The sequence below is a fragment of the Paraburkholderia sp. SEWSISQ10-3 4 genome, from assembly GCF_030464785.1.
Classification (GTDB): domain Bacteria; phylum Pseudomonadota; class Gammaproteobacteria; order Burkholderiales; family Burkholderiaceae; genus Paraburkholderia; species Paraburkholderia aspalathi.
In genome coordinates, this window is sequence record NZ_JALPRI010000007.1 from 1 (window position 1) to 56,540 (window position 56,540).

The following is a 56,540-nucleotide window of genomic DNA, read 5'->3' on the forward strand; positions in this document are numbered from 1 at the left end:
TAACAAAACAAGGAAAGGCACGAAAGCCAGAACAAGGAAAGGCCAAAGCCCCAGGCACACAGACAAACAAGCGCCGCGCCGGCAAAAAACATCAACCCATCAACCTCTTCCTCAAACTCTCCCGCAAAAACTCAACAAAAACCCGAATACTGACAGAGCTCTGCCGATGCTGCGGATAGACAGCATAAACAGTAGTCGCCGAAGGCAAGAACTCCTCGAGAACAGTCACAAGCAACCCACTCCCCACCGCCTCAGCAACAATAAAATCAGGAAGCCGAACAATCCCCAACCCAGCCACAGCCGCATCGCGAACCAACTCCCCATTATTAGCCCGAAGCGGCCCACTAACCTCGACTCCCTTAGAAACCCCATCAACAACAAAATCCCAACTCACAACCCCACCATGCCCATACAACAGACATGAGTGCCGCGCAAGATCAGCAGGCACAACCGGCGCCCCCCGCCTCCGCACATACCCAGGACTACAACACACCACCATCCTGACATCCACAAGCTTCTGCGCAATCAAAGTGGAATCCGGCAACGCGCCAATCCGAATCGCCATATCGAACCCCTCGCCGACCACATCGACAGTACGATCGCTCAACTCCATATCGAAGCGCACATCTGCATGCTCGCGCAGAAAGCTCGCCACCAATGGCGACAGATGCATCATCCCAAACGACATCGGCGCACTAACCCGCAAGAGCCCGCGCGGCCCGGCGCGCCGCAACGACATCGCCTGCTCGGCGTCTTCCACCTCACCCAGAATGCGCCGCGCACGCTCATAAAACTCTTGCCCGAGTTCGGTCACAGCCAACTTGCGCGTATTGCGGATCAGCAGTTGCACGCCGAGCGCCTCTTCCAGCGCCATAACGCGCCGGCTGACGAACTGCTTCGACAGCGCCAGCCGTTTTGCTGCGGCGGTGAAGTTATGGGCGTCGACCGTGGCGACAAAGATCCGCATATCATCGAGTTGCATCGTATTGTCCACCTTACGGAGACAGTGTTTCCTATATACATCCGATTATAACCATCCTGATTGACCTACACTGTCATTCATGGATCGCGGCCAAACATCCGGCCGGATCGCACAACCGGAAACAAGGAGAAATACGATGCTCGAAATCAGACACGCCAATCAACGCGGCCGCGCGGAGCACGGCTGGCTTAGCTCGCGTCATACGTTTTCCTTCGCGAACTATCACGATCCGAAGCAGAACGGCTTTTCCGACCTGCTCGTGATCAACGACGACCGTGTCGCACCAGCGCAAGGATTCGGCAAGCATCCGCACCGCGACATGGAAATTTTTTCGTACGTGCTGGAAGGCGCGCTGGAACATAAGGACACGATGGGCACCGGCTCGGTGATCGTGCCTGGCGACATCCAGTTGATGAGCGCGGGAACCGGCGTCGCGCATAGCGAATACAACCATTCGAAGACCGACCCGGTGCACTTCATGCAGATCTGGATTGCGCCGGCGCAGAAAGGCACCACGCCGCGCTATCAGCAACGGCGCTTTGGCGCGGACGAGAAGCGTGGAGTGCTGCGCCTCGTGATGTCACCGGACGGTGCGAACGACTCGCTGGTGCTGCAACAGGACGCGCGGGTCTATGCCGGTCTTTTCGACGGTGACGAAACTGCGCGCCTCGAACTGGCCAGTAATCGCTATGCTTATATTCACGTGGCGCGCGGCAGTGTCACGGTAAACGGCGTCGAGCTTGGCGAAGGCGACGGCGCGCGGGTCCGCGGCGAAGAAGCCCTGACCTTCACGCAAGGTCACGACGCGGAGGTGTTGGTGTTCGATCTGCGTAATATTGAAGTATCGGAGTTGTGGGCTTAAGCGGCTCAATCCTGTCGTTAGATCTGGCCGGCTCAAGCGTGGCTCGCCGCGAAGTTTGCGGCGAACCGCACCGTCCCTTACCTACAGAGAAAAATCATGCGCTATACGCTATTTGAAAACCAGAAAGACACGGTCCTTCTCATCGCCCGCATCCTGTTGATGGTGCTGTTCGTGATGTTCGGCTGGTCGAAGCTGACCGGTTTTTCCGGCACCGTCGCTTATATGACGTCTACCGGCGCGCCTGCGCCTGAGTTGTCGGCGGCCATCGCCGTCGTGATGGAACTAGTGGTGGGCATCGCGCTGCTGGTGGGCTTCTATACGCGGCCACTTGCGTTGCTGCTGGCGCTCTATACGCTCGGCACCGCGATCATCGGCCACCACTACTGGAACATGACGGGCGCGGTGCAATACGACAACATGATCCACTTCTACAAGAACATCAGCATCATGGGTGGACTGCTGTTGTTGTGTGTGACCGGCGCCGGCAAGTACTCGATCGACCGGCGTTAAAGCCACGCTGCCGCAGTTCGATAAACTCGATAAAAAAAGCCGCCCGACACTGCCCGGGCGGCTTTTTCTTTGCAAGAAGCAATCCACGTTAGCCGGCAAACTGCGCCAGCACGCGCTCACGAATGGCCGGCCGGATATTCGACTGCGCCATGTTGCCTTGATAATGCGCGACCACACGCGGGTTCATCACGCGGAACCACAGTGGCGGCACGTACGCGAGCATGATCATCGTCGCGTAACCGGAAGGCAATTGCGGTGCGCCATCGAAATGACGCAGCGCCTGGTACGAGCGCGTCGGATTCGCATGATGATCGGCATGACGCTGCAGCTGATAGAGAAACAGATTCGTCACGATGCGATTACTGTTCCATGAGTGCTGCGGCTGGCAGCGCTCGTAACGGCCGCTCGCGAGTTGCTTGCGGCCGAGCCCGTAGTGCTCCAGATAGTTGACCACTTCCAGCAACGAAGCCCCGTACGCTGCCTGAATCAGCAGAAACGGAATCACCGCTTTGCCGAACAGCGCGATCATCGCACCCCATAGCACTACCGTCATGGCCCACGAGTGCAGGACTTCATTGCGCCATGTCCAGGGCGATTTGCCGAGGCGTTCGAGCCGATGCTTCTCGAGACGCCACGCCGACGCGATGCTGCCGAATACCGTGCGCGGCAGAAACCGCCAGAATGATTCGCCATAGCGCGCGCTCGCCGGATCGGGCGGCGTAGCGACGCGCACGTGGTGTCCACGATTATGTTCAACGAAGAAATGGCCGTAGGCGACCGGCGCCAGCGTGATCTTGGCGAGCCATCGTTCGAAGCCATCCGTCTTGTGACCGAGCTCGTGCGCGGTATTGATCGATACGCCAGTCGCCGCGCCCAGTGAGAGCGCAAAGCCCAGATAGTCGTACCACGTCAAGGCGTGCGTGCCGACGATCCACAGCGCGCCGAAGAACGACACGTATTCGATGAAGGTAGCCAGATAGACCACGCGACGGTAATAGCGCTCCCGTTCGAGCGTGGCGACGACTTCCTCGGGTGGATTGCTCGGATCGTCACCGATCAGATAGTCGAGCACCGGGATAATGCCGAACACGAAGATCGGCCCGAACCACCAGAAAATATGCCAGCCAGTCTGCAACGCCAGATTGGCCGCATGCAGCGGCAAGGTGATGGTCAGTGCGCCCAGCAGCCACAGATAGCGCTTGCTGTCGACCCACCGAGCGGGGGCCGCCTGCGATGTTGCCATTGTCTCCCTCCTTGTTTTATGTCGCCTGGCATCGGCAAGCTGCGCGCTTGCGAGCCAGTACGCATGTCGGCGGGACCGTGCCCGACTCCCAGATTTATATGGCCTGACGGGTGGGATAGCCAAGGAATTAGCCCAGGTGGGAGGCTCCAAACGAAGGGGCTGTTGATGGGGCGTTCGGGGTGGGCGTTGAGCGGGTGAATGAAACGGGTGTTTGGGTGCGGCAAACGCTGCCTGCGAGTTGCAGCCCAGCGTGGGCCTCCACCTGCTGCAGTGCGTCGCGCCCTCGGCCGCTTGACCGCGGCTGGTCAAATTCATATAATCAGACCTCAAAACTACGTACGAGCGGGTGTGAAAAACGTAGCGCCGCCCGGGTCACCGGGTTCCACCTGGAGTGGAAATTTCACCGCAAGGTGAATAGAGAGTCCCGCATGCGACGGCTGCCGAAAGGCAGCCGTTGGTTTTTGTGGCTTGCCATCGCGGCTAGGGGCGTATCTTGCGCCCCTCATACGTTGCCCGCAGCAGGGTTCTGAACGCAACCTTTTTCGCTTGCCGCTGACGCTTCGTCAGTTCTTTCTCAAGAAGATAGGCAGACTGAACTCGTAGAATCAGACGCTGCTTTCTTGCCCTATCCTTCTCCACTTCAAAGAACACGGCGTATAGCGACGATGTGCCATCGGCATTCGTTTGCTGCAGCGTCATGAAGTTCGGCTGCTTTTCGTCGGCGACGACAATTGGGCGCTCACCCATCGTCACAACCAAATCCCGCAGCAGGTTCTTCGACAACTCATAGCGGACCGGATCAAGAACTCGCTGCTCACGACCGTCGTTATAGATCTCGACGCTCGGAATTTCAGCGCGCACTCGTCCATCCCGAGCAAAGCTGCGGGAAAAGCAATGACACGAGAACATCACGAGCACGGTTATCGCGCAACCCCGACCAAGGTCGCATTTAAAGGCAAAAGAATCGAGGTGACTCAGGTCCCACGTCGTCCCAAGGTGAACAACGGGTTGAAAGCAGTGAGTGGCATATTCGGGCGATTCAAACACTTGTACTTCAAACTTCGGCATAGATAATCGACGGCTTTGGATCGGTCAATATTCTACGTCTGTCGAAGTCGTTCGTTTTCCGAAATAACACTGTCAAATGGCATAGGAATCTGAGCTTTTTTCAAAGCACACTCAAGACCTCCGAGAAAAGCGATTCCTCAGCAGGGCGGCGGTCAGATTGTCCTGACAGACTGCCGTCCCATCCTTCGCTCAGCCAAAAACAAATCCCGCTCAAAAGCGGTCCTGATCTCACCGCAAACAAAAACGGCGGCCCTCAGGCCGCCGTCCATTACGCACACAACACCATCAAGCTGTCGCTTCAGTTTCCACTTCGCTCACCACTTCGTCCACGTCGCTGCTACGGATCAAATGATCGAACGCGGAGAGCGATGCCTTCGCACCCTCGCCCACAGCAATCACGATCTGCTTGAACGGAACGGTGGTTACGTCGCCGGCGGCGAACACGCCCGGCACCGAAGTCGCGCCACGTGCATCGACGATGATCTCGCCGTGCTTCGACAATTCGACCGTGCCCTTCAGCCATTCGGTATTCGGCACGAGACCGATCTGCACGAAGACGCCTTCGAGTTCGATGCTCTTCGTTTCGCCCGAACGCAGGTCCTTGTAGACCAGACCGTTGACCTTCTTGCCGTCGCCGGTGATTTCCGTGGTCTGTGCCTGCGTGACGATCGTCACGTTGGCAAGGCTGCGCAGCTTACGTTGCAGCACTTCGTCGGCACGCAATTGCGCGCCGAATTCGAACAACGTTACTTCGCGGACGATACCCGCGAGATCGATCGCCGCTTCGACGCCCGAATTACCACCGCCGATCACCGCAACGCGCTTGCCCTTGAACAGCGGACCATCGCAGTGCGGGCAGTAAGCCACGCCATGGTTACGGTACTCGCGCTCGCCTGGCACGTTGATTTCGCGCCAACGGGCACCTGTTGCCAGAATGATCGTCTTCGCCTTCAACACCGCGCCGTTCGCCAGACGCACCTCGTTGATGCGGCCCGGGATCAGCGCTTCAGCGCGCTGCACGTCCATGATGTCGACTTCGTAGCTCTTCACGTGCTGTTCGAGCGCCGTAGCGAACTTCGGTCCTTCGGTTTCCGTTACGGAGACGAAGTTCTCGATCGCCAGCGTATCGAGCACCTGACCGCCGAAGCGTTCCGCCACGACACCCGTCGCAATACCCTTGCGCGCCGAGTAAATCGCCGCAGCCGCACCCGCCGGGCCACCGCCGACGATCAGCGTATCGAACACCGGCTTCTTTTCCAGTTCCTTCGCCGCACGCGCACCGGCATTGGTGTCGAGCTTCGCGAGGATTTCCTTCACACCGCTGCGGCCCTGGCCGAACACTTCGCCGTTCATGAACATGGTCGGTACCGCCATGATCTGGCGCGCTTCGACTTCGTTCTGGAACAATGCGCCGTCGATCGCCACGTGGCGGATGCGCGGGTTGATCAGCGCCATCACGTTCAGTGCCTGGACGACTTCCGGGCAGTTCTGGCATGACAGCGAAAAATACGTTTCGAATTGATAGTCGCCGTCGAGACTGCGGATCTGTTCGATCACCGCGTCTTCGAGTTTGACCGGATGGCCACCGACCTGCAAAAGCGCGAGGACGAGCGACGTGAATTCGTGCCCCATCGGAATGCCTGCGAAACGGATACCGGTTTCCTTGCCCGGCTCGCCGATCGAAAACGACGGCTTGCGTTCGCTGTCGCCGCGACGTTCGACCACGGTGACGCGCTCCGACAACGTCGCGATATCGCTCAGCAATGCCAGCAGCTCTTGCGATTTCGCGCTGTCGTCGAGCGAGGCGACGATCTCGATAGGCCTGCTAACCTTTTCGAGGTAGGATTTCAACTGAGTCTTGAGATTGGCGTCCAGCATGGCTATTCGATTCCGTGACGAGGGGTGTTGGATCCCGGGCGCCGCACGCATCCGGGTAGGAGGCGTGCAGTCCGGGGACGTGCGGACCGCGGTATCAAGCGGTCCGCACGGCGATGCGCCGTGAAGCGCGTACTGCGAAAGGCTTTTAAACCTTAGATCTTGCCGATCAGGTCGAGCGACGGCGTCAGCGTTTCTGCGCCCGGCGTCCACTTGGCGGGGCAAACTTCACCCGGGTGAGCCGCGATGTATTGCGCAGCTTGCACCTTGCGCAGCAGTTCGCCAGCGTCACGGCCAATGCCGTTGTCGTGAATTTCGGCCAGCTTGATTTCGCCTTCCGGGTTGATCACGAACGTGCCACGCAGTGCCAGACCTTCTTCTTCGATCAGCACGTCGAAGTTGCGCGAGATTGCCAGGGTCGGGTCAGCGATCATCGGGTACTTGATCTTCTGGATCGTGTCCGACGTGTCGTGCCATGCCTTGTGCGTGAAGTGCGTATCGGTCGAAACGCTGTAGATTTCGACGCCGAGCTTTTGGAATTCGGCGTAACGATCTGCCAGGTCGCCCAGTTCGGTCGGGCAAACAAACGTGAAGTCAGCCGGGTAGAAAACGAAAACCGACCACTTGCCCTTCAGGCTCTCTTCAGTGACGGTCTGGAAGTCGCCATTGTGATAAGCCTGTGCCTTGAACGGTTTGACTTGACTGTTGATGATCGGCATTTACTGAGTCCTCTTTCGGAGTGGTTGGAAAGTGGAGTCAGTATGTCAGACGTCGCTTAATAGGTAAAGCGGTGTGTTTAAATTATTTCAATAGTTTATTGCTATTTGACTGGCTACCGGTGACTATTGCGTTGCACAAATCCTGGGATCAGTCTCTCATGAGCCGCCAGAGGGTCGTGCGGCCGATTCCCAGCGCCCGGCTTGCTGCAGCGCGATTGCCGCCAGCCTGTTCGAGGGCCCGAACGACATCCTCGCGGGTGGGTGAGCGACGGGCCGAGAGGTCGCCGGCGGCGTGGGCAGGAGCCACGGCTCCAAGCACGTCCGCGGCTGTCTGCCGCATGCGCCCAAATTCCGGAAACACGGCCTGCAGATCCTGCCACTCCTCGCTGGCCGAATCGCTCAGATAAATCGCGGCGCGCGCCAGCAGATTTTCCAGTTCCCGTACATTGCCGGGCCACGCATAGTGTTCGAACAAGGGTGTGAGGAACGCCAGCACCCGTTCGAACGCTGCGCCCGACAGCCCATACTGGAGCGCGCTGCGGTTCAACAAATGCCGCGCCAGTTGCGCGACATCGCCGCGTCTTGCGCGCAGCGGCGGCAATTCTATCTGAAGCAGATTCAGCCGGAAATACAGGTCCGCGCGAAACGCACCCTGCTCGACCAGCGCGTGCAGATCGCGATGGGTGGCGGCAATCACCCGCACGTCGACGGGGGTCGCGCGCCCGGAACCGAGCTTCATGACTTCGCGCTCCTGCAACACCCGCAGCAGCCGGCTTTGCAGCGCCGCCGGCATCTCGCCGATTTCGTCGAGGAAGATCGTCCCGGTGTGGGCGATTTCGAATAAGCCCGGCTTGCCGCCCCGGCGCGCGCCGGTGAACGCACCTTCCTCGTGACCGAACAGTTCGCTCTCGATCAGCCCTTCAGGAAGCGCCGCGCAATTGAAGGCGACAAACGGATTGCCGCGCCGCCGGCTGGCATTGTGGATACCCTGCGCGACCAGCTCCTTGCCGGTGCCGCTTTCGCCGCTCAGCAGCACGGTGGCGTCGTGAGCCGCGCCTGCGCGGGCCAACCGCCGCGCCCGCTCCAGAGCCACCGAACTGCCGATCAGATCGTCCAGATGGTGCCGCGCGACCAGATGCTTCGGCCGCTGGCTGGTACGCAGCGAGCGGTCGATTCGTTGCGCGACCAGCGCGTCCTGCACCGTGACCACCGAGCCCGAACGCACGCCTTGCTCGAGGATCGGCACACAGTTGACGATCAGCGCGCGGCCGCCGATCTGCTCGATACGCTCCTCGACCGGCAGGTCATGCTCAAGCGTCTCGCGCAGTAACGGGCCGACAGAGCGCGTCAATTGCGCCGGAACGTCCTGTTCGCGGTCGAGGCCGAGCAGGTCGAGCATGGCCGGATTGACGGCTTCGAGCTGGCCGGCGTCGTCGAAGGCGGCCACGCCATCGCGCAGATGGGCGACGATCGTGTTCAGGCGCACCCGCTTCGATTCCTTCTGGCGGCTCACACGCGCCAGCTCGACCGAGCGCTCGAACGCTTCTTCGACCGCGCCGAGCGAATACAGGAAGACGCCCTCAAGACCGGCTTGCTGGGCAAAATCGCAGGCCATGCCGGGGCCGATGATGACGCTGCAGCCCTCTGCGGCGAGGCCCGCAACCGCGAGCCGCACTTCATCGATCGAACGGTAGGCGCGCTGTTTCAGGCCGACATTCAGCCATGCGCTCAGGTCCGCAAGTTCGTGCGAGATGGTTTCGTGCAGGACAAGGCCGATCTTTGCGCCGGGCCAGGTGGTCGTGGCGCGGGTGATTGCGCTCAGTACGTCGAAGCCGTTCACCTTGACCATCACCACCGGCACGCTCAGGTTGTCGCGCAGGTAGGCGCCGTTCGATCCGGCTGCCAGCACGACATCGACCGAACCCGCGTCCACATAGGCTTGCAGGGCCGTGACGGCGGCGCCATAACCTTCCCGGACCGAAAAAAATCTGGCCCGCCCGGTATAGCGCGGCGCGACCGTCTCGCAAAGCGATTGCAACCGGCTGATACTGACTAGGGCGACGCCTGGTCGGCCGGAATTGGAACTGGCAAGGGACGACGTGAACGTGGACACTGCGACACTCCGCTCGTAGCTGAAACGTTCCATGAAACGTTTCGTGGAACATATTGGCTATTCTGCCACGAACAGCGGCACGGCCCCTTTCCGCCTAAGCTTTTGATTGTCCGGCACAAATCGTGAAACGCGGCAAATGGCATGCTTCCTGCAAATTGAGCTCAGCGTTCTATCACCCACTTCCCATCTGGAGAGACACCGTCATGAGCACTTCCGCTAATCGCCGCGCCGCGTTCCGCGCCAAAGTCAATCAACGCCAAGGCCTGCTCGTGCCGGGCGCCTTCAATGCGATGAGTGCGCGCGTGATTGAAGACGCCGGCTTTGAGGCGATCTACATCACGGGCGCGGGCGTCACGAATATGTCGCTCGGGCTGCCCGATCTTGGCTTCATCGGTCTCGCTGAAGTCGCCGAGCATTGCGCGCGGATTCGCGACGCGGTCGCGCTGCCGCTGATCGTCGACGCCGACACCGGCTTCGGCAACGCGCTGAACGTGCGCCAGACCGTACGCGTGCTCGAGCGCAGCGGCGCCGACGTGATCCAGTTCGAAGACCAGATCATGCCGAAGAAATGCGGTCACTTCTCCGGCAAGGAAGTCGTCAGCACGAGCGAGATGGTCGGCAAGATTCGCGCCGCCGTCGACGCCCGCGAAGACGGCAATCTGCAGATCATGGCGCGTACCGATGCGGCTGCCGTCCACGGCATCGAAGACGCGATCGAGCGCGGCCATCGTTTCATCGAGGCCGGCGCGGACATTCTGTTTGTCGAAGCGACTGAATCGCTCGCCGACATCGAGCGCCTGCCGGGCCTGTTCGACAAGCCGCAACTGATCAACCTCGTGATCGGCGGCAAAACGCCGGTGCAATCGCGTGAAGCGCTCGCCAAGCTCGGCTACGGCATCGTGCTGTACGCGAACGCGGCGCTGCAAGGCGCGGTGCTCGGTATGCAGCGCGCACTCGGCACGTTGAAAAGCAATGGCCGCCTCGATGAAGACGCGACGCTGGTCGCGCCGTTCAGCGAACGCCAGCGCCTTGTCAACAAGCCGCTGTACGACAAGCTCGATCGCGAATACGCAGCGAAGGACTGAGCGGCAAGAAAGCCGTGTTTCCGGCGCGGCCCCGCCACGCTGGCGCCGCGCACCGCTGTCTGCAGCGGCTTGTTGCGTTACGATGCAGAGCTGGCTGACGCCAGACAGGCCGCGACCTCGTTGCCCGTCCATCGAGGAATGCCGGAAACACGTTTTCAAAAGGTTGTCGCAAGAACATGAAGTCATCACAATCGCGCGGGACACGCCGGCACGCTAAGGACGCCAAACGCGTCATCGAATCCACCCGCAGCAGCTACGTGTCGAGGACGGCGCCATGACCGGCGACACACGTAATTCACATGTCGGCTGGCTGCCGTACATCGTCGCGGCCACCTTCTTTATGGAGTATCTCGACACCACGGTGATCGCCACTGCTTTGCCGCAGATGGCGCACTCGTTCGGCGTCGGGCCGAACAGCCTGAGTCTCGGCATGACGGCCTACATGCTGGCGCTGGCGATTTTCATCCCGGTGAGCGGTTGGGTTGCCGACCGCTGCGGTTCGCGCACGGTGTTCTTCAGCGCGATCGGCGTATTCACGGTGGCTTCGGTGTTGTGCGGCTTGTCGCAGAACGTGACCGAATTTACCGCCGCGCGGCTGCTGCAAGGCATGGGTGGCGCGATGATGGTGCCGGTGGGCCGTTTGATCGTGGTCCGCAGCACGGAAAAGAGCCGGATGATGCAGGCGATCTCGACCATCACCTGGCCGGCCATTGCCGCGCCGGTGGTTGGGCCGCCGGTCGGCGGCTTCATCACCACCTATGCGTCATGGCGCTGGATCTTCCTGCTGAACGTGCCGTTCGGTCTGGCAGCGATGGCCGTTGCACTCGCGCTGGTGCCGAACCTGCGCGGCACCGAACGCAAGCCGCTCGACGTCGTCGGCCTCCTGCTGAGCGCCACAACGCTCACGGCGATTCTGTACGGCGCTGAACTGGCGAGCCAGCCCGGCGAAAATCCCTGGGTGGCGGGCGCGTTTATCCTGGGCGGATTGCTGATGGGCGTGGTGGCGTTCCAGCATGCGAAGCGGCACCCGCATCCGCTGATCGACGTCTCCACGCTGAAAATCCCGACCTTCTCCGTGACTGTGGTAACCGGCTCGTTCACCCGGATCGGCATTGGCGCGGTGCCGTATCTGATGCCGCTGCTGTTCCAGATTGGTTTCGGGTTGTCGGCGTTCAAGTCGGGCCTGTTGCTGCTCGCGAGCGCGCTCGGCAATCTCGGCATGAAGGCGCTGACCACGCGCATCCTGCAACGCTACGGTTTCCGCATGGTGTCGATTATCGATGTGGCCGTGGCCGGTGTTTTCATCATTGCCTGCGGGCTGTTGACGCCGAACGTGCCGCTCGCGCTGGTGCTGTTCGTCGTGTTCATCTACGGCGTAGCGCGCTCGATGCAATTCTCGACGCTTGCCACCCTCGCCTACGCTGATGTCGCACAACCGCAGATGAGCGCCGCCAGCACGCTGTGGAGCGCCGCCGCGCAGATGACGATCGGTCTGGGCATCGCCTTCGGCGCCGTCTCGCTGCGCGCGGCGGCGTTCTTCAACGGCGAGACGACCGGCCGCGTATTCACCCTGGACGATTTCCGCCTCGCGTTCCTGTTTGCCGGCGTGCTGACGCTGGTGTCCGTGACCGGCTACCTGGGCCTCGCGCGCGACGCCGGACAGAGTATTGGCGGCGGTTCGCGCGGCACCGAAGATCCGGCGAAGGGCTGAGCTCGCAGCGGGCCGGAAGGATGAAAAGGTTTGAAGCGGAGTTGAAGCAGCGGCGCAGTGCCCAACCGGCACCGCATCCTTTGATTGCTTGATCAGAACCAGCGGGGACGCGCAGTGCAAGCGAACGATTTGACGATTTCGAGCAGCAAGGCCGACCTCGACATAGAGATGGTCTACGCGTTTCTGTCGCAGGAAACGGCGTGGGCGAAGGGCATGCCGCGTGAGACGTTCGACCGGGCGATAGCGGGGTCGCTATGTTTCGGCGCGTATATCGAAGGCAGGCAGATCGCGTTTGCCCGCCTGATCACGGACCAGGCAACATTCGCCTACCTGTGCGATGTATTCGTGCTGCCGGCGTACCGTGGCAAGGGATACGCGTCGGCGTTGATGAAGCATGTATTCGGCAGCCCGTCGCTGACCGGTTTGCGCAGAATTGTGCTGGTGACGACAGACGCTCACCACGTCTACGAACCGCACGGCTTTAAGGGATTGGCAACGCCGGAGCGTTATATGGAAGTGCACAACCCGGACGTTTACAAGACGGCTTAAGCGGAGCGCGGGCGGCTGCTGACGGGACCGCCTATTGACATAGCACGCGCGCAGGCCGGGCGCCCTGTTCGCCTACGTCCGGGCGGACGAACTGCTCCTGATCGCCGGCAGCCGTTGCAACACTGTCATCTGCGCGCCACGTTCGACGGGTACTTTTCGGCGACAACATAACCCGTCCCGACCCGATGCCACAGCCTACCGTGCGCGACAGCCACAGCCGCACCACACAAGGCGGCCGCCTTGCTTAAAGCCGCCTCCACCAGTGCGCTGCTCAACGCCTTTCTCATGGCGCTGCAGATTGCCATCGGCCTGACTGCGCATTCGGACGGGCTGGTCGCGGACGGTGTCCACACCTTGAGCGACCTGGCCGCAGACGGCGTCGTGCTGATCGTGCTGTACCTCAGTTCGAAACACCTGAACGCAACGCCGCGTGAAGGGGACGGCAGCACCACTCAAGCCTTGGCATCCCTCTTCATCGCCGTCCTGCTGATTGTTACGGCAGCCCAAATGCTCTGGCACAGCATCGGCCAAACCGCCACGTTGAGCGGCAACACGACCATGCAAGTCGGCGCGCTCGCCGTCAGCGGCTTCGTCACGATCGCCAAGGAAATGCTGTTCCGCTACCTGCGTGCCGAAGGCCAGCGCACCGGCTCGGCGATTCTGCTGGCAAGTGCATGGCACGCGCGAATGGATGCGGTGTCGGCGCTGGTCGCGACATTGGGAGTGGCCGGCAGCATCGCGGGCATGCCGATGCTCGACCACGTGGCCGGCGCGGCGATCGGCCTGATGATTATGCGCATGGGCTGCGTCGGCGCGCGCAGCGCATTGAAGCAACTGTTAGCAGCCGGTGATCCGGGAAAAGCAGCCGCACCGCACGCAGCCGAATAGCGCGTCTCAGCCGTACGCGCGCTCGCGCATCCACTTCGTCATGATCCATTTGTCGCCGCCGAGCACCGGCGCGCCGCCGTGCAAGGTCAGAGGATCGAGTTGACGCTGGCCGTTCATATAGCGGAAATACACCGCCCCACCCTTGACCGCCGCGACTGACATGCCCGCTTCCGGGAAGATCGTTTCGCCACCATCGGGCACGTCGTTCAGATAGATCACCAGAGTCGACACGCGCTGGCCGCCCTGGGCGGTGTGCACCGCGCTGCCGGGCTGATCGGGCGGGAAATAATCGAAGTGCGGGCGATATTCGCCGGTGGTGCCGTAATGCAGAATCTGCAGCCCCTCGCCGTTTTCAACCGGCCAGTTCATCAGGCTCGAGATGCGGCGGTCCATCTTTTCGATGAACGCGTCTTCCCCGCGCTGGTACCAGATGCCTTCGCTGGTGCGGTTGCGGATCACGTCTTCCTTGCCGGTGGCGGGATTGACCGTGGTTGAGCGTTTCAATCGATGACGCGAACGCTCGATCATCTCGTCGCATTCGTCGGGCGAAAGCACATCCCCGAACACGATCACCTGGGGCCGCTCGCAGCGCATCAACACGCGGACGTCGCGATCGTGCGCACGGATCACATTGCCGCGTGCAACGGGCGACTCGTCGTATTGGTAGGTTTGTGGCGAGGTTTTGACGAGAGCAGCCTCGGTCGCTACGGCCTCCGACGCCGCTCCTGCGTCGGCCGGGCTCATGCCGAACGCTTTGCGCACTTCCGCGCGCGCGGCTTCCGTGGCGAAGCCGGCTTGCACCATCGCGTCGATCATCGAGTCGATGCTGCAACCGCGCGCTACGTTGCTGCTCAGCCACGCTTCCCATGACGCATCCACTACCGGCATAGAACTCCCCGCTTGTCGATATCACGAAATACTGCATCAACTGGCCGGTTCATAGCAAGACTGGGGTATGCGCCGGGATGCCCCCTGGTCGGCCCCGGGGCTCACCCGTTAAGCGCTGCGCTGCCGGCGTCGATAGAGGTCGAGGCCTTTTCTCGCCTGCGCCCTGATCGCGCCCTGTACGAACGGTGTCCAGCCGAGCAGCAGGCCCTTGAATCCTAAAGCCTGACGGGCCCAACGCCAAAGGTCGAAGGTATCGCGATGTTCGACGATGCGGCCGTCGCGGAACACGAAGCGGGCGTCGATGCTGTTCACCACCGTGCGGCCCGTCTGACTGAACGTGTAACGAGCCACCCAGTGGGCGCGGCCGTTGAGCGCGTCCGCTTCGACGCCGTCGAACGTCAGCGAGAAGTCCTGCGCGCGCGACACCAGCATGCGCCACATGTCGCGGGCCTCTTCGCCACGCAGCTCGCCAAAGGCCGGATCGCTGAAGACCACATCGTCGGCATAGCAGCCAGCCATCGTTTCCGCGTCGCGTTGCTGGAACGCGGTGTAAAACCGCTCGATCAGTTCGGTGTTGGGATGGCTCATTTTCTTGTGTTTATGCGTTACCCGGGCAGCCGGTCGTGGAAACGGCCCGGAAAGGAGCGCGCGCCTGAGCGCGCACGCTGCACACGATATCGGAAAATGGGGCCGCCGGGTCGGCGACGCCCACCCGGTAAAACCGCCGCGGCTACCCTCACGCCGCCTTTCGTTATATCCTGTCGAATATCACGGTATGCTTTTGTGCAGCGCAGCGACCCGCCCGCCAATCGCGTACGACCAAGCGAAACAAGCAAGCAGGAGCCAGCAGCAGTGCCTAGTCGATCCACATCGCGACCCACATTGCGATTCCCGTCGTCCGACCCGGCGGGACGTCGCCCGAAAGGACTTCCGTCGACCATCGTCGCGGTGAAATCGGCGTCCGAACGTGGCCGCGCCGAACTGATTCGGGATGTCGTCGATGCTTACCGGCGCCTTTACGGCAGCGTGCAGCGCTTCGTGCTGATGCTGACGGGCGACCAGTTGAACTTCGCGTCGGTGGGCACGTCGGGTTCGCACTCACTGAACCAGTTGCTGTCGATCCTGGCCGAACAGGCCAAGGCGACGGCCTTTGCCCGTCTGCGCGATCTCAAAGCGTCAATCGAAGAGGCGCGCTCAGCCGAGCAACTTCGCGACGCGATCTTCTCGGATGCGTTCAGCAACGACCTGGCCGCATTACGCAAGGTGGTGGCGGAACTCGAACGGCTCGATACCGCGTTTATCGGTCTGTGCGTCGGGCATGTTCTGGATCAGCATGCACGGGCAGCCGGCGGCGCAGCGCCGGCCGTCACCCGTCGCGCCGCCGGCCGCACCACCGCGGCAGTTCCCGCCGCCGGTGCCACCACTGCTTCTGTCACCGCTTCAGCCACGATCACGCAGCGCAAATCACGCGCAGAGCGGACGCTCGTCCACCCGAACGACTAATTCGTCATTGCCGCATATGAACGTTTTCTTTCGCCGATCGCTATATCTTTTCGAATATATCGCCGATATCAGCAGCAGCGCCTGCATGGCGCGGATGTCCAGCACGCACGTTCAGTCAGCCTGACGCCAGATCCGGATTCGAGGTCCTCATGCACACGCCGCCGTTTCGTCTCGCCCAGCCTTCGCGTCTCAAACTGTCCGGCGACGAGCTTGCCGGCGCCGGCTTGCGCGTAGCCGATCCGTGCTGCACGCCCGCCAAGGAGTCGTTTTCGAACACCAAACGGCGCGCGCGCCTCGCCGAGCTCGATGGCCAGCTGCATTGCTCGATCATCGGCACCTGTCTCAGCACGCATGAGCTGCGCAAGCTGGTGCCTAAATTTACCGGCCTCGATCGCCGGGACGCGAGCGATCTGGAGATTCATCACTCGGCAGTCGAACTCGCGATCGATGGCGGCGCGGGCGCCAAAGCCCTGCACAAGTTGCTCGACGAGCACTATGCGGTGGCGATCCGCCGTTTCGACAAAGCCGCCGACGATGTCGAGTTGCTGAAGCTCTGGGACGAAGCGCTGAAAAGCGGTGAGATCCCGCCGGCTTACTGGGCCCTGATGACGCATCCGTGCGCGACTCTGCATGTGCGCCAGAAAGCGTTCGGTGAATTGCACATGCTGTCGCATCTGGTCGGTGCGGCGAATCGCGCGGACATCCGCAGGCTGGTTGCGCTCGAAGCGGAAAACGCCGAGTTGAAAGAGAAAGTCGAGCGGCAACAAAGCCGCTTGCAGGAACTCAGCACGCAGCGCGACGCAGCGATCGCCGCGCTCAACGAGCAGATCGCGCAACTCACCGCCCTCGCCACACGCCAGACGCCGACGGATCCTTCCGATCTCGAAGTGGAGATATCAAGGCTGCGCGACAAGCTCGCCGACAGCGACCAGCGGGTGGCGTTGCATACGAGCCGCCGTGAGGCCGCTGAACAGCGCGTGCTGCAAGAACAAGGCGCGGCACTCGCGTTACGCAAGAGCCGTGATGAAGCGTTGGCGCAGCTCCTGTTGGTGCAGAACGAATGCGACGCGCTGGAACGCGCGACGATGAATTCAACGGACGGCAACCATGGCGCGCAGATGCGGCAAGCCAGCCTCGACAGCGTGCGCGGCAAACGGATTGTCTACGTGGGCGGCCGCCCAAGTTCGAATGCCGCGCTCAAGCGGCTGGTGGAGGCCGCCGGCGGCGATTTCGTGGTGCACGACGGCGGCGTGGAAGATCGCAAAGGTCTGCTTGCCGCCGCGCTGCCGGGCGCGGATATCGTCGTGTTTCCGGTCGACTGCGTCGATCATGATTCGATGAATACGCTCAAACGGGTGTGCGAGCGCCATCAGATCGACTATCACCCGTTGCGTACGGCAAGCGTGGCCAGCTTTGTGGAATTGGTGGACCGGCTGCGCCCCGAGCATCTTGCCCAGTTGGGCAATCCGTCGCCCTCGGCGTTTTGCCTCCGCCACGGCTGAGCGGCGAGTACGAGGGGCCGTTCTCAGGAACGAATCAGCCGGGTCAACTCGGCGATCTGTTTCGCGCAGCTTCGCTGGGCCTCGTCTTCGACATCGCGGTACAGATGAATGATGCGTTCGCCGACCGGCGTTAGCGTACAACCGCCGCCGCTTTGACCGCCCTGCTCCGAGTGCGTGGCAGGCGTTTTGAGCGAGCGGTTCAACTCGTCGATCAGCAGCCAGGCGCGCCGGTACGACATGCCGAGGCTGCGCGCCGCAGCCGAGATCGAGCCGTACTCGCGCACGGCTTCCAGCAGTTCGACTTTGCCCGGTCCGAGCGCGACAGCGTCGCCGCTGCGGATGCGCATTCTGAAGCGCACTTCGGGGCGTGGTTTCGCGGATTTTGTCGCGGGGCTTGGTTTGGTTTTCGCGGTATCAGCCATGCGCGAAAGCATACACGAACCGTCTCGCGCTGCCATCCTGGCTGAATGGCCTTCATCGGCGGTCGGGAAAGCAATGCCCATAGTCTTCGCAGCCCGGACAACCGGGTGCCGGGCCGGGCTGAAGCCCTAAGGAAAACGCGCGTTGCTGAGCGAGGAATTTCTTCCAGCGCAGATTCTCGACATTCAGCAACACGAGCGTGGGGAAATAGCGCGTCAGCATCCATGTGACTTCTTCCCGGCCCGCAAGACCGAGGTCACGCCATAGGTGATCCGGCCGCAAGCATGCGTGAGCGATGATTGAGGCGAGGCAGCGAGCGTCGTTCGTGTCGACGGCGGTACTGGCGTACGTGAGCAGGAGTGCGTGCAGCGTGGAGACGAATGCCGCGTGTTCGCTGGTGTCGACAGGTGGCAATGCGGGCAAGGAGGCAAACACGGGCGCAGAGGCACGCACAAAGTGCCGCTCCAGCAGCGCGCGCCACGCTGGCTGCGACAACCCAAGCAACACAAGTTCGTCGCGCACGTCGCGCGCGGCAATCAGCTTGGCGAACAATCGCGTATCGGGTGACGCGGGGTCCGTGGCTGCAACCAGCCACTTCGCCGTGCGCTCGGCAATCCGCGCATCGAGCGACGCGAACAGCGGTTCGGGGCTGGGCGCGGCAGGTTCCGCAACAGGCGAAAGCGGTTCGTCAGACATGGCGGCAGCACGATGAAGAACATCGAACCATATTACGCTCGTCATTCGAATCGCCTACGCCAAAGGCTTCAAAACATGCGCTTCGATACGCGCGAGCCGTTTGACGTGGCGTGGCGCGGGCAGAATATCCGAGCCGGAAAACAGAATCGGCACACCGTCTTCAGCGTCGAGAGCGCGGCCGTCGCATTCATACGCAACGAGCACGTTCTCGCCGATCGGCGTGTTGAACAGTTCGTGCCATGAGAATGTCACAACGTAGCCATCGTGTCCCACCGCCACGAACACCGTCCGCTTGAACTCGCCCGGCACCTCGTTCGGCAAACCTGCTTCCGAGATCAAGGTCGTCAGACGCACACCGCGATAAGGCTCAACGCTACGAATGAAACGATTCGTCGTGTAACAACGCAAATCGAATGGCCTGGCTAGCACGCTTTCGTAACGCTTGAGCCGCTCGAGGTCGAAAGACAGCGTCCGCTGGAACCGTCCACTCAAGACGAGCGCGCTTTCAACGGCAGGCGCGGCAATCACATTCACACTATCCATACGCGGTTATCTCCAGCATTGAAGCCTGACCAGGTTGTCCACCCGTTATTTCCGTGTGTATATTACGCTGCGATGGCCGCCTCGGTGCAAAAGCGCATCGATACGCAATATATCGCCAGGCATATCGGCCACTCCGCCGGCGGTGTCCACATCCATAGACCACACAGAGCGCGCAGCATCCCACAACGCAACGCGATGGCGTCGTAATATAGCGCTCTTAATAACGCATCGGGGTTAATCGCATGATTCGCAAGCTGCTTGCATCTTTCGTGGTCGTCGCCGGCGTGGTGACGGCCGTGCCCGCCTTCGCGCAGGACGACACGGTCAACGTGCTGTACGCCGGTTCGCTCGTCAACCTGATGGAGCGCAGCGTCGGGCCCGCCTTCGAAAAGGCCACCGGCCAGCACTTCCGCGGCTACGCGGCGGGATCGAACAAGATCGCCAACGAGATCAAGGGCAAGCTGCGCCGCGGCGACGTGTTCATCAGCGCGAGCCCGAAGGTGAACACCGGCCTCATGGGTCAGGCGAACGGCGATCACGTCACGTGGTACGTGAACTTCGCCGAATCGCCGTTGATGATCGGCTATAACCCGCAAAGCAAATTCGCAGCGGACTTCAAGAGCAAGCGCTGGGACCAGGTGTTGCAGGAGCCGGGCATCCGCATCGGCCGCACCGATCCGAAGCTCGATCCGAAGGGCGCATTCACCGTCGAGATGATGACGAAGGCCGCGGAGCTCTACCATCAGCCGGACCTCGTCGAGAAGACGCTGGGCGACGCGGAAAATCCCGCGCAGGTTTTGCCTGAAGAAACGCTGGTGGGCCGTTTGCAATCTGGCCAGCTCGATGCCGGCTTCTTCTATTCGACCGAAACGTCCGACCTGAAAATTCCGGCGCTCCGTCCGGCGCCCGAATTGCAGGCCAAAGCGAGCTACACGCTGACGATTCTCAGCGACGCACCGAACCATGCGGGTGCCAGCAGCTTCGTCGACTTCCTGCTGAGCGCGCAAGGCCGCGCGTTGCTCAAGCAACACGGCGTGGACGTGATCAAACCGACCATTTCCGGCAATGTGCAAGCCATGCCGCCTTCGGTGCAAGCCGTGATCGACGCCGCCGCGCAATAAGGCGGTGGAACAAGCAGTGGAACAGGCGGTGAAGCGGTCCGCCGCGCGGCCGTTGCTATGGCTGGCCGCGCTGCTTGCCGTCTATTTGTGCGCGCCGTTTATCGCGAGCGTGCCGCAACTCGGCGCGGCCGATTGGCCGAATGTCGATTGGCGCGCGGTGTGGTCGGCGGTCGGCATCTCGGCGGCGAGCGCCAGCGTGGCCTCGTTCGTGATTCTGCTCGGCGGCGTGCCGCTCGGCTATCTGCTGGCGCGCTCGAACTCGCGCAAGATGGCGCTGCTCGGCTTCGTCGTTCAGTTACCACTTGCGTTGCCGCCGCTCACGAGCGGCGTGCTGCTGCTGTTTCTGCTTGGGCCCTATAGCTGGGTCGGCCGCTTCACCAACGGAGCGCTGACGGATTCGTTTGCCGGCATCGTGCTCGCGGAAATCTTCGTGGCCGCGCCCTTCCTGATCATCGCCGCGAAATCCGCGTTCGCCGCCGTGGACCCCGTGCTCGACGACGTGGCCGCGACGCTCGGCCATCATGCAGGCAGCCGATTCTTCCGCGTGATGTTGCCGGTTGCGTGGCCGGCGATTCGCGCGGGACTTGCGCTGGCCTGGTTGCGTGCGTTCGGCGAATTCGGCGCGACGGTGATGGTGGCCTATCACCCGTATTCGCTGCCGGTGTACACGTACGTCGTATTCGGTGGCCAGGGCCTGCCGGCGATGATGCCGTTATTGCTGCCGACGCTCGCGATTGCGATTGTCTGCGCGGCATTGTCGATATATAGCCTTCGGCAGAAAGCCTCGCTCGAACAAACCGAAAACGGCGACGACGCGCTGGAACCCGGCACGGATCTGACGACGAGCCGGGGCGAAACTTCCGACCTTCGCCTCGCCTTTCATTTGCAGCGCCGATTAGGCGCGTTCGAACTCGACATCGCATGGGCGCCTGCCACGCGGCGGCTTGCGATCATCGGCCCTTCGGGATCCGGCAAATCCCTCGCATTGCGTCTGATTGCAGGGCTCGAATCCAACGCAGCCTGTTCCGTCCGGCTCGGCACAACCGACTTGAGCACACTGCCGCCCGAGCGCCGCCAGATCGGCTACATGCCACAAGACTACGGCCTGTTCCCGCACATGACGGTGGCGCAGCAACTCGCGTTTCCCGTCGACGCCGACGCAGCCAGCGCGCGTTACTGGCTCGATCATCTCGGCCTCGCGCAACTGGTTGCGCGCTTGCCGCATCAATTGTCGTTCGGTCAGCGGCAACGCGTGGCGCTGGCACGAGCACTCACGCGTCACAGCGAATTGCTGCTGTTCGATGAGCCGTTCGCGGCGCTCGATACGCCCCGGCGGCGTCGTTTGCAGCAGTCCCTGCGCGCGTTGCAGCGCGAGATCGCGGCGGTGACGATCATCGTCACACACGATCCCGACGAAGCGGCTCTGCTTGCCGACGAAGTGCTGGTTGTCGAACAGGGCCGCGTGCTGCAGGCGGGTTCCATCGATGAGGTGTTCGAACGGCCGGCATCGATGCGCGTCGCCGAACTGCTCGGCTTGCACAACGTCGGCGAAGGTTTGATGACTGCGCCCGGGCGAGTCGAGATTGGCAATGGGTTGACGATCGCGACCGGCGATAGCGGTTTTGCGATTCCCGCCGGGCAACGGGTGATGTGGCGCATCTCGTCCCACGCCGTGCTTATTTCACCCGGCGGCGCCTATTCCGGCAAGGTGGACGCAGTCGAATTACGGCGCGGCGAGCGGTATGTCCGTCTGAATATCGCGGGGGTGCGCTTCGACATCGCGAACGAAGATGCCCGCTTGCGGGAAGGCAGCCCTTGTCGGATTGACGTTGATGCCAGAGGCTTATCGGTCTGGTATGTGAGCTGACATGTTGGGCCAAACAGCCGGCTAACCTTCAGCCGCGTGAGCCCTCTTCCTGATTTCAGAAAACGCCGCGTCGACGAGCAATTTTCCAGAATCGAAAACCGTGACGAGCGCCTCGTCCCAATCCCCTTCAACGGTACGGTCATCCCACGCCACCGGTAGCGTCACTGTCCGATACTCGCTTGTGTGACGATTCACCAGCAACGTAAGCCGCCCTTTCATCGACCGCTTGCCGGCATCTGTGACCGGGTCCTTGCGTACGTCATGCCATTCATCGCCGAGCCGGATGGCCGAACACTTCATGGCGAAGCGCTGTGTATCGCGGTTGATCTGCTGCAACAACGCGCCGCCCATGCCGAAGACGATGTTGTCTGCCGCAAAGCCGGCCTCATCCATGGCCGCAAGGATGGCCCCGATCGAATCCGGATTCACGCCGTCGCCCTGAATCACGCGCACGTTGTTGAGCACGCGCCGCCCCTTGCCGTTCACCGTCGAACCGAACGACGCCTCGAGCGCCCGCATGGTCTGCAGGACAATCGTCAGCGGATCGCCGGAATCAGGCCGGATCACCAGCGTGCCGCCGGAGTCGAGCACGACCTGCTTCAGCGTCGTGCCCCAAACCTCGAGCGCGGCGAACAGGTCGTAGGAATCGGACACCACCGAAACGATCGCGCCAGGCTTGCCGAACTTCGCGATCATGTTGCGGAATGCGTCGGTCTCACGCTCGCGCCCCCATGAGGTGATCGTGCTGTGCTCCGCGGCCGGCACGGAAAACGCCGCCATCGGTTCGTTGTAGTAGTGGTTTGCCGCAACCACACCGAGCACCGTATCCGAGCCCATGAAACTGACCAGATGCGCCGAGCCGCCAATCGCCGCCGACTCCGCACTCGACACGCCGCGCGCGCCGAAATCGTGCAGCTTGAACGGCAATTGCGTGAGGTCGTCGCTGCTCTTCTCCAGATACGCGCGGATCGTGTTGCGCAGATGCCAGCTTTGCGTCGCGACCGTAATCGGATACCACACGCGCAGCAACATCGTTTCCAGATACGAGGCCAGCCAGAATACCTCGGGATCGTCGCATTCGACCGTGACCAGAACGTTGTGCGTGGGCACGACCGAGCCTTCCGGCACCGCGCGAATCCGCACGGGCAGATAGCCCTCATGCTGCTGGACGATGTAGCGCCAGCCGGCTTCGTTGAACGGTTCGCCATGCGCCGTGAAGAACGCCTTCGCCTGGTCGATCATGGCCGGCGTGATGGGCCGGCACAGATACTCCTTGATCAGCATCTGCAGGCCGAAGAACAACGTGCGGTCGTAGCGCCCGCCGCGCGACTCGATGTATGAAAACATCGCCGACGCTTCCGGCGGATACTGCAGGTAGTGCGACGCCTTGTACGAATCCGTGTTGAGGATCGGATTGGACAGAATCGACGCCATGTCGTGGAACGGGTTTGGATCGCTTTGCATGGATGATGTGGCGCTCGTGCGGATCGATCAGAGGTAGTCAGGCGGATTGGGGGTTTGCCGTTTAGCGCCGCTCATTGCGGCTCATTGCGGCTTGCACCGCGAGAAAAACTACACGATACACCGTCAAAACACGCCCGGAATCACCCGGAACCGCACCTTACCCCTGTACGTCCGATACCGCTCGTCGTCGGACAGGAGCCGCTCCTCCCGCACAATGCGTCCAACCTGCAGCGCAAACTGGCATCCGTAGACAATCACGTTCTGAATCCCGAAGTTCGCCAGCAAGAACCCCACGTCCGTCACGAAATACCCCAGATACATGGGATGACGCACGAACCGGTAAGCCCCGCGGGAAACGACTCCGCGATTGGCGGGCAAAATGCCGAACGACCTGCGCAGCGACACCTTCGCGAACAGTTGCCACAAAATCCCCAGCAGCTGCAGCGAAGCGCCGGCCGCCTCCGGAATAAGTTGGGTGCCGGGCGAAAGCCGCACCGCAAGAAAATAGAACGTGCCGCCCACCGAGCAGATGAAAGCGAAAGGCGTCCAGTCACGGTGCATGGGTACCCGCGCAAACAGCGACAACCCCAGGGTCATGAACGCACTGACCACCAGCAGCAGCAAGGTGATCCGTGTGGGCGCCGCGAGCCATTGCTTGACCGCGGCGTAAGTGAAGAGACTCAACATGAGCGCCGCGGCGACGCGCGCGAGGATTTCGACCAACGCCTCACGCATGCCGCCAGCCGGCGCCACGCCCTCTCCACCGTCGGCGCCGGGCGCCGCGCCCGCCGGACCCACGATCGTGGCATCCTGGAGACGGCCCTCACCATCGAATTCCCGCGAAGGTGTGGTCTTTGTCATTGCACACTCGTTTCGATATGCGAATTATTATTCAAGCCTGCTTCATGAAGGCTTCCGGTCCGTCAGTGTCGCAGCGTAGCAGTCACACCGGACGAATGTCCATATCATGCCACGCCCGCCTGAATTCGATTCTGGCGGGCGAGTTTCGGTGATCGGGTGGGTTCCGCGGCGGAATTGAGTTGCGAAGGCGGCGACGACCGGCGGCCTGAAGCCATCCGGCCGACAAGGCCGCGCCGATAACAGTCGAGATTCAGATGTAATCGTCGGGTCCGGCTGGGTCGACGTCCGCACCGCGCTCGCAGCCTCGTTCGGGCGACGGCGGCATCTCATGGATCGCGTCGCGCAGCGCATCGCGCTGAATCTCGGGTTGAGCCTTGCGTTTCATCGCCTCGGCGATCACCAGCGTGAACAGATCGGCCGGCGGTGCGGCGAACAAGCTACGCGGCCGTGCGACAAGACGCTGATAGGAGAGAACGGCGCCGTGCGCCATGGTGTGATGGTCCAGCCGCGGTGCGGCCAACTTGCTGATCGTTTTCATGACAACCCCCGAATGGTGAGCCATTTCAAGCCTGCGTCCAGGTAGGCCGTGCCCGCGCAATCGCGCCGGCACGGCGCCCAGTCCACCTCGTGAAGCGCGCCCCTCTATGGAGACTAAGACCATCCTCCCCGCATCGTCGCGCCGGCTGGTCCTGACCGTGCGCTGCCCCGCCCCTGCTCTGTGCTGTACGTCGCGTGCCCGCAATGTGCTCGAGCACGGTACCTGTCGCTATTGCGATCAATTTAATTTCGGCCATCAACGCCAGGTCCGTCCAGTCTGACGGAAAAATGGCGAGGTCAGCGTTTTACGTCGTCCGGTGAAGAATGACCGATGCTCCGCATCGACCATTCAGCCCACTTTTTTGACGTCCGTTTTTCAGTGGCCCCGCCACACCCTCGTAAGACACATTGGCTTCCCCGGCCGCGCTTACGAAGACGATGTTCACCGCCGGGCTCCGGCTGCTTTCCCCGAGCTACCGGAGCGGGCGGCAATGCATTCGCTTGTAAAGCTCCTATTGCAATGGCTGTGCCATGCGCTCTCAACCCCTTGATGCACGGTGAATTTCGCTGCCGCGCACCCCGCTGGACCCTGCCTCACGGCACACGTTGATTCGGATTTGACACGCGCGGCGTTCATCCTCCAACGCGCTGCAGAAGGATCTACCTGTCGGCGGGCCTGGACGCGCGCGTGGCCGCCCCCTGTCCGGCCACGCTTTGCGACGTAGCCCGGTCAAATATGCCGATGCTTCGGGCCACGAAACAGCTCTCGCAGCCCTTGCCCAAAATGTCGCAAGCTTGAGACACGGTGATTCGACGGTGCGGCATCCGTTGCACGACGACCACCCTGCGATTTGCAACGCTATGTGGGATTTCGCACATAACCGAGGTTGACCAACCATTTTTGAACCGCAAAAAGGCGCGTTAAAGCGGGAAAAACGTTTCTGAATCCAGATTTGTTTGTATGGCGCTCGAAAGCACTTTCGCTTATCGTTAAGCAATGCGCCACGTAGAGCGCGTCTGCCAGACCATGGAGGTAGAAAACGGCTTTTGTGATTCGGGGATGAAATAGTCAGGCGGCCTCACCGTTAAATGCTGTCCTGCTATCTGTCCGACGCGTAGCACCTCGCGGTTTATGCCGCCGCTCTGCGTCCCCGCCATTGCCGCTACCGTGAATTCGTCATTGCCGGTCTGTCCAGTTCGTCGAAGAGCAGTTCTGAGAGCAGCAACAATCCGGGGGTCACATGAACACGACTTGCACGCCTGTCGACACCGAACGCACCGTTCTATACGTGTCGAACTCGCCCGATCGGGATCTGGCCAGCTTCCTGGCCGCATCCGGCTGGCAAGCTGTGCACGCCAAAAGCACGGCAATCGCCGAACGCATGATCGAGCGCGACAATATCAAGGTCGGCCTCGTCGAATTGCCGGGTGACTGCACGTCCCAGCATTTGTCCGCTCTCGCCTCCTGCATGCGTCGCGTCGAAACCAATTGGGTCGCGCAGATCGCGCCGGGCCAGTCGGACGACGAACTGGTCAGCCGCTTCATCCTCGATTATTGCTTCGATTTCGTCACCCGGCCCTGGCTGAACGAGCGGCTGGTCTTCGCGCTCGGCCACGCGCACGGGCTGTCGAGCCTGCGGCACGCGCCGGCCGCCCCCGAGCCTTCGCTCGGCCGGCACGGCATGGTTGGGCAATGCGAGGCGATGCAGCAGTTATACCGGCGCATCGACAAATGCGGCGTGACCGATGCACCGGTGTTCGTCGCCGGCGAATCCGGCACTGGCAAGGAACTGACCGCCCGTGCGATTCATGAGCGCTCGCCGCGTGCCGGCCGCGCCTTCGTCGCGATCAATTGCGCGGCCATTCCGCCGAGCCTGCTGCAGGCCGAATTGTTCGGCCACGAGCGCGGCGCCTTTACCGGCGCGTTGCAGCGCAAGATCGGCCGGATCGAAAGCGCTAACGAAGGCACCCTGTTTCTGGATGAAATCGGCGATATGCCGCACGAATGCCAGGCGGTGCTGCTGCGCTTCCTGCAGGAAGGCACCATCGAGCGGCTGGGCGGCAATGGGCCGATCAACGTCGACGTACGGGTGATTTCGGCGACCCACGTCGATCTGGACAAAGCTGTCGAAGACGGCCGCTTCCGCTCCGACCTGTATCACCGCCTGTGCGTGCTGCGGCTCGTCGAGCCGCCCTTGCGCGAGCGCGGCGGTGACATCAAGCTGCTCGCCAACTATGCGCTCAGCATGTACCGGCAGGACGGCGCGCGTAAATTGCGCGGGCTGTCGAGCGACGCGATCGTCGCCATGTCGAACTATCCGTGGCCGGGCAATGTGCGCGAGCTGATCAACTGCGTGCGCCGGGCCGTGGTGATGAGCGAGGGCCGCTTTATCACGGCAAGCGACCTCGGCCTGCCGGAAACCGACAACGGGCCGGCCGTGACGCTGGCGGAGATCCGCAGCAAGGCCGAAAAGGACGCCATCGAGCATGCTTTGCAGCGGCACGGCTACAAATTGTCCGAAGCCGCGGCCGAGCTCGGCATTTCGCGGGCCACACTGTATCGCCTGATGCACGCAAGCCGGCTGCATCAGGACCCGGCGGCCGGACGCGCGTCGAACGTCGACGGCGGCGGTGCGGATGCCGATGACGAGGCAGAGCGGCAGGCGCCTTCGCTGGTTTGACCTCGCAGGTTTGACCTAAGGTCGCCTGAACGGGCAAATCTCCGCAAATAGCGCCGCGACCGCGCCGCCTCACGCGGCTCGGCCGGCCTGGCGCCGTAACCGCCTATCGGTTCTCCCTTGGCGTTGGTATGCTGAAAGCCGTTCATCCACCCTGGAGTGGACGTGGCCGATCAGCACGCCCCGGCGCTCGTGCGCCGCCCTTCCTCCGCGCTCCCCGCCCAGGCGAGCCCGTGCGACGCGTTGGCCATCCACGCTCAGCCCCTCAGCTTCGATCATCCGTGCCGGCGCAAAAAGCTCGCGCTCGCCGCGACCATCCTCGGTTCGAGCATGGCGTTCATCGACGGCTCCGTGGTCAACGTCGCGCTGCCGTCGATCCAGACCGAACTGGGCGCGAGCGTCGCGGCGATCCAGTGGGTCGTCAACGCATATCTGCTGTTTCTCGGCGCGCTAGTGCTGGTGGGCGGTTCGCTCGGCGACAAGCTCGGCAGGCGCACCGTGTTCATCGCGGGAATCGGCTTGTTCACGCTGGCCTCGATCGGCTGCGGCCTGGCGCCTGGCGTCGGCGCCCTGATCGCAGCGCGCGCCGTGCAAGGCATCGGCGCTGCAATGCTGGTGCCGAGCAGTCTCTCCATCATCGGCTCGGTATTCGATGACAAGGAGCGCGGCAAGGCGATCGGCACCTGGGCCGGCGTCGGCGCGATCACGTCGGCGGTCGGGCCGGTGGCGGGCGGCTGGCTCGTCGATGCGTTTTCGTGGCGGGCGATTTTCTTTCTGAACGTACCGATTGCGTGCGCAACCATCGCGCTGGCGATCGTCGCCGTGCCGGACAGCCGGCAGGAGAACGATCCATCGGACCCGGATCCCGCGCACAAAGGGCAAGCGCTGCCGAGGCTCGACTTGCCGGGCGCGATCACGGCAGCCGCAGGGCTCGCCGCGCTGACCTACGGCCTGACCATCGCCTCGGCGCGCGGCTTCGGCGACCGCTGGGTGCTGGCGTTGATCCTCGGCGGCCTCGTCGTGCTGTCCGGCTTCGTGATGCTCGAAGCGAAGGCCCGCAATCCGATGATGCCGCTCGACGTGTTTCGTTCGCGCGACTTCGTCGGCGCGAATCTCGTCACGCTGCTGCTCTATTTCGGGCTGGGCGGTGCGCTGTTCTTCCTGCCGTTCACGCTGATCCGCGCGTATGGCTATAGCGCGACCGAGGCGGGGGCCGCTCTGCTGCCGGTGCCGGTCACGATCGGCCTGCTGTCGCGTTTCACCGGTGGTCTGACGAGCCGTTACGGCGCACGGGACTTGCTGGGCGTCGGGCCGGTGATCGCGGCGATCGGCTTTGCGATGCTCGCGCTGCCGTGGGTCCGCGGCGACTATTGGCGCGGCTTCTTTCCGGCGCTGGTCGTGCTCGGGCTCGGCATGACGATTACCGTCGCACCGTTGACGACGACGGTGATGACATCTGTATCCGCCGCCCGCACTGGCGTCGCCTCGGGCATCAATAACGCCGTCGCCCGGGTGGCGAGTCTGCTGGCGATCGCGGTGCTCGGGATCGTGTTCGTGTGGTCGCACGACGCGGCGCTCGACGCGCGGTTCGCTGCGTCGAACGTGCCGCAAGCGGCGCGTGAGTCGGCACGGTTGACGCAGGACACGATGAATGCGAGCTCGGCGGCGCTAGGCGCAACGGACGCCGCCACACGAGCCGAAGTGGCGCGCGCGCAAGCCGAAGCGCTCGGGGCGGCCCTGCGGGCGGTGGCGCTGGTATCGGCGATGTGCGCGCTGGCCGGCGCGGCGCTCGCGGTGTTGACGATCCGCAAGGCTAGTGGAAAAACGACGGCACCAAGTTAAGAGGTAGGCCCCGAGGCACCGCGCCGCTTGCGATCCGAGCGGGCCTTCATACCGCCATTGAGCACGGCCATTAAATGCCGCCCCCCGCTCAACGACCGTTCAGAACGCAGTGAAACGTCGCAGTCGAGCAGTCTTCATACTGCTACTCACCTGCTTCAAACCACCCCCACCCGATCGGGAGCCTGCACATGACGATTACCTGCTTCATCCGCTATCAGATCGACCCGTTCCAACGCGAAGCCTTCAACGACTACGCTCGCAACTGGGGCCGCATTATTCCGCGCTGCGGCGGCCATCTGATCGGCTACTTTCTGCCGTACGAAGGGACCAACGACGTCGCCTGGGGATTGATCGCGTTCGACAGCCTCGCCGCGTACGAAACGTATCGGGCGCGGCTGCGCTCCGACGCCGAAGCCCGGGAAAATTTCCTGTTTGCGCAGACGAAGCGTTTCATTCTGCGCGAGGAGCGCACCTTCACCGAGGTGGTCGAAGGCACGCTCGGCGTGGCCGCGACGGATTCGGTGGAAGCAACGGAATAGGCATTGCCGGGCCTGAGCACCCTGTAGTGCGGAGCCCGTGTGCTTTCGCGCCAACCCTTTTGACGACGCAGCCCCGCGCGGGGCTGCGTCCGCGCATGGCCGCTTGTCCCACGGCGCCTGCCGCCTCAGTAGGTTTCAAGCCGCGCGACCTTGCGCGCTACGCCGCGGACTGCGCCTCGGTCGGGCAAGCTTTCTGCTGCCTGACGTTACAATTCGGACCAACTGGCCGAACCTCCGTGTGAACACCAATACCCGCCGCGGATGGAACTTGTACGACTAAACGCGTGTCGGTCCAAGGTCACCCCGCCGAATCGACCTGCGCGTCCCGGCACCGCCGTCCGCACCTGGTACCCCGCCTTACACCCTATGCGCAAAAAACTCCAAGCCTGGCTTGTCATTTTTCTCCTTCTGAGCGCCTCGCCGGTCTTTGCTGCCGCGGCGCAACCCGCCGCCTCAGCCGCATCCGGCGTCGCGCCTACCCTGACGCCCGAACAGGCCCGCCAGGCCCTCAGCGTCCTCAATGACCCCACACGCCGCGCGCAAGTCAGCGACACGCTACAGGCAATCGCCGCAGCGGGCGCACTCAGCGCTCCACCGGCCTCGACGGCCGCGGCTGCGTCGGCACCCGCCGCGGCCAGCAGCGCCAGCGCGCTCGTCCCAGCCGCCTTCAAGTCCAATGGCCTCGCCTCGCAACTGGCGCGTCAGGGCGCGCATTGGGCTGTACACCTCGGCAAGTCATTGCGCAGTTCGGTCGCCGCGCTGCTTGACCTCGCTTCGGTGCGTGCCTGGTGGCATTGGCAATCGACCAGCCCGCAAGCGCGCGGCGTGCTCGGCCAGGTCGCATGGTCGCTGCTGGCGGCACTGCTGCCCGCGCTCGCGCTCGAATGGCTCGCGCGCCGCCTGTTGCGCCGTGCGTACATGGCCCTTGCCGCGCGCCGCGAACGTGGCGATGAAGACGGGGCATTGCAAGCCGACCTGCCCGTCGACGTCCAGCCGCAACCGGCCGATGCGCCGAATGCCGCGCCGCCGCTGCCCGTTTCACCGGCTTCGCCCGATGCAACGGCACAGGCGGCGAAGCCCGGCGCGGCCATAGCAACGCCTACGCCCACCACCGGCAAAGCCACCGACGCCAAAGGCGAGCAGAAGGCCGTGCATCACCTGACGCTGCTGCAGCGCCTGCCGCGCGCGCTCCTGACGATGGTGCTGCGCCTGTTGCCGCTGGCGGTGTTCGTCGGCGCGGCGAGCGCACTGATGTCGATCGTCACCGAGGACGGCACGCCGCAAGATCGCGCGCTCGATTCGCTGATCGACATCTACGTGCTGTGCCGCCTGATTGTGATCGTCAGCGGCTTCTTCCTGCAGCCGAGCGCACCCCGCCTGCGCCTGTTGCGCATGAGCGATGCGTGGGCTGCTTTCGTGCAGCGCTGGATCGTGCGGATCGTCGCCGTGGTCGGCGCCGGTTCGGCGATCGCGGAGATCGCGCAGTCGCTCGGCTTGAACGACGCGGCGCATCTCGCGCTGATGAAAGTGGTCGCGCTCGCCGGCCACATCATGATCTCGATTCTGATTCTGAAATGCAGGAAGCCGGTCGGCGAATTGATCCGCAGGCGCTTTGCCGCGAGCGAATCGCTGGAAATGTTCGGCAACGCGCTCGCCGATGCGTGGGCCGGATTCGCGGCGTTCGTGGTGATGGCGCTGTGGTCCATCTGGGCGCTCGACGTGCAGAACGGCTATCGCACCCTGCTGCATCTCGGCGGTATTACGCTGGCGATTCTGGTGGGCGCGCGAGTCGTCGCGATCGTAATTTTCGGCGCCATGGCGCGGCTCTTCAACGTACAGGGCGACGCGGAGAAGTCGCTCGTGCAACAGCATGCCTACCGCTATTACCCGCTGCTGCGGCGGGTCGTCGCGTGGCTCATCGGCATTGTCACCGCGCTCGCGCTGCTGCAGGTTTGGGGCGTCGACGTGGGCGAACTGTTCCGGGCCGGGTCGATCGGCCATCGGCTGGCTTCGGCGCTGGTCACGATCGGGGTCGCCGCGGTGATCGCGCTGGTGGTGTGGGAAGGCGCCAACGTGTCGATCGAACGGCGGCTGGACCGTTGGACCACCAGCGGCGACCTCGTGCGCGCCGCACGTCTGCGTACCCTGCTGCCGATGCTGCGCAGCGCGCTCTTTTGCGTGATCGCGCTGGTCGTGGTGCTCACCGGCCTGAGCGAACTCGGTGTGAACATCGGGCCGCTGCTGGCGGGCGCGAGTATTTTCGGCGTGGCGCTCGGCTTCGGCTCGCAAAAGCTGGTGCAGGATTTCATCACCGGCATGTTCCTGTTGATGGAAAACGCCATGCAGGTCGGCGACTGGGTCACGCTCGCGGGCGTATCGGGTACGGTTGAATATCTGTCGATCCGCACCGTTCGCTTGCGCGGCAGCGACGGTTCGCTCTTCACCGTGCCATTCAGTTCGGTCACGACAGTGAACAACACCAATCGCGGACTCGGCAATGCCGCGGTGAAAGTGAATATCGTGTTCGGCGAGGACGTCGATCTGGCAATCGCCACGCTGAAGGAAATCGGCGCCGCGCTGCGCGAAGACGAGAAGTTCAAGGACGGCATTCTGTCCGACTTCAGCTTCTGGGGCGTGGACGGCGTGGACGGTTCGGCGGTCACGCTGGCCGGGCAGATCCAATGCCGCGACACTGCGCGCTGGGGCGTGCAGCGTGAATTCAACCGGCGCATTCTCGACCAGTTCAGCGCGCGCGGCATCGAAATCGCGAACCCGCAGCGGCATTTGCTGACGTGGGACCCTGAGAGCGTACCGGCCAAAGTCGAATCGAACGGCGCGCCGGACGTAGGCCCCAACGCTGCTGCGAAGAGCGAACCGCCTTCAACGGCGCCTGCCGACGCCTCGCTGAAAGCGGCGGCCGGCAAGGCCGACGCACCGGTTGAAGATCAAGTGCCGGTCGACCCTAAACCGGCCGGTGGCCCAGGAACGCCAGCAAATCCTGGTTCAGCTTCTCCGCATGAGTGAAGTACAGGCCGTGGCCGGCGCCTTCGTAGACGTTCAATGAAGCGCCTTCGATCAGCGCCGCGGTCGGCCGTCCGGTCAGCTCGAGCGGCGCAGAGGCGTCCCGATCACCGTGCACGACGAGCGACGGCACCCGGACGCGGGCCAGCTCCGCGCGGAAATCGGTGATGGTCTGAACGCGGGCGAGTTCGAGCATGGCCTGATGCGAGGTTTGCAGCATCATGCGGATCGTCCAGTCGAGCGGCGCGCGCGACACACCCGGGCCGAAGTACGGCGCGGCATTCGCCTCGATCCAGTCGGGGAAGGAACGGCTCAGCGCGAGGCGGCCTTGCTCGAATAGTACGGCGTCGATCCCGTTCGGGTTGTCTTCGGTTTTCAGCAGATACGGCGTGGCTGCCGGCGCGATGAATGCAATCCGGGCCACGCGTTCCGAACCGTGCCGCGTCAGGTAACGCACCGCTTCGCCGCTCGCGATCGAATGCGCGACCAGTGTCACATTGTTCAGATCGAGTGTGCTGAGCACGCTGTCGAGATCGTCGGCGAGCGTGTCGAAGTCGTAGCCACGCCCGGGATCGCTCGAACGGCCGTGGCCGCGGCGGTCATAAGCGATGCAGCGGCAGCCGAGGCGCGATAGCGGCTCCATCTGATACGACCACATGTCGGAATTCAGCGTCCAGCCGGACAGGAACACGAGCGGCGCGCCTTGCCCCCAATCGCGGTAGAAAAGGCGCGTGTGATCGGCGGTGCGGATCGTGTTGGGCTCGTCGGTGAGATACGGTGCGGTCGCGTTCATGGAAGTCTCCTTACCTTGGGTCGGAATCGTTGTGCCGTGCCGCCACTTTGCCTGGCGGGTGTAGGCAGGTCGATTACCTGGGAGGTAAAGAGATGGGCTTGCGAGCCAGAGATGAGCGGCTCATTGCGCTTGCTTATTGCACCTGCCACCAGCGCGGCAACAGCCGCCGCACTTCCGGCCGCCGATACCGGTCGTCGATCAGATGCACCACCCCTTGATCCTGCTCCGTGCGAATCACGCGGCCGGCGGCCTGCACGACCTTCTGCAAGCCCGGATACAGATACATGTAGTCGTAGCCGTTGCCGAACTTCGCGTCCATCGTGCGGCGCATCTGCTCGTTCACGTCGTTCATCTGCGGCAAGCCGAGCGTCGCGATGAAGGCGCCAATCAGCTGCTGCCCAACCAGATCGATACCCTCGGAGAACGCGCCCCCTAGCACCGCGAAGCCGACGCCCTGGTTCATGGTGCGAAAGCGCGCTAGGAACGCGTCGCGCGCGGCCTCGTCCATGCCCTGTTCCTGTGCCCATACCGGCAGTTCCGGATGACGCGAGCGCATCAAGCTCATCACCTGTTGCAGATACTCGAAGCTGCTCAGGAAGCCGAGATAATTGCCCGGCTGCGCGGCGTACTGCTTGGCGATCAGATCGACGATGGGCAGGAGCGAGCGTTCGCGATCACGCCAGCGCGTGGATACGTTGCCGGCCACACGCACCTGCAACTGTTCGGCGCGAAACGGCCCTTCGACCTCGAGCCAGTTCGTCCGCTCCGGCAAACCCAGCGTGTCGCGATAGAAATGATGCGGGTTGAGCGTGCCCGAAAACATCACCGTGGTCCGCGCGGCAGCATAACGCCCTGCGAGGAACGGCGCCGGGATCACGTTGCGCACGCACAGCATGCTGCTGCTTTTGTCGCGCGGCGCGTAGCGATCCGTGGTGAGCGTGATGTCGAAAATCGAATGCTCGCCGAATTGCTCCGCCAGCGCGACGAAATGCATGGCGTCGAAGAAAAATCGCAGCGAGGCTTCGTCGATGGAAAGCGGCGCTTCGGCGAGTTGATCCGTCACCGCGCCGATCAGATTCTGTGCAGCCGAAAGCAGTTTGCCTGGCACATCAGCGTAGACCTGATACGTGTCGGTCTGGGCCCGCTTCACAGCATTCCACTCGCGCTGAAGCCGATCAAGCGGCTTCTTCAACGTCGCAGGCGCGGTTTTACGGGCGAGCCGGAACGCCGCCTGGTCGAGCGACGCGCTGTACATGCGCCGTGCCCGCTCGAGCAGGTTGTGCGCCTCGTCGACCAGCACGCCGACGCGCCACTGATTGATCTGCGTGAGCGCGTACAGCATCGCGCTGCTGTCGTAGTAGTAGTTGTAATCGCCGACCACCACGTCGGACCAGCGCGCCAGTTCCTGCGCGAGATAGTACGGGCAGACGTCGTGCCCGAGCGCCGCTTCGCGCACCGACGCCCGGTCGAGCCGCGGTCCGGCCAACGCCGCGCTGCGGGCCGCGTCGAGCCGGTCGTAGAAACCGCGGGCGAGCGGACAGGACTCGCCATTGCAGGCCTTGTCGGGATGCTCGCAGGCCTTGTCGCGCGCGACCAGTTCCAGGGTTCTCAGCGGCAAGCGCGCGGAAGTCGGCTCGGCGCTTCGATGGAGCGTTTCGATCGCATCGAGGGCAAGCGCGCGGCCCGGCGTCTTCGCGGTCAGGAAGAACACGCGGTCGATCTGATCCGACGCACACGCCTTGAGCAGCGGAAAAATCGTCGCCAGCGTCTTGCCGATGCCGGTCGGCGCCTGCGCCATCAAGGGCGTGCCGTCACGCGCAGCGCGATACACCGACACCGCCAGTTCGCGCTGACCACTTCGGAACTGGCCATGCGGAAACTGCAGCGCACTGAGCGCGGCATTGCGCGCGGCGCGGTGCGCCTCTTCCTGCACGGCCCAATCGAGAAAGCGCTCGCACTGCTCGACGAAGAAAATCTCCAGCTCACGCGCGGTGTGCGTTTCGGTCAGCAAGGTTTCCTTCTGACTGCCAACATCGAAATACACCAGTGCGACCGTCAATTCAGCGAGCGAACGGGTCTGGCACAACAGGTGCCCGTACACCAGCGCCTGCGCCCAATGCAGCGTGCGGTGATTGGCGGGCATCCGTTCGAGCGCGCCACGATGGGTCTTGATCTCTTCCAGCCGGTTCGACACCGGGTCGTAACCGTCGGCGCGGCCACGCACGGTCAAACCGCGATGCGTGCCGGTCAGCGTAATTTCGGCTTCGTAGCCGCTCGCGCGCCGCCCGGCGACCGTCACATGGCCGGCCATGCCCTCCAGCGAGGTGGGCGCGGGCGTGAAGCGCAGATCCAGATCGCCTCGCCGCGCAGTGAATTCGCACATCGCCCGGACGGCGACCACGTAGGTCACGGCGTGATCTCCGTCACGACTTCCGACGCGACGATCTCTTCATCGGCCCATCGCACGTCGAGCACGCGCACCGGCATGCCGTGCTGCGCGCAGTACGCGAGCCAGCGGATCTGGTTGTCCTGCAAGCGGTCGCCGGGGCCTTTCACTTCGATCAACTCGTAACGGCGCTCGGCCGGCCAGAACCGGATCAGGTCCGGCAGGCCCGAACGGTTGCCGCGGATGTCACGCAGCAAGCGCTCGAACCATAGTTTCAGATGCGCGGCAGGCAGGCAGTCGAGCGCCAACTCGACCAGTTCCTGCGTCAGCAAGCCCCAGAATACAAACGGCGATTGCAATCCCGCCTTGCTTTGCAGATGCCGCAGAATCGTCTCGCGATAGGCGCTGCTGTCGAGTTGCGCGAGACACGCGGCGAATTGCGCGGCGCGGCGCGCATGAAAATCCGGCGCATGCAGATCGGCCGGTCTGCGCTGGAACGGGTGAAAAAACGCGCCGGGCAGCGCCGCGAACACCGGCTCCCAGCACAGCAAGCCGAACAGCGAGTTGATCAGCGCGTTTTCGACGTAATGAACCGGCGCCGCGTCGCAAGTCAAATGATCGCGGGCGACGTATTCGACCGGTTGTGGCGCGTCTGGCCTCGGCAGAACCAGTGTGCTGCGCTCAACCGGGCGAGCTGCAGCCACACGCGCCACACGCTCGCCGCGCTTGCGCTGCAAACGCAGCAACATGCGCTCGATGCGCTGCGCTTCCTCTTCGCTTTCAGGTTTCGCAGCGGCTTGCAAAGCGAGGGCGAAGGCTTCGTCAAATCGCTCACTGCGTTCCAGCACTCGCAAGCGCCGATGGCGCGCGCCAGGCCACGCGCAGCGCTCATAGACAGCGAGCGCTGCGCGCCAGTTCTGTTGACGCTCACAATGCTGGCCGATACGAAACAGCAGTTTCGCGCGACGCGTTTCGAGCCACGGGTTTGAGGTTTCGATCGCAGCAATCGCGACGACGAGCTCGTCGATCGCCTCTGACTCCGCGTCACCCGCGGGGAGCCATTCGAGCGCTTCGCGGCATGCATGCAACGCAAGATAAACGTCGACGTCCTCGCGTTGCTGGAATGCGCGCGACGACGGCGCGAACGCAACCTTCTCGTACTGGAACACGCCGAGATCGGCAAGCACGAACTCCGACCAGTCCTGCTGCAGATTGCCGAAGAACATGAGGCGCAGACGCTCGCAAAGGGGCGCGATGGCGACGTGGAAGACGCGGTCGGTGGTCTGGGCGTGCCACGCGGACAACGGCTGCGCGGTGGCGCCTCGTTCGTCGCATTCGCCCTCACCCGCTCCTTCGCTTTCGTAAAACGGCCGCAGCGTTTCCAGCAGATCGGGTTTGCGCAAGCCTTTCGCGCCGGGAATCAACGCGATGGCGTCCGCCAAGATCAGCAGCAACTCGGGGCGCGTGGTGAGCGCGAACAGATCGTCGAGCGTCAGAACGGGTTCCGTGTCGACCCAACCGAGCATTGCCAAGGGTGCAACTGCCTGCAAAGGACAACCGATCTCGTCATAAGACAGGCGGCTGGCGCGGAACAGCGTGCCCTTGCGCATCAGCATGCGAACCAGCAACGCGCGCGAGGGCTGCGGCAAAGCGGCGAAATCGCGCAGGAAACCGTGTTCGTGCGCGTCCAGCAGATCGTCGTAACGCTCGGCGAGCCACGCCAGCGCACGCTCGAAGTTCAGCAGGTAATAAGGGACACCAGAACGGGGGTCCGACGGAGCATCTATCGCCACGGAGCGTTTACGAAACCTGTATGTTTATACAGTGATGATATCAAAATATAAGTACGCGTCGATACCCGCTCCGTATGCGCATGGAGAATCCGCTCACTGGTCCTCGTCGCCCGAAATCGCCTGGGCCGGCCCCGGCCAATCCAGAAAGCGCGTTTTCCTATATGTGGGCAGAATGTCACGCATATGATATAGATCGTTCTACAAAGACGGCAACGAAGCTGAGTTACGTCTGGTGTTAAGATTTTTTGAAACAAGCCCTAGTGAGAGCGTGATCTGCATGCGTGCAAGCAAACGACAACTTGTCGTCGATAAAGCCACCCAACTGTTTTCGATGCACGGTTTCCAGGCCGTCGGCGTGGACTGGATCATCGACGACTCCGGCGTTGCGCGAATGACGCTATACCGCCACTTTTCAGGCAAGGACGAATTGATCCGGGAGGTGCTGCTGCAACGCTATGCGCTGATCGTCGGCAGTATCGAAGCCCGTCTGCAGACGCTTGAGATTCCGGAGGAACGGGTCAAGGCAATTTTCGACTGGTATGGCGATTGGTTCGCGACGCCAGAATTCGCGGGTTGCCTGTTTGAACGCGCACTGGCGGAGTTTGGCACCGAGTACCCCAAGATCTCGGGCGTAGCCATCCAATATCGGACAAAGATGACCACCTGGATAGCGGAACTGCTGCAGGGTCTCATGCCGGCGTCTGAGGCAAAACGCCTTGGGGATGTCTTCATGATGTTGCTCGATGGGGCAACCGTCAACGCACGCGCGGCGAATGATCCCGGGCCGGCTTCGCAGGCTTGGGCTGCCGCCGAAGTTCTGCTGCGATCGGCCAAAGCCAAAGCGGCGTGAGCGGGAGCCCGCTCACGCGCTAGATTCCTCGCTGTGCCTGCGGGGCCTCCACCCACACCACTGTCAACGATCGCACCCCCTGCGCACCACGAATCAGCACGCCTTCGATATCCGCGGTGGCCGAAGGGCCGGTAACCAGCGCCGCATAGCGCGCATCGCGGAAGTCGTCGCGACGGTACACGTCCTGCAAGCCGTCGAGCAACTGCGCCGGATCGAGCAGCACCACCAGATGCTGCACGATGTACCCCAGCGAGTTGACCACATACTCGCGCTCGCTGAACCACACCGAGCCGGTTTCAGCCACGCCGAAGCGCCCCCGCACCACGCCCACCTCGATATCCTGCAACGACGCCGGTTCGGTTTCGGCCGTGATCGCGCGCGTGCCGGGCACTTCGGGCGTCGCCGACGCCACCGACGCCGCATCGCCGAACCGCTCACGGATCAGCGCAAGCACGTCACCCGCAGCCCGCGCTTCGACGCACGTGCCGCCCATCGCCTGCAATGCTGCCGTGAAGCGCGCCCGCAAGTCCCCGCCCGCCGAAGCGAACAGCGGCGCATCGGGCCGTGGACGCGCCGGCGGCTGCGCCTCACGCACCTTTGCCAGAAAAGCCTCACGCGTTGCCATCGCCACCTCCACGATTCTTCTTGTACCAGGCGTGGAAGGTCAGCTTCGGCGCCTCCGGCAACTCACGCTGCCGGCCCCAGATGTTGAGCGGGTTATACAGCACGAAATTCGGCAAACGCCGCAGCGCGCCGCCCATCGACGACACTGTCGCCCGATACAGCGTCGGACTCGCAAGCAGGCGCCCCGCCATCTTCAGCACTTCCTGCTTCACGAATGGCACCTCATGACGTTCTGCGATCACCGTTCGCCATTTGTAGATCTGCTCGTGAATATTGATCTTCACCGGACACACATTCGTGCAACTGCCGTTTAGCGTCGACGCGAACGGCAACGCGCTATAACGCTTCAGGTCGAAGGTCGGGTTGATGATTGCGCCGATCGGCCCCGAATACGTGCCGCCATACGACAAGCCGCCACTGCGCCGATACACCGGGCACGTGTTCATACACGCGCCGCAGCGAATGCATTTGAGCGAATACCAGAAATCCTCCATCGCCAGCCGCTCCGAGCGGCCATGATCGACGAGGATGAAGTGCATCTCGGCGCCCGGACGCGGCGCACGGAAATGCGAGGTGTACTGGGTAATCGGCGAACCGAGCGCGCTGCGCGACAGCATGCGGATAAATACGCCGAGGTCCGACACCTTTGGAATCAGCTTCTCGATACCGATCGACGCGATATGCAACGGCGGCACATTCGCCGACAGGTCGGCATTGCCCTCGTTCGTACACACGACCACCGTGCCCGTCTCCGCCACCGCGAAATTGCAGCCCGTCATGCCCGCCGTTTTCTCGCGCACGAAATACGGCCGCGTATTCATCCGCTGGCTTTCAGCGAGGTAGTGAATATCGCTGTTTTGCGGATCGGTGCCGATGGTTCGACCGAACAGTTCAGCCACATCGGCGCGTAGTTTATGGACCGCGGGCACCACCATATGGCTCGGGTCCTGATGATCGAGCTGCTGGATGCGCTCGCCGAGATCGGTCTCCATCACCGTGATGCCGCGCGGTTCGAGATACTCGCGCATCTTGCATTCGTCGGTGAGCATCGACTTGCTTTTGACGAGCGTGGTCATGCCGCGCTCGGACATGATCTGGTGGACCAGCGCATTGTGCTCTTCGGCGGTCGCGGCCCAATGCACCACGACGCCATTTGCTTCGGCCGCAGCGGCGAACTGTTCGAGATAGTCGGACAGATGCGACAGCGTGTGTTCCTTGATGCCCGATGCCAGTTCGCGCAGCGTCTGCCACTCCGGGATGCCGTGCGCCTGCGCATCGCGCTTCTCACGCAAATCCCATAGACGTTTGTCGTGAAACGCGACGTGCTCCGTCTTCCTGATGAAAGCGCCCGCGGCTTTCGCGTGATCGATGCGGCTCATGCGCGTGCTCCGTTGAGAACCTGCGCGATATGGATGAAGCGTGCGTCGGCTTTCATGCGTTCCGCGCAACCTTGCTGGTGCATCAGGCACGACATGTCGCCCGACACGATGTACTCCGCGCCCGCGTTGAGATGATCGCGAACCTTGTCCTGCCCCATGCGCACCGACACCGGCTCTTCGGTCACCGAGAACGTGCCGCCGAAACCGCAGCATTCGTCGGGCCGCGACGGTTTGACGAATTCGATGCCTTTCACACCTTCAAGCAAGGTGCGCGGTTTCGAAAACGGCAGCGCGGAGATCTCCGAGACCGACGCTTCCTTCAGATGCCGTAGCGCGCTGCAACTGTTATGCAGGCCGACGCGATGCGGAAACTCCGCCCACGGAAACTCACGCGCGCCGAGCACGTCATGCAGAAACTCGACGAGTTCGTAGGCGTTGGCGCGAACCTTTCTGACTTCATCAGTCTGCTCGAGCGCGGTCAGATGCTCGCGTACGTGATGAATGCAACTCGCCGACGGTCCGACGATGTAGTCGTAGCCGGCGAAGTTGCGCGCAAACACGCGCTCGGCGCCGGCTGCCTCGGTGTGCGCGCCGCTGTTGGCCATCGGCTGGCCGCAGCAGGTTTGCTCCTGCGGATAGTCGACCTCGATGCCGAAGCGTTCAAGCAATTCGAGCGTGGCGATCCCTACTTCGGGATAGAACGCGTCGATGAAGCACGGGATAAACAGGGCGACTTTCATAGGCTCATTTGAATGAAATGCGGCGGCCGCTGATTCACTTACTTTAGTGCGGAATCATGGCGGCGCAGGCATTTCCTGCCGGCAGCGTGTTCGCGGCCGGTCAGTAAGACTGGTATTGTTGGTCTGACCAAGAAATATAAGGAAGTCGCCGGGCGGTGTCAACCGCGAGAACGTTGATGAAGCAGACTGGACAGGCCTCAGCGCGGTTATGGGCGCACGCAACCCGCTGCCCGCGCGTGGGCAAAAGCGGTGGTCAGGAGGTCGGCAAATCAGGAAATGAGGCGTCGGCCAGAGGCCGGCAACTCAGGAAATCACGCTCGGCGACGGTCTCGCCGCGTCGTCCTTGTACATCTCGCGCACATAGGTCAGATGACGCTCGGCGGCCTTGCGCGCCTTTTGTGCGTCGCGGGCGATGACTGCGTCGTAGATGGCCTGATGCTGGCTCATCAACTGCTTTTCCATCGCGTCGTCGTAGTCGATCAGACGATGGTACTGGCGCATGCCTTCGCGAATCAGCGTATGGATGCCGTGCATCACATGCGCGAGCGCGATGTTATGTGTGGAGTCCGCGATGGCGAGATGAAACGCGGCATCCAGTTCCGCGAGATTCACACGGTCTTGCGACTGCGAACCGGCCTTCAATGCTTCGAACGCCTCGGTGATCTTCTGCAGATCGGCTGGCGTGGCGCGCTCGGCGGCATACACCGTCGAAATCGATTCGAGACCCTGGCGCAGTTCGAGAATATCGGCACTGGTGCGCGGATTTTGCAGTAGCAGTTCCGCGAGCGGCTTGGAGATGATCGGCGCGGTGACGTCGACGACCGTGAAGCCGCCCCGCCCCGACGTTTCAATATACCCGTCCGCTTCCAGCCTGATCAACGCTTCCCGCAACGACGGCCGCGACACCCCGAGCTGCGTGGCCAGATCGCGTTCGGCCGGCAAGCGGTCACCGGGCATTAGCGCGCCGTCCGAGATCAGTTGCTTGATCTGGTCGGACACCACGTCGGAAAGTCGTTTGCGCGTGAAGGACTGGATCGGGAGAAATGGCATGGGCGGCGCGGGGCGAATCCTGGTTGATCAAGTCTGGTTGGCGAAGCCGTGGACAACGGCATGGACGCGCCTTCGAACGGGGCGCCAAAGTGCAGGAATTATACCGTTCAACGACTTTCCGCTGCCCGCCAGGCTAGCTCGTGTCCGCTGCGTACGGCAGCGGCTTTCCTGTTCACAGCCTACACGTTCGTACGCACCGGCAATCCACCGACGAACGCAGCAATCCGTTCGCAAGCATCGATCAGGCTTGCCTCGTCGACCACAAAACCCAACCGCACAAAACCATTCGCGGTCTCGCCGAAGGCGCTAGCGTCGAGCAACGACACACCTTGCGCGCGAAACAGTTGCCAGGTGAAATCGACTGTATCGAGGCCCGTGCCGCTGACGTCGACCATCATGAACATGCCGGCTTCCGGCAACAGGCAACGCAAGCCCGGCACGCGGTGCAGGCGCTCGAACACGACATCGCGGCGGCGCCGGTAAATCTCGCGCATCTCGGCGACGATCGGCGCCTTGTTCTGCAGCGCGGTCAATGCAGCCTGCTGGATGAAACCTGGCAAGCCATACAGCATTGCCAAGGCGAGCCGCCCCATATGCTCGATCAGCGTGGCGGGCCCGATCGCCCAACCCACGCGCCAGCCCGCCATGGCATGCGATTTCGACAGACTGCCGAGCGTCACCGTGCGCTCCGCCATACCTGGCAACGCGGCGATGCTCACGTGCTCACGCTCGAACGTGAGATCGGCATAGACCTCGTCGGAGAGCACCCACAGATCGTGCTCGCACGCGATCCGCGCGATGCGCTCCAGATCGGCGCGTGGCATCACCACGCCGGTCGGATTACACGGTGTCGCGAAGAAAATGGCTTGGGTGCGCGGTGTGATGGCCGCTTCGAGCGCGTCGCAGTCGAGGTGAAACGCCCGCGCCGGATCGACCGGCACCGGCACAAGCGTGGCGCCCGCGGCGCGCACGCAGGCTTCGTATGTGAGGTACATCGGCTCGGGGACGATCACTTCGTCGCCCGCTTCCAGCAGGCACAACGAGGTGGCGAACACGCCGTTCTGCGCCCCCGCAGTCAGGATCACGTTGGCCGCGCTTACGGCGCAACCCGTGGTGCGCGCATGGTCTTCGGCAATCGCCGCGCGCACCGGCTCACGCCCGGACACCGCGCTGTAATGCGTATCGCCGCTACGCAACGCCTCGATGGCGCGCTCGACGATCGGCGCGGGCGTCGCGAAATCGGGGTCGCCGACGCTCAGCACGATCACATCTTCGCCATTGGCGAGCGCCTGCTGAGCGACGCGATGGATTTCCCACGCCGAGGTACGCCTGCCCTGCAAACGCTCAACCAGATTCGAATACTTCATGGAACTCACCCCGTTTCGACTTGAGCCGCCAATGTAATGGGGCGCGTGCGAAACGTCCAGATACGAAAAAGCGCCACGCGAGCACTGAGACTCGCGTGGCGCTTCGCTGAAGCCCTGGCCCCGAAGGGCAACGCGTTTAAACCTGGCGACGCAATTCCGCCGGCGGCACTTTCATCAAGTGACGATATTTCGCCACGGTACGCCGTGCCACCAGTACACCCTGATCCGCGAGCATCTTCGCAAGCGTCACGTCCGACAGCGGATCGTGCGTGTTCTCCGCGGCGATCATTTCCTTGAGCAGCGCGCGCACGGCCGCGGCCGAACAGGTACCGCCGCTTTCTGTGCCGAGTTCGCGCGGGAAGAAGTGCTTGAACTCGAAAATACCGCGCGGCGTGGCCATATATTTGTTGCCGGTCGCACGCGAGATGGTGGATTCGTGCAAACCGAGTTCCTCGGCTACATCGCGCAGCACCATCGGCTTGAGCGCGATTTCACCGTACTGGAAGAAGGCTCGTTGATGCGCGACGATGCACTCGGCCACGCGTTGAATCGTATCGAAGCGCTGCTGCGCATTGCGGATCAGCCAGCGCGCTTCCTGCAATTGCTGCGCGAGCGGCGAGCGGCTGGCACCGGCCGACTGCGCGAACAGCTCGGCATACATGCGATGGATGCGGGCGCGCGGCTGCACGGCCGGGTTGATCGTCACCGCCCATTTGTTGCGCACCTGACGCACGATCACGTCCGGCACCACGTAGTTGTCTTCGGTACGGCCGTAGTTGTTGCCCGGCTTCGGATCGAGCTTGCGCACCAGCGCGCAGGCCACCCGCAGTTCCTCGGCGCTGCAGCCGATCTGCTTTTGCAGTTCAGCCTGTTCGCGACGCGCGAGGCGCTCCAGGTGATGGTCGACGATTTGCCGCGCCACATCGCGTCCCGGCGTGTCAGCGGGCAACGCGTTGACCTGCAGCGACAGACATTCGGATAACGAGCGGGCGCCAAGACCGGGACGATCGAGCGATTGCACGAGGCGCAGCGCCACCAGCAATTCTTCTTCAGTCAGTTCGGGTTCGAGGTCGACGCTGTCGGCGAGCTCGGAGAGTTCCTGACGCAGATAGCCGTCGTCATCGAGCGCCTCGATGATAAAACGGGCCACCGCGCGGTCACGGTCGTCGAGTCGATAGAGACGCAGCGAGTCGTGCAACTGCTCGCGCAAGGTCGGTTGGGAACGCGCCCATTCAGCGGGATCGCTACTGTCGGAGTCGCCGTTCTGGCGCGTCGAACTACGGGTGCTGTAGTCGCCCGAAAAGTCGCCGGGTACGTCGTCCTGCCCTGCGCTTTCCATTGTGTCGCCAGCGCTGTTGTCGACCGGTGACGATTCAGGTTCGGCCGCGGCGACCGTGTCCGTGGCGGGCGTCCCACCGACGTCATCGCCTGGCGTTGCAGTGGCGAGCGCGACGTCTTCCGTGTCGGTCGAGTCGTACTCGAGGAACGGATTGGTGTCGAGCGCGGTGCGCAACTCCTGCTGGAACTCGAGAGACGACAACTGCAACAGACGCACCGATTGCTGCAGACGCGGCGTGAGTGCGAGGGACTGCCTTGCGCGTAGTTCGATTGACGGCATTGTAGTGAGGTCCCGTTAATAGCTTGGAAAAGGTATCTGGCCTCAGTAGAGCAACTGTCATACCAGCTCGCCCAACACACTGTTTTTTCTAAGTTTTGCCTTTTCAGGCCCGCCAATTGCGCAGTGGGCGCGCGCCCTTTTTACAAGGACCCGGCAATTTCCGGTCGCCGGCCTTACGGACCGTCGAACAGCCCGCCGCACGTGGCCGCCCCTCTATTCCTCAGCCTAAACGCATGTGCAGCACCGGCTTGTCCCGGCATCGGGCATTCGTGCGGTGTACCGGGCACACAGCTTGCGAATCAACACGGTGTGGACGGACGTGGGTCTTTGCACGCGAGTCGATCGCGAGGTAGCGCAAGCAGCAACGTAGCCACGCAAACGAAACACATGCATAGACCGTCGTCCGGTGTCGATAACGGGCCCTGACGGAACCGTAGCGGCAACGACCCCACGCGAGTCATCAACGGTTTCGGCCGCGATCGACCGCAGGTAACAAGACCGCATTTTTTATCAACACCCGAAGGAGAAACCATGAAGACCATCCAACTTCTGAAGACCGCAGGCAGCATCGCTTGTGTCGCATTCGCTCTGAACGCTACGGCGCAAACCAGCGGCTCGGCCCCGTCGGCAGCATCCGAAACTATCGGTCAGCACGTCGACGACGGCACCATCACCACCAAGGCCAAGGCCGAACTGCTCAGCGCGAAGAACGTCAAATCGACTCACATCCACGTGAAGACCCGCAAGGGCGTGGTGTGGCTCACGGGTTCAGTGCCTTCGTCTGACGACAAGGCCGCAGCAGGGGAAGTCGTGAAGGGCGTAGATGGCGTCTCGAGCGTGAGGAACCATCTGAAGGTCGTAGCGGAATAACTGCGCGGAACAACAGCAGCGTCTTCGCTGCTGTTGTTGTCCAGCTTCAAAAAACCGGCGTTCTTGTGAGCGCCGGTTTCCTTTTCTACCTGCAGTTTTCTATCTGCAATTACGGCCTGGCCGCAGCGTACTGATCGCGTAAGTCACGCACGCGATCATGGTTTTGCAGTACGCCCTGGTACTGACGCTCAACCAGCGCCCGGACGTCCAGCGGCAACTCCTTTTCAAGCGCGTCGTGATAGCGCTTTTTCGCAACGTCTTCGCCCTTTTCGCATTCGGCGAGGATCTCGTGATCACTGCGATCCGACACAGCCGACTTCACGTCGACCCAGCCGCGATGCAGCGCACCGCTCATACTGCCGCCTGTTTCGGGCTTGCCGCCCAGCGCCTGAACCGCATCCTGCAATTCACGCGCACCACGCGTGCAGTCTTCGGCGCGCGACAGAAACAGCGATTTCAGCTGCGCGTCATGCGCGTCTTCTGCCGCCTTGCGAAAGCCCTTCTCGCCATCCTTCGACGTTTCGACCAGATCGTTCAGCACGGAGACAACGTTCGTAGCCATTCAATACCTCCAGGGGTTTCGTTAATCGAGGAATCCGCCGCTACGCACTTCCATGTAGCCGCGGGGTTCGCATGTCTATGCGCATGAGGCGTGCCCGGCTCGCGAATACCCCGGCATGAATGCAAAACGGCCCGACATTTGCCGGGCCGTTCTGTGGGTTGCAGCGTCTCCACTCAAGCGAAAGCGATCGCCTTACTCATTGCCTCATTTATTGCCTCATTTATTGCTTCACTCAGGCATGCCGTTCGCTGAATTCGCCGAACTCGTTGAGTGGTTCGGGCGTTTTGAGCGGATCGAAGTCGGCCCAGCGCCCTTGCTGCCAGCGCCCGCTCGCGCGTTCGATCGCGAGGCCCCCTGCTTCGCGCAATACCTTAGCCGCGTCGAACTGATTGTCGGGCGATACATGCACGGCAACCAGCACGCCGGAGTCGCGCAATTCCTGATGGAAGCGCAAATGGTGGTGGCCGGCCTCGCCGCCTTCGCGCGTGCGCGCCATCGCCCCGGCGAGGGAGCCTATGTATGCGCCGACGCCGGCCGCGATCAGCGAGACGAGAATCGGCGCCGAAAACGCCGCGAAGATCCCGACGCCGACCACAGCGCCCACTACCGCGCCGATCGTCACGCCCATGCCGGCGCCCTTCGGGGCTTCTCTCGCGCCCGGATCGGTGCCGGTATCGCCGCCGATCGGATAGCGCGCGTGCTGGCCACGCGGATTGACAAAAAACAGCGTGACGTCTTCTTCGACGAAACCTGCGTTGAAGAGCTTTTGCGCCGCATCTTCGGCGGCGGGGAAAGTCGTAAACCGTGCTGCGACGATGAGTGACATAAGGCCTCCTTACATCGTTGAAACGCGTTTTGCGGACCCTGCCGCCACACGGCATCGCGCTGCGCTGCAAAAATCCACGCGGGAGGCAGGCGTGTGCCCGGACTACGCGGCGGTGCCGCGATCGGGCTCCATGCCTTCCACTCTGAACAGTCCACTATGCAACACTACGCCTTCACCGGCGTTCTGGTCGAGTGCTTCTGCGCAAACCGAGCGGATGCGATTGCGCCCCTTGTCAAAAGCAGCCATCAGGGCGGATTCGAGCGCGGAATCGGCGCCGAAATGATCTTCCAGCGCCTCGGCCGTAATCGCGCACACAACCGCTTCGCCGTCGACGCGCGCCATGAAGCGCACAGTCAGATTCGCTCCGTCGAAGAGCGGCTTGTCGTCGGGAAAAGTGATCTGCATAAGGGAGTCCTCATAGGCCGGCCGGGGCAGGATCGCGTTCATGACGAACCCTTCATTGAACCGGCCAGTTGCTGCGCCATCGCGAGGTGATGTTTGATCGTCGGCAGCGCGTGCGCGGCGGCCGCCTTCAGTTGTGAGTCGGTGCCGCTCTGGCTCTCCTGCTGGAACAGGTCGACCGCTCGCTGATGCGCTTCCACACCGATCTGCTCGACGTAGGCCTGATCGAATTCGTTGCCCTTGAGCGTCTGCAGTTTTCCGACCAGCGCCGAATCGGCGGACGGCGTCGTGGCAAGCCCCTTCTTCGCGACGATTGCGGCCATGCCGTGCGAGAGTTTCGTATGGTCGGCGATCATTTGCTGCGCGAATTTCTTGACGTGCGGATCGCTCGAATTCTTGAGTGCGATTCTGCTTGCCGCGATTTCGGTGGCGTCGGCCTGTGAGGCATCCTGCACGAACTGCTGGTCTGCAGGCGAGAGCTTTGTGCCGCTCACCGGCGCAGCGCTAGCGGGGGCGTCACTGGCTTGTGCGTATGCAGGCCCGATCGACGCTGCGCCAAGCCCCAGCGCAACAGCCATCACTTGTACGGAATATCGGAATTTCATACGTTTTCTCCCTGGTCGATCTGTCTTCCGAAGCGGGCTGAGCTATGAGCTCGCGGTATTTCAGAACCGCTTCTGCGTCCCTTGTCTCTGTCCGTTCGTTACGTCCCTAGTCAGCAAAAGACGTGCCCATGCCTGACCGCCGCCTTCAGCACCGGTAGCAAGGTGCGTAAGGACTGTTCCGTCCAAGCGCGCCACCATGCGCAAAGCGCGCTGCGGGCATCGCTTTTGCTCGCGGCCAGTCATCGGCGCATTCGCGCTTCATGCTTGAAACTTCTACCTGCAACCATGGCTGCCACGACCCAACCGATGCAACGCCGCACGGAGCGCGCTGGACGCGCGGACGAAACCGCCGCGCAACGAGCCACTCCTGCCGACCTGCCGCCGGGCCTGCGCCATGCCGACGACAGCAAGCCCGGCTACACACGCAAGCGTGAAAAAGACGGCTTCATCTACATCGACCTGAGCGGCAAGCGCATCGACGACGAAGAGGAAATCAAACGCATCAATGCCCTCGCCATTCCGCCCGCTTACGAAGACGTCTGGATCTGCCCCGACGCGCGCGGCCATATCCAGGCGACGGGCCGAGACGCACGCGGCCGCAAGCAATACCGGTATCACCCACGCTGGCGCGAGACACGCGACGCCGACAAGTACGAACGCATGGCCGAGTTCGGCCGCGCGTTACCGAAAATCCGCGCACGCGTCGCTCGCGACCTGAAGCTGCCGGGCATGCCGTGCGACAAAGTCTTCGCGGCGATCGTGCAGTTGCTCGACACGACGCTGATCCGCATCGGCAGTGTGGAATACGCGCGCGAGAACCAGTCGTACGGTTTGACGACGCTGCGCAAGAAGCATGTGAAGATCGAAGCGGGCCAATTGCGCTTCAAATTTCGCGGCAAAAGCGGCATCGAGCATGACGTGACGGTGGACAATCCGCGCATCAAACGCATCGTGCGCCGCTGCGCCGAACTGCCGGGCCACGACCTGTTTCAGTACCTCGACGAAGACGGCACGCGCCGCACGATAGGGTCGGCCGACATCAACGACTACCTGCGCCGCGCGAGCGATGCCGACTTCACCGCGAAGGACTATCGAACGTGGGCCGGCAGCGTCTATGCCTTGGCCGCGCTACGGCGGCTGGTGTGCAGCAGCGCTACGGAGGCGCGCCGCCATATCGTTGCGACGGTCAAGGATGTGGCGGCGCTATTGCGCAATACGCCCGCGGTTTGCCGGCGCTGCTACATCCATCCGGCGGTAATCAGTGCGTTCGAGGCGGCCGAGTTGCAGAGCTTGCCACCTGGCCAGGCACGCCGTGGATTGAGAGCGGACGAAGTGGCATTTGCCACGCTGCTTGCCCATGCGGAGAAACGTGCGGCAAAGCTGGCACGCACGGCCGGCGCCAAGGGCCGCAAGATGCGGGAGACGGCGGTGACGGACAGCATCAACGGCTCCTTGACCACTCTGTTGAAAAAATCTCGCGTGGTGGCGCGCAAAAACGCTGCGGCGAAGACCGGCACGCAAACCGCACGGCGGTCGGCCGCGTCGCGCGAGGTCACGGCATCGCGTGACGCCAAGCAGGCGGCTCGCTGAGCAAAACTGAGGTTCGGATCTCCGACCAACCTCTTATTGACTGGCGCCGGAGGCCGCTGAGGCTGCGCCAGACCTACTCGCCGCTTCGGTTGCGGCAGCCGCCGCCGCGCCGCTGCTCGTATCTGCAGTACTGCCGGTGGCCGCGTTGCCGTTCATCACGCCGCTGCTGGCCAGCGCGGAACTGGCGGCAGTAGACGTATCCGCGCTGCCGTTATCGGACCGTTTGCAGCCTGCGGCCGCGGTCAATAACACCACCGCTGCCACGATCAGCACCTGCATGCCCGCGCATTGTCTGGATAGCTGTTTCATCTTTCTCCTCCGTCATCGGTCAGGTGAATCCGCAACTGCATGACGCGAGCGCGGATTCGCCTGCCATCATTGATGTTCATCGCCTGCGTTATTGGCCGTTCGTGCCGCTGCCCGCGTCCGCACCCGGTGTACTGGTCGAATCGCTCATCGGCTTCTTGGTCTTCGCCTTCGACTTCGACATGTGATGCGTTTTCGAGCCGCTGGCACTCATTGCCCCCGAAGTCGACCCTGCGGATGCCGCATCATGTGCGGCGTTGTTGCTCGAGCCAGCGGATCCGCCTCCGCCCGCGCCGCCGTTACCGTTGCCGCCCGCTTGCGCGAAAGCGACGCTCGACATCGCGACCAATGCCGACACCAGCAATGCTTTTGAATAGTTCATCGAAGTCTCCCTAAGTGAATGGACGGCGTTTGCCGCTTGCAGCGCGAGCTTGTCCAATCCGTGCTTCTGCCGCTCGAGCTGGGCACTGGCACTCATGCTGTTGGCCAAAGCCGCAGCAAGGGCTATGCCGCGCTGCTGCGAATCGAAGGAACGCCGATTGCTCAGTTCTCTCCACACATCGAACCGGTAAGGAGAAACATCATGCTCAACCAGACACAGACCCAAGGCGGCACGCGGCAGGGCCAAGGCGCACGTATCGTCGGCAAAGGCAGCGCGACTGCAGACGGTCCCGGCCCGGAAGTCATGGCCGCGGCCACCCTGGATGGCAACAAGGTGATTAGCAGCGATGGCGAAGACATCGGCAAGGTCAAGGACATCATGCTCGACGTCGGCTCGGGTCGTATCGCCTATGCAGTGCTATCAAGCGGCGGCTTTCTCGGCATCGGCGACAAACTGCTGGCGATTCCCTGGCGTGCCCTCACGCTCGATACACAAGAGAAGTGCTTCGTCCTCGACATGACCGCCGAGCGCGTGAAAAACGCACCGGGGTTCGACAAGGACCACTGGCCGGCCATGGCGGACCAGACATGGGCCACGTCGGTACATCAGTACTACGGCAGCGAGCCCTACTGGGGACGCGACCCGTATGACCGGCGCGACGATCTGGGTGCCGGGGACATTCCGGCGGGGTCGTCTGATGCACCGGAGGCCGGCGGGTTGAAGCTGTAGATCCCGTTGTAAATCCTGTCGTTCGCACACAGGTTGCGGGCAGGTGCGGCTCGTTGCTTCGAGCCGCACCTGCCTTGATGTGCCGGCCGCGCATGCGTCACCTGCATGCCGGCCCCAACCGGATCCTCATGCACGAAACACTGTGGTTTCTCATCGTCGGCGCCGTGCTCGTGTTTATGGGCGTGGCAGCGACGACGCTGCGGCGCCTGCCCGTTAGCGCCGCCATGTTCTACCTCGCGATCGGCTACGCCCTCGGGCCGTCCGGCATCGACCTGTTGCGCCTCGATATCGTCGCCGATGCACATTTGCTACGAGCCGTCACCGAAGTCGCGCTGCTGGTGTCGCTGTTCGCCATCGGGCTGCGTTTGCGGCTCGGCGTATTCGAGAAGCTCTGGACCATACCGCTGCGCCTCGGCTTCCTCGCCATGCTGGCGACTATTCCTCTACTCACGCTGTTCGGCGTCTACGTATTGCATCTTGGCTGGGGCCCGTCCCTGCTGCTCGCGGCGATCCTCGCCCCGACCGATCCGGTACTCGCTCATGACGTCCAGGTGCACAATCCCGGCGACCACGACCTGCTGCGCTTCGCGCTCTCCGGCGAAGGTGGCCTGAACGACGGCGTCGCGCTCCCCTTCGTCATGCTCGGCCTCGCGATATGCGCGGCGCCTGCCACTCCAGTCACCGACGTGCTGAGTTTCCGGCTCGCCGGCAGCATCGTATGGGGCGTGGCCGGCGCAATCGCGATCGGCGGCCTGCTCGGCTGGGTGACAACACATGCGGTCACCTGGCTGCGTACGCGCCATGCGCAGGCCCTCGGTCTCGAGGGCTTCTTCGCGTTGGGCCTGATCGAACTCTCGTTTGGCGCCGCGCAACTCGCGCATACGTATGGCTTTCTGGCGGTGTTTGCCGCGGGCGTCGCGATGCGCCGCGCCGAGCATCGCGCGAGCGGCGGCGCTTCACCTCGCGAGGCGATCGGTACGGTCGATTCCGAAGACGTCGAAGCAACCGCGGCAAATCCGAGCAAAGCCCATGCGTATATGACGGAGTCGGTGATGGGCTTCACGATCGAACTAGAACGCATCGCGGAGGTGGCGGTGATGGCGATGGTGGGCAATGTGCTCGCCACGCTGCAAGCACCGCTTCTCACCTGGCAGACGGTCGCGCTCACGGTTGCTCTGTTCGTGCTCGTACGGCCGGCGTCGGTGGAATTGTCGCTGCTGGGGTCGAGCGCGACGCTAGCGCAGCGGCGTTTGATGAGCTGGTTCGGCATCCGCGGAATCGGTTCGTTTTACTACCTGGCGTATGCACTCGAACACAGCGTGGCATCCGACGTCGTGCCCCTGGTGCCGCTCACGCTGGCGGTCGTTGCGGCTTCGGTCGTGATTCACGGCGTCTCGGCTACGCCTCTGATGAGCTGGTACCACAGCCTGCGCAGCAGCGAAAACCACGATGTCCGCCGTGGACCTCGCTAGAATACGAGTCCCTCGTGCTGCAACAAGCTCCTCCCCATTCGATGACCGCTCCCGACGAATCAAGACGTGAAGCGCGGACGAACGCCGCCAATTCGCTGTTCGCTTTTCTCAAGGCGCTGCCGCTGGGCGACCGGCTGGCCGAAGGCAGTGTGATGGCCGCGCAGGCGGTGGCCGGCGGCAGCCTCGCCTTCGTAATCGGCCGTTGGCTGCACACAGAGCAAGCCTTCTGGGCCGCGATTACGGCGATTGCGGTCAGCCAGCACAGTTATATCGACACGCGCAATCTGTCGCGCGATCAGTTCATCGGCGCGATGGTCGGGGCCGTCTGCGGGCTCATCGGCGCAACCCTCGGCGGTGGCTATCTCGCCGCTTACGCGGCCACCGTTGGCGCGGCGATTCTGATTTGCTGGGTCGTGAACGTGGGCAGCGCCGCGCGTCTGGGTGGCATTACGGCGACGATCATGCTGCTGGTGCCGGGCGTCGGTTCGCCGTGGGACAGGGCCTTGCTGCGCCTCGGCGAGGTCACGTTAGGCACCGTCTGCGCACTGCTCGTGACCTTGATCATGTCAAGGATAGAGAAGCACTGGTTCGGCCGACCCGACAAAGCCTAGCCGGACTTCTGATCGTTCTCTTGCGGCTGACGCCGGTAACGTCCCGGCGTCGCGCCGACGCTCTGCTGAAACGCCTTGCCGAAGGCGGCTTCCGATTGATACCCCACGGCCTCACCGATCTCCGCGGCGCTGCGCTGCGTGCGCAGCAGCAGATCGCACGCGATCGTCATACGAATCTGCGTGAGGAAATCCATCACCGTCATACCCGCACGCTCGTTGAAATGGCGTGCGTAAGTCGCGCGGGACATCGCCGCGCGTTCGCCCAGTTCGGCAATCGTCCAGGCCCGTTCGGGGGCGCTCAACATGCTCTGTACGGACGCGCCCAGACGCGCATCGGCCAACAGTGCCAACACGCCTGCAGTCGATGCATTCTGTTCGCCGTGCACGCGCAAGGCCATTGCGAATAGCGCGTGGCTCAATGCGGTGACGATCGCGAGCGCGCCGGGCTGACGTTGCTCCGCTTCGGTTCGCATCAATGCAATCACCGTCTGCAACGCGCCGAGCGTTTGCACGCTGCCGAGCGACACATGAAATGGGTCGGGCAACGCGTTGAGCAGCAACGCCGAGGAACCGGGCGCGTAGACGAACCGGCCGCATAGCAGATCGAGATCGGCGCCGCCCTCGTGCTCGTCATTGCGGCGCAACGGCAGCATGCCGTCATGACTCAACGTCAGCGGCGCGGTGGCAACTGTCCGCCCGATATCACGCACCCGATGCGCGGCGCCACGCGGGAACAGCATGAAATCGCCCGCCTGCAGCACAACCTGCGCGCCACCCGCAGTCTCGACGACGCATTCGCCGTCCAGCACCAGATGAAACGGTGCAATGCCCGCCTCCATTGGCGTGTGATCGATGTCGAAGCCCCCCGTGAGCAGGCAACGCAGATCGAGGCTGGCTTGCGGCCGGGCGAGGTCGATCAGTCGGCTGAGCGTATCCATGAGACGGTCGCGCTAAAAGTTGAGCGAATCGAGTATTCAGGATATCGCGGCACAGCGCAATACTTTGCCTAACGACACCGGCACCCGCCGGAGCCTGGCAAACAAAGGAGCACTGTCATGTTGAACTGGATCGATTACCGCAAGGAACTGTTCGGCCGCATCGGCGAGATCGCCAAACTGTCGCCGGATACGGTGAAGGCCTATCAAACGATGTCGAGCGCGGGCCAGAAGGCCGATCTTCTCGGCGCGAAGACGCGCGAGCTGATTTCGCTCGCGGTGGCCGTGAGCTTGCGATGCGACGGCTGTATCACCGTGCATACCGCCGAAGCGCTGAAACACGGCGCGACACGTGAAGAGATCGCCGAAGCGCTCGGCGTGGCGGTCGCGATGAACGCGGGCGCCACCATGGTGTACTCGGCACGCACGATGGACGCCGTCGCCGCTTATCAGGCGGATAGCAAGCCGGCAGCGTGAGGCAGGCGGTGTAGCGACGTGATGGCACGCCGCTGCACCGCTCACCCACGACCTATCCGCCGTGCAACGCGAGCCGCGCACGCCGCGGCTTGCAGCTGGCGCTACGCCGGATGACGCGCCTCTTCAAGCTGCTTGCGGCGCACCTCGCCCTGGCGTTCCAGCATCCAGCCCGGGTACTCAGCGGGCAGCGTGCTGACCTTATCGAGTTTCGCAAGGTCATCGGCGGTCAGCGTGACCCCCGTGGCAGCGATGTTGTCGTCGAGTTGCTCGATTTTCTTCGCGCCGACGATCACCGAGCTCACCACGCGTTGATGCAGCAGCCACGCAAGCGCGATCTGCGCCACCGACACTTTCTTCGTCTCCGCGATATCGCGCATCACGTCGATACAGTCATAAGCGCGCTCGCGATTGACCGGCGGGAAATCGAATGTCGTGCGACGGCTGCCCGCCTCGCCCTGCTGTTCGCGCCCATATTTGCCGCTCAGCAAGCCGCCCGCGAGTGGACTCCACACCATCAGTCCAAGCCCTTCGCTGTGCAGCATCGGCACGAGTTCGCGTTCGAGGTCGCGGCCCGCCAGCGTGTAATACGCCTGTAGCGATTCAAAGCGCGCGAGGCCGAGGCGCTCCGCGATGCCCAGCGCCTTCACGATCTGCCATGCGGCCCAATTCGACACCCCGACATAGCGCACATGGCCATGCTGAACCAGCGTATCGAGCGCGCGCACGGTTTCTTCGATCGGCGTGGCCGGATCGAAACCGTGGATCTGATACAGGTCGACGTGATCGAGTTGCAGGCGTTTCAGGCTCGCCTTGATCCCGTCGATGATGTGATAACGAGAGGCGCCACGCGCGTTCGGAAACTCTGCCGTCTGACCGAAGACTTTGGTTGCGACCACAACCTTGTCGCGCGGCACTTTCAGGTTCTTCAACGCCTGACCGGTGATCTCTTCGGATAGGCCATCAGCATAAACGTCGGCCGTGTCGATGAAATTGATGCCCGCATCGAGCGCCCGGCCGACCAGCCGCTCCGCGTCCCCCTGCTGCAGATCGCCGATCTGCTTCCAGATGCCCCCGCCACCGCCGAAG

General features: G+C 62.9%; 52 protein-coding genes (1 of these 52 running past the window's edge). 21 read left to right on the top strand and 31 right to left on the bottom strand.

Features of this window, described 5'->3' with window-relative positions; translation table 11 throughout:
• Positions 1–91: 91 nt before the first annotated feature.
• On the bottom strand, positions 92–982 hold the full coding sequence (locus tag M0D68_RS16265) for a LysR family transcriptional regulator (protein WP_093635776.1): 891 nt from the start codon (positions 980–982) through the stop codon (positions 92–94).
• 136 nt (positions 983–1,118) lie between these two features.
• Here M0D68_RS16265 and M0D68_RS16270 point away from each other — a divergent pair, with 136 nt between their 5' ends.
• Positions 1,119–1,844 (top strand): pirin family protein, encoded by a 726-nt coding sequence (locus tag M0D68_RS16270; protein ID WP_093635779.1) that lies wholly within the window; start codon positions 1,119–1,121, stop codon positions 1,842–1,844.
• Between the two features lie 96 nt (positions 1,845–1,940).
• A complete protein-coding gene (locus M0D68_RS16275; protein ID WP_054035376.1) occupies positions 1,941–2,354 on the top strand; it encodes a DoxX family protein in 414 nt (137 codons plus the stop codon).
• Positions 2,355–2,442: 88 nt separating this feature from the next.
• Here the strand turns inward: M0D68_RS16275 and M0D68_RS16280 are convergent, their stop codons facing one another.
• The 5 genes from M0D68_RS16280 to prpR form a co-directional block, all read right to left on the bottom strand.
• A complete protein-coding gene (locus tag M0D68_RS16280; RefSeq protein WP_093635781.1) occupies positions 2,443–3,597 on the bottom strand; it encodes an alkane 1-monooxygenase in 1,155 nt (384 codons plus the stop codon).
• A gap of 480 nt (positions 3,598–4,077) precedes the next feature.
• Positions 4,078–4,665, bottom strand: coding sequence for a hypothetical protein (locus M0D68_RS16285; RefSeq protein ID WP_211706685.1), 588 nt, complete (start codon positions 4,663–4,665; stop codon positions 4,078–4,080).
• Between the two features lie 285 nt (positions 4,666–4,950).
• Positions 4,951–6,543 (bottom strand): alkyl hydroperoxide reductase subunit F, encoded by a 1,593-nt coding sequence (ahpF, locus tag M0D68_RS16290; RefSeq protein WP_093635785.1) that lies wholly within the window; start codon positions 6,541–6,543, stop codon positions 4,951–4,953.
• Between the two features lie 152 nt (positions 6,544–6,695).
• Positions 6,696–7,259 (bottom strand): alkyl hydroperoxide reductase subunit C, encoded by a 564-nt coding sequence (ahpC, locus tag M0D68_RS16295; RefSeq protein WP_093635787.1) that lies wholly within the window; start codon positions 7,257–7,259, stop codon positions 6,696–6,698.
• Between the two features lie 148 nt (positions 7,260–7,407).
• A complete protein-coding gene (gene prpR, locus M0D68_RS16300; RefSeq protein ID WP_211706686.1) occupies positions 7,408–9,405 on the bottom strand; it encodes a propionate catabolism operon regulatory protein PrpR in 1,998 nt (665 codons plus the stop codon).
• 170 nt (positions 9,406–9,575) lie between these two features.
• Between prpR and M0D68_RS16305 the strand changes: the two genes are divergently transcribed.
• From M0D68_RS16305 to M0D68_RS16320, 4 genes are all read left to right on the top strand, one after another.
• Complete coding sequence (locus M0D68_RS16305; protein WP_211706687.1) at positions 9,576–10,457, top strand: oxaloacetate decarboxylase; 882 nt, start codon at positions 9,576–9,578, stop codon at positions 10,455–10,457.
• A 274-nt stretch (positions 10,458–10,731) separates the two neighbouring features.
• Complete coding sequence (locus M0D68_RS16310; RefSeq protein WP_211706688.1) at positions 10,732–12,168, top strand: MFS transporter; 1,437 nt, start codon at positions 10,732–10,734, stop codon at positions 12,166–12,168.
• A gap of 114 nt (positions 12,169–12,282) precedes the next feature.
• A complete protein-coding gene (locus tag M0D68_RS16315) occupies positions 12,283–12,717 on the top strand; it encodes a GNAT family N-acetyltransferase (protein WP_211706689.1) in 435 nt (144 codons plus the stop codon).
• A gap of 240 nt (positions 12,718–12,957) precedes the next feature.
• Positions 12,958–13,605, top strand: coding sequence for a cation diffusion facilitator family transporter (locus M0D68_RS16320; protein ID WP_093635796.1), 648 nt, complete (start codon positions 12,958–12,960; stop codon positions 13,603–13,605).
• A 6-nt stretch (positions 13,606–13,611) separates the two neighbouring features.
• Here the strand turns inward: M0D68_RS16320 and M0D68_RS16325 are convergent, their stop codons facing one another.
• Entirely contained in the window at positions 13,612–14,493 is an 882-nt protein-coding gene (locus M0D68_RS16325; RefSeq protein ID WP_200651876.1) for a 2OG-Fe(II) oxygenase, read from the bottom strand.
• A gap of 108 nt (positions 14,494–14,601) precedes the next feature.
• Positions 14,602–15,081 carry a nuclear transport factor 2 family protein gene (locus M0D68_RS16330; RefSeq protein WP_211706690.1) on the bottom strand — a complete coding sequence of 160 codons (480 nt, stop codon included), beginning with the start codon at positions 15,079–15,081 and terminating at the stop codon, positions 14,602–14,604.
• A gap of 264 nt (positions 15,082–15,345) precedes the next feature.
• Between M0D68_RS16330 and M0D68_RS16335 the strand changes: the two genes are divergently transcribed.
• A complete protein-coding gene (locus tag M0D68_RS16335) occupies positions 15,346–15,996 on the top strand; it encodes a hypothetical protein (protein WP_244869769.1) in 651 nt (216 codons plus the stop codon).
• A gap of 149 nt (positions 15,997–16,145) precedes the next feature.
• Positions 16,146–17,498 (top strand): DUF2325 domain-containing protein, encoded by a 1,353-nt coding sequence (locus M0D68_RS16340; RefSeq protein ID WP_266210779.1) that lies wholly within the window; start codon positions 16,146–16,148, stop codon positions 17,496–17,498.
• Positions 17,499–17,521: 23 nt separating this feature from the next.
• Here the strand turns inward: M0D68_RS16340 and M0D68_RS16345 are convergent, their stop codons facing one another.
• The 3 genes from M0D68_RS16345 to M0D68_RS16355 all read right to left on the bottom strand — a co-directional run bounded on the left by M0D68_RS16345 (position 17,522) and on the right by M0D68_RS16355 (position 19,157).
• Complete coding sequence (locus M0D68_RS16345) at positions 17,522–17,845, bottom strand: winged helix-turn-helix domain-containing protein (protein ID WP_093636141.1); 324 nt, start codon at positions 17,843–17,845, stop codon at positions 17,522–17,524.
• A 127-nt stretch (positions 17,846–17,972) separates the two neighbouring features.
• On the bottom strand, positions 17,973–18,614 hold the full coding sequence (locus M0D68_RS16350; RefSeq protein ID WP_211706718.1) for a nitrogen fixation protein NifQ: 642 nt from the start codon (positions 18,612–18,614) through the stop codon (positions 17,973–17,975).
• A 54-nt stretch (positions 18,615–18,668) separates the two neighbouring features.
• On the bottom strand, positions 18,669–19,157 hold the full coding sequence (locus M0D68_RS16355; protein ID WP_093635806.1) for a molybdopterin-dependent oxidoreductase: 489 nt from the start codon (positions 19,155–19,157) through the stop codon (positions 18,669–18,671).
• A gap of 242 nt (positions 19,158–19,399) precedes the next feature.
• On the opposite strand from M0D68_RS16355, the gene M0D68_RS16360 reads away from it, so the two are divergent.
• Complete coding sequence (locus M0D68_RS16360; RefSeq protein WP_211706691.1) at positions 19,400–20,278, top strand: extracellular solute-binding protein; 879 nt, start codon at positions 19,400–19,402, stop codon at positions 20,276–20,278.
• 28 nt (positions 20,279–20,306) lie between these two features.
• Positions 20,307–22,145 (top strand): ATP-binding cassette domain-containing protein, encoded by a 1,839-nt coding sequence (locus M0D68_RS16365; protein WP_211706692.1) that lies wholly within the window; start codon positions 20,307–20,309, stop codon positions 22,143–22,145.
• Between the two features lie 21 nt (positions 22,146–22,166).
• On the opposite strand, the gene M0D68_RS16370 is transcribed toward M0D68_RS16365, so the two are convergent.
• The 3 genes from M0D68_RS16370 to M0D68_RS16380 all read right to left on the bottom strand — a co-directional run bounded on the left by M0D68_RS16370 (position 22,167) and on the right by M0D68_RS16380 (position 24,960).
• Positions 22,167–23,609: a nicotinate phosphoribosyltransferase gene (locus tag M0D68_RS16370; protein WP_211706693.1), complete on the bottom strand. Its 1,443-nt coding sequence runs from the start codon at positions 23,607–23,609 to the stop codon at positions 22,167–22,169.
• Between the two features lie 123 nt (positions 23,610–23,732).
• Positions 23,733–24,344: an isoprenylcysteine carboxylmethyltransferase family protein gene (locus M0D68_RS16375; RefSeq protein WP_200651893.1), complete on the bottom strand. Its 612-nt coding sequence runs from the start codon at positions 24,342–24,344 to the stop codon at positions 23,733–23,735.
• A 376-nt stretch (positions 24,345–24,720) separates the two neighbouring features.
• On the bottom strand, positions 24,721–24,960 hold the full coding sequence (locus M0D68_RS16380; RefSeq protein ID WP_211706719.1) for a hypothetical protein: 240 nt from the start codon (positions 24,958–24,960) through the stop codon (positions 24,721–24,723).
• A 1,288-nt stretch (positions 24,961–26,248) separates the two neighbouring features.
• Here M0D68_RS16380 and M0D68_RS16385 point away from each other — a divergent pair.
• The 4 genes from M0D68_RS16385 (at position 26,249) to M0D68_RS16400 (ending at position 33,090) form a co-directional block, all read left to right on the top strand.
• Positions 26,249–27,688, top strand: coding sequence for a sigma-54 dependent transcriptional regulator (locus M0D68_RS16385; RefSeq protein WP_093635814.1), 1,440 nt, complete (start codon positions 26,249–26,251; stop codon positions 27,686–27,688).
• Positions 27,689–27,850: 162 nt separating this feature from the next.
• On the top strand, positions 27,851–29,527 hold the full coding sequence (locus M0D68_RS16390; RefSeq protein WP_211706694.1) for an MFS transporter: 1,677 nt from the start codon (positions 27,851–27,853) through the stop codon (positions 29,525–29,527).
• Between the two features lie 188 nt (positions 29,528–29,715).
• Positions 29,716–30,066: an NIPSNAP family protein gene (locus M0D68_RS16395; protein WP_093635818.1), complete on the top strand. Its 351-nt coding sequence runs from the start codon at positions 29,716–29,718 to the stop codon at positions 30,064–30,066.
• Between the two features lie 366 nt (positions 30,067–30,432).
• Positions 30,433–33,090, top strand: coding sequence for a mechanosensitive ion channel family protein (locus M0D68_RS16400; protein WP_266210780.1), 2,658 nt, complete (start codon positions 30,433–30,435; stop codon positions 33,088–33,090).
• Here M0D68_RS16400 and M0D68_RS16405 read toward each other — a convergent pair.
• From M0D68_RS16405 to M0D68_RS16415, 3 genes are all read right to left on the bottom strand, one after another.
• Positions 33,029–33,880 (bottom strand): alpha/beta fold hydrolase, encoded by an 852-nt coding sequence (locus M0D68_RS16405; protein WP_211706696.1) that lies wholly within the window; start codon positions 33,878–33,880, stop codon positions 33,029–33,031. The two genes, M0D68_RS16400 and M0D68_RS16405, sit on opposite strands and share 62 nt — an antisense overlap.
• 133 nt (positions 33,881–34,013) lie before the next feature.
• The gene (locus tag M0D68_RS16410) at positions 34,014–36,290 is read right to left on the bottom strand and encodes an ATP-dependent DNA helicase (RefSeq protein WP_211706697.1); all 2,277 of its coding nucleotides are present in this window, start codon (positions 36,288–36,290) and stop codon (positions 34,014–34,016) included.
• Complete coding sequence (locus tag M0D68_RS16415) at positions 36,287–38,059, bottom strand: VRR-NUC domain-containing protein (protein ID WP_211706698.1); 1,773 nt, start codon at positions 38,057–38,059, stop codon at positions 36,287–36,289. Before M0D68_RS16415 ends, M0D68_RS16410 begins: the two co-directional genes overlap by 4 nt.
• A gap of 277 nt (positions 38,060–38,336) precedes the next feature.
• Here M0D68_RS16415 and M0D68_RS16420 point away from each other — a divergent pair, with 277 nt between their 5' ends.
• Positions 38,337–38,909, top strand: coding sequence for a TetR/AcrR family transcriptional regulator (locus M0D68_RS16420; protein WP_200620546.1), 573 nt, complete (start codon positions 38,337–38,339; stop codon positions 38,907–38,909).
• 19 nt (positions 38,910–38,928) lie between these two features.
• Here M0D68_RS16420 and M0D68_RS16425 read toward each other — a convergent pair whose 3' ends face one another.
• The 6 genes from M0D68_RS16425 to M0D68_RS16450 form a co-directional block, all read right to left on the bottom strand.
• The gene (locus tag M0D68_RS16425) at positions 38,929–39,534 is read right to left on the bottom strand and encodes an LUD domain-containing protein (protein ID WP_211706699.1); all 606 of its coding nucleotides are present in this window, start codon (positions 39,532–39,534) and stop codon (positions 38,929–38,931) included.
• Entirely contained in the window at positions 39,521–40,912 is a 1,392-nt protein-coding gene (locus tag M0D68_RS16430) for a lactate utilization protein B (RefSeq protein ID WP_211706700.1), read from the bottom strand. The genes M0D68_RS16425 and M0D68_RS16430 overlap by 14 nt, the downstream gene beginning before the upstream one ends.
• Positions 40,909–41,652 carry a (Fe-S)-binding protein gene (locus tag M0D68_RS16435; RefSeq protein WP_211706701.1) on the bottom strand — a complete coding sequence of 248 codons (744 nt, stop codon included), beginning with the start codon at positions 41,650–41,652 and terminating at the stop codon, positions 40,909–40,911. Before M0D68_RS16435 ends, M0D68_RS16430 begins: the two co-directional genes overlap by 4 nt.
• Positions 41,653–41,955: 303 nt before the next feature.
• On the bottom strand, positions 41,956–42,702 hold the full coding sequence (locus M0D68_RS16440) for a FadR/GntR family transcriptional regulator (RefSeq protein ID WP_093635837.1): 747 nt from the start codon (positions 42,700–42,702) through the stop codon (positions 41,956–41,958).
• A 179-nt stretch (positions 42,703–42,881) separates the two neighbouring features.
• The gene (locus M0D68_RS16445; RefSeq protein WP_211706702.1) at positions 42,882–44,069 is read right to left on the bottom strand and encodes a pyridoxal phosphate-dependent aminotransferase; all 1,188 of its coding nucleotides are present in this window, start codon (positions 44,067–44,069) and stop codon (positions 42,882–42,884) included.
• 136 nt (positions 44,070–44,205) lie between these two features.
• Positions 44,206–45,687, bottom strand: a complete 1,482-nt coding sequence (locus M0D68_RS16450; protein ID WP_200653021.1) for an RNA polymerase factor sigma-54 — start codon at positions 45,685–45,687, stop codon at positions 44,206–44,208.
• A gap of 531 nt (positions 45,688–46,218) precedes the next feature.
• On the opposite strand from M0D68_RS16450, the gene M0D68_RS16455 reads away from it, so the two are divergent.
• Positions 46,219–46,557, top strand: a complete 339-nt coding sequence (locus tag M0D68_RS16455) for a BON domain-containing protein (RefSeq protein ID WP_054035360.1) — start codon at positions 46,219–46,221, stop codon at positions 46,555–46,557.
• A gap of 109 nt (positions 46,558–46,666) precedes the next feature.
• On the opposite strand, the gene M0D68_RS16460 is transcribed toward M0D68_RS16455, so the two are convergent.
• The 4 genes from M0D68_RS16460 to M0D68_RS16475 form a co-directional block, all read right to left on the bottom strand.
• Positions 46,667–47,119 (bottom strand): PA2169 family four-helix-bundle protein, encoded by a 453-nt coding sequence (locus M0D68_RS16460; protein ID WP_200620541.1) that lies wholly within the window; start codon positions 47,117–47,119, stop codon positions 46,667–46,669.
• A gap of 232 nt (positions 47,120–47,351) precedes the next feature.
• Positions 47,352–47,945: a hypothetical protein gene (locus tag M0D68_RS16465; protein ID WP_211706703.1), complete on the bottom strand. Its 594-nt coding sequence runs from the start codon at positions 47,943–47,945 to the stop codon at positions 47,352–47,354.
• 102 nt (positions 47,946–48,047) lie between these two features.
• On the bottom strand, positions 48,048–48,392 hold the full coding sequence (locus tag M0D68_RS16470) for a DUF1488 domain-containing protein (RefSeq protein ID WP_093635847.1): 345 nt from the start codon (positions 48,390–48,392) through the stop codon (positions 48,048–48,050).
• On the bottom strand, positions 48,389–48,952 hold the full coding sequence (locus M0D68_RS16475; protein ID WP_200620540.1) for a DUF4142 domain-containing protein: 564 nt from the start codon (positions 48,950–48,952) through the stop codon (positions 48,389–48,391). Before M0D68_RS16475 ends, M0D68_RS16470 begins: the two co-directional genes overlap by 4 nt.
• Before the next feature lie 285 nt (positions 48,953–49,237).
• On the opposite strand from M0D68_RS16475, the gene M0D68_RS16480 reads away from it, so the two are divergent.
• Entirely contained in the window at positions 49,238–50,542 is a 1,305-nt protein-coding gene (locus M0D68_RS16480; RefSeq protein ID WP_211706704.1) for a DNA topoisomerase IB, read from the top strand.
• A gap of 33 nt (positions 50,543–50,575) precedes the next feature.
• Here M0D68_RS16480 and M0D68_RS16485 read toward each other — a convergent pair whose 3' ends face one another.
• Both M0D68_RS16485 and M0D68_RS16490 read right to left on the bottom strand, forming a co-directional pair.
• The gene (locus tag M0D68_RS16485; protein WP_211706705.1) at positions 50,576–50,851 is read right to left on the bottom strand and encodes a hypothetical protein; all 276 of its coding nucleotides are present in this window, start codon (positions 50,849–50,851) and stop codon (positions 50,576–50,578) included.
• 88 nt (positions 50,852–50,939) lie between these two features.
• Positions 50,940–51,230, bottom strand: coding sequence for a hypothetical protein (locus tag M0D68_RS16490; RefSeq protein WP_211706706.1), 291 nt, complete (start codon positions 51,228–51,230; stop codon positions 50,940–50,942).
• Between the two features lie 201 nt (positions 51,231–51,431).
• Here M0D68_RS16490 and M0D68_RS16495 point away from each other — a divergent pair, with 201 nt between their 5' ends.
• The 3 genes from M0D68_RS16495 to M0D68_RS16505 all read left to right on the top strand — a co-directional run bounded on the left by M0D68_RS16495 (position 51,432) and on the right by M0D68_RS16505 (position 54,042).
• Positions 51,432–51,959 (top strand): PRC-barrel domain-containing protein, encoded by a 528-nt coding sequence (locus M0D68_RS16495; RefSeq protein WP_200620537.1) that lies wholly within the window; start codon positions 51,432–51,434, stop codon positions 51,957–51,959.
• 128 nt (positions 51,960–52,087) lie between these two features.
• Positions 52,088–53,431, top strand: coding sequence for a sodium:proton antiporter (locus tag M0D68_RS16500; RefSeq protein ID WP_211706707.1), 1,344 nt, complete (start codon positions 52,088–52,090; stop codon positions 53,429–53,431).
• A gap of 41 nt (positions 53,432–53,472) precedes the next feature.
• Complete coding sequence (locus tag M0D68_RS16505) at positions 53,473–54,042, top strand: aromatic acid exporter family protein (RefSeq protein WP_093635857.1); 570 nt, start codon at positions 53,473–53,475, stop codon at positions 54,040–54,042.
• Here the strand turns inward: M0D68_RS16505 and M0D68_RS16510 are convergent.
• Positions 54,039–54,980, bottom strand: coding sequence for an AraC family transcriptional regulator (locus tag M0D68_RS16510; protein ID WP_211706708.1), 942 nt, complete (start codon positions 54,978–54,980; stop codon positions 54,039–54,041). The genes M0D68_RS16505 and M0D68_RS16510 overlap by 4 nt on opposite strands.
• A 117-nt stretch (positions 54,981–55,097) precedes the next feature.
• Here M0D68_RS16510 and M0D68_RS16515 point away from each other — a divergent pair, with 117 nt between their 5' ends.
• Positions 55,098–55,454: a carboxymuconolactone decarboxylase family protein gene (locus M0D68_RS16515; protein WP_175051551.1), complete on the top strand. Its 357-nt coding sequence runs from the start codon at positions 55,098–55,100 to the stop codon at positions 55,452–55,454.
• A 101-nt stretch (positions 55,455–55,555) separates the two neighbouring features.
• On the opposite strand, the gene M0D68_RS16520 is transcribed toward M0D68_RS16515, so the two are convergent.
• Positions 55,556–56,540, bottom strand: the 3' portion of a protein-coding gene (locus M0D68_RS16520; protein ID WP_211706709.1) for an aldo/keto reductase. The gene runs 65 nt beyond the window's last position; the window shows 985 of its 1,050 coding nt (coding positions 66–1,050); the start codon falls outside the window, past its right edge — the gene reads right to left on this strand; its stop codon occupies positions 55,556–55,558.

Excerpts from the sequence above, each read along its gene's own strand:
- M0D68_RS16480 (WP_211706704.1), top strand. The coding sequence starts at position 49,238 with ATGGCTGCCACGACCCAACCGATGCAACGCCGCACGGAGCGCGCTGGA.
- prpR (WP_211706686.1), bottom strand. The coding sequence starts at position 9,405 with ATGGAACGTTTCAGCTACGAGCGGAGTGTCGCAGTGTCCACGTTCACG.
- M0D68_RS16380 (WP_211706719.1), bottom strand. The coding sequence starts at position 24,960 with ATGGCGCACGGCGCCGTTCTCTCCTATCAGCGTCTTGTCGCACGGCCG.
- M0D68_RS16280 (WP_093635781.1), bottom strand. The coding sequence starts at position 3,597 with ATGGCAACATCGCAGGCGGCCCCCGCTCGGTGGGTCGACAGCAAGCGC.
- M0D68_RS16305 (WP_211706687.1), top strand. The coding sequence starts at position 9,576 with ATGAGCACTTCCGCTAATCGCCGCGCCGCGTTCCGCGCCAAAGTCAAT.
- M0D68_RS16395 (WP_093635818.1), top strand. The coding sequence starts at position 29,716 with ATGACGATTACCTGCTTCATCCGCTATCAGATCGACCCGTTCCAACGC.
- M0D68_RS16270 (WP_093635779.1), top strand. The coding sequence starts at position 1,119 with ATGCTCGAAATCAGACACGCCAATCAACGCGGCCGCGCGGAGCACGGC.
- M0D68_RS16500 (WP_211706707.1), top strand. The coding sequence starts at position 52,088 with ATGCACGAAACACTGTGGTTTCTCATCGTCGGCGCCGTGCTCGTGTTT.
- M0D68_RS16375 (WP_200651893.1), bottom strand. The coding sequence starts at position 24,344 with ATGCGTGAGGCGTTGGTCGAAATCCTCGCGCGCGTCGCCGCGGCGCTC.
- M0D68_RS16510 (WP_211706708.1), bottom strand. The coding sequence starts at position 54,980 with ATGGATACGCTCAGCCGACTGATCGACCTCGCCCGGCCGCAAGCCAGC.
- M0D68_RS16420 (WP_200620546.1), top strand. The coding sequence starts at position 38,337 with ATGCGTGCAAGCAAACGACAACTTGTCGTCGATAAAGCCACCCAACTG.
- M0D68_RS16485 (WP_211706705.1), bottom strand. The coding sequence starts at position 50,851 with ATGAAACAGCTATCCAGACAATGCGCGGGCATGCAGGTGCTGATCGTG.
- M0D68_RS16325 (WP_200651876.1), bottom strand. The coding sequence starts at position 14,493 with ATGCCGGTAGTGGATGCGTCATGGGAAGCGTGGCTGAGCAGCAACGTA.
- M0D68_RS16275 (WP_054035376.1), top strand. The coding sequence starts at position 1,941 with ATGCGCTATACGCTATTTGAAAACCAGAAAGACACGGTCCTTCTCATC.
- M0D68_RS16360 (WP_211706691.1), top strand. The coding sequence starts at position 19,400 with ATGATTCGCAAGCTGCTTGCATCTTTCGTGGTCGTCGCCGGCGTGGTG.
- M0D68_RS16265 (WP_093635776.1), bottom strand. The coding sequence starts at position 982 with ATGCAACTCGATGATATGCGGATCTTTGTCGCCACGGTCGACGCCCAT.
- M0D68_RS16440 (WP_093635837.1), bottom strand. The coding sequence starts at position 42,702 with ATGCCATTTCTCCCGATCCAGTCCTTCACGCGCAAACGACTTTCCGAC.
- M0D68_RS16340 (WP_266210779.1), top strand. The coding sequence starts at position 16,146 with ATGCACACGCCGCCGTTTCGTCTCGCCCAGCCTTCGCGTCTCAAACTG.
- M0D68_RS16490 (WP_211706706.1), bottom strand. The coding sequence starts at position 51,230 with ATGAACTATTCAAAAGCATTGCTGGTGTCGGCATTGGTCGCGATGTCG.
- M0D68_RS16465 (WP_211706703.1), bottom strand. The coding sequence starts at position 47,945 with ATGTCACTCATCGTCGCAGCACGGTTTACGACTTTCCCCGCCGCCGAA.
- M0D68_RS16450 (WP_200653021.1), bottom strand. The coding sequence starts at position 45,687 with ATGCCGTCAATCGAACTACGCGCAAGGCAGTCCCTCGCACTCACGCCG.
- M0D68_RS16455 (WP_054035360.1), top strand. The coding sequence starts at position 46,219 with ATGAAGACCATCCAACTTCTGAAGACCGCAGGCAGCATCGCTTGTGTC.
- M0D68_RS16435 (WP_211706701.1), bottom strand. The coding sequence starts at position 41,652 with ATGAAAGTCGCCCTGTTTATCCCGTGCTTCATCGACGCGTTCTATCCC.
- ahpC (WP_093635787.1), bottom strand. The coding sequence starts at position 7,259 with ATGCCGATCATCAACAGTCAAGTCAAACCGTTCAAGGCACAGGCTTAT.
- ahpF (WP_093635785.1), bottom strand. The coding sequence starts at position 6,543 with ATGCTGGACGCCAATCTCAAGACTCAGTTGAAATCCTACCTCGAAAAG.
- M0D68_RS16425 (WP_211706699.1), bottom strand. The coding sequence starts at position 39,534 with ATGGCAACGCGTGAGGCTTTTCTGGCAAAGGTGCGTGAGGCGCAGCCG.
- M0D68_RS16400 (WP_266210780.1), top strand. The coding sequence starts at position 30,433 with ATGCGCAAAAAACTCCAAGCCTGGCTTGTCATTTTTCTCCTTCTGAGC.
- M0D68_RS16310 (WP_211706688.1), top strand. The coding sequence starts at position 10,732 with ATGACCGGCGACACACGTAATTCACATGTCGGCTGGCTGCCGTACATC.
- M0D68_RS16495 (WP_200620537.1), top strand. The coding sequence starts at position 51,432 with ATGCTCAACCAGACACAGACCCAAGGCGGCACGCGGCAGGGCCAAGGC.
- M0D68_RS16445 (WP_211706702.1), bottom strand. The coding sequence starts at position 44,069 with ATGAAGTATTCGAATCTGGTTGAGCGTTTGCAGGGCAGGCGTACCTCG.
- M0D68_RS16475 (WP_200620540.1), bottom strand. The coding sequence starts at position 48,952 with ATGAAATTCCGATATTCCGTACAAGTGATGGCTGTTGCGCTGGGGCTT.
- M0D68_RS16470 (WP_093635847.1), bottom strand. The coding sequence starts at position 48,392 with ATGAACGCGATCCTGCCCCGGCCGGCCTATGAGGACTCCCTTATGCAG.
- M0D68_RS16355 (WP_093635806.1), bottom strand. The coding sequence starts at position 19,157 with ATGGATAGTGTGAATGTGATTGCCGCGCCTGCCGTTGAAAGCGCGCTC.
- M0D68_RS16330 (WP_211706690.1), bottom strand. The coding sequence starts at position 15,081 with ATGAGCCATCCCAACACCGAACTGATCGAGCGGTTTTACACCGCGTTC.
- M0D68_RS16460 (WP_200620541.1), bottom strand. The coding sequence starts at position 47,119 with ATGGCTACGAACGTTGTCTCCGTGCTGAACGATCTGGTCGAAACGTCG.
- M0D68_RS16515 (WP_175051551.1), top strand. The coding sequence starts at position 55,098 with ATGTTGAACTGGATCGATTACCGCAAGGAACTGTTCGGCCGCATCGGC.
- M0D68_RS16505 (WP_093635857.1), top strand. The coding sequence starts at position 53,473 with ATGACCGCTCCCGACGAATCAAGACGTGAAGCGCGGACGAACGCCGCC.
- M0D68_RS16430 (WP_211706700.1), bottom strand. The coding sequence starts at position 40,912 with ATGAGCCGCATCGATCACGCGAAAGCCGCGGGCGCTTTCATCAGGAAG.
- M0D68_RS16350 (WP_211706718.1), bottom strand. The coding sequence starts at position 18,614 with ATGTCTGACGAACCGCTTTCGCCTGTTGCGGAACCTGCCGCGCCCAGC.
- M0D68_RS16345 (WP_093636141.1), bottom strand. The coding sequence starts at position 17,845 with ATGCGCATCCGCAGCGGCGACGCTGTCGCGCTCGGACCGGGCAAAGTC.
- M0D68_RS16385 (WP_093635814.1), top strand. The coding sequence starts at position 26,249 with ATGAACACGACTTGCACGCCTGTCGACACCGAACGCACCGTTCTATAC.
- M0D68_RS16285 (WP_211706685.1), bottom strand. The coding sequence starts at position 4,665 with ATGCCGAAGTTTGAAGTACAAGTGTTTGAATCGCCCGAATATGCCACT.
- M0D68_RS16405 (WP_211706696.1), bottom strand. The coding sequence starts at position 33,880 with ATGAACGCGACCGCACCGTATCTCACCGACGAGCCCAACACGATCCGC.
- M0D68_RS16370 (WP_211706693.1), bottom strand. The coding sequence starts at position 23,609 with ATGCAAAGCGATCCAAACCCGTTCCACGACATGGCGTCGATTCTGTCC.